This window comes from Peribacillus sp. YIM B13481, from assembly GCF_042787985.1.
Taxonomy (GTDB): Bacteria; Bacillota; Bacilli; order Bacillales; family DSM-1321; genus Peribacillus; species Peribacillus simplex_A.
The window spans coordinates 1-56,786 of sequence record NZ_JBHZPE010000005.1; the positions used below are offsets into that span (position 1 = coordinate 1).

The following is a 56,786-nucleotide window of genomic DNA, read 5'->3' on the forward strand; positions in this document are numbered from 1 at the left end:
AAAGCGAGCATCTGGAGGGGAAATCAACCACAACTCACTACCTGGTAAATAGCAACAAAGTATGTGAAAACAGCCTAAAATAAAAACCGCACCTCCAACAGTTAGATGGTGTCTAACATTTAGGGTGCAGTTCATTGTGGGGGCTTAATAGATTAATTATGAGCTTTTTCCAGAGCTAGCTTTATCCCAAAACCAACCAATACCGTCCCTGTTATTCCCTCGAAAATCGCCTGAGTTCTCGGCTTTTTCATAAAGGCACTAATCTGGTTCAATAGATAGATATAAAATACAAACCACATTGCAGTTAAAACGGTATACGTTATGCCCATGATCAGGAAGGGCATAAACGTATCCTTGCCTGGATCCACGAACTGAGGCAGAAACGTTAAGAAGAAAACGGCCACTTTAGGGTTCAGCAGATTGGTAAGGAACCCTTGCTTAAAGCAAGACTGGTTTTCATACTTACCTTTGACGGACGTTTCTGTCGCTGCAGCCACTTGCCTATTCCTTAATCCCCATAAAGTCTTGAAGCCTAGATATACCAAGTAAACGGCACCGACATATTTGAAGATGGAAAATAATAAAGCCGATTTCACAATGATTGCCGATAGTCCAAATACGGCAGCTGATGTATGAATAAAAAGCGCACAGCACGTACCGAACATCGTTTTAAAACCTCCCGCCGTCCCCACGGTAACGGTATTCCTTGTGGTTATCGCCGTATCCGGACCAGGTAAAATGATGAGAAGAATGCACATGATCATGAACAAATAAAAGTTTTCCATATTCGGACCTCCATTCTGAACGGTGAATTCTGAAAATTATAACATAAATGAACTTGGTTTAGGGAGATAAATTAGAAAGTCATGATTATCTCAATAAAGGGGGAGAAGGGAAATCGGCTTGACTAATGAGTACGGTGTTTAATGAAACAAAAAAACAAGCCAGATCATTTTTTGATCTGGCTTGTTTTTTGGTAAACTTTGTTAGGGCAATTTTTTCAATACAGCACGCACCGGACTTCCATCTGCTTCAACTAATGGAAGCGGGAGGGCTGCCAATTCATAATTCCCTTGCCCTATATCGTCTAATACAAGCCCTTCCAAAATATGAATTCCATGACCGGCAAGCTCATGATGGGCAGACAGTTCTTTACTATCCAATGGATCTACGGATGGCAAATCAAGACCAATAAGACGAACGCCGAGTTCTGAAAGATATGCTGCTAATTCTGGTTGGATATGTGGAATAGTTTGTGGAAACACACATCTATCCTTCCAAGCGTCAGTCCGAATTAACAGTCGCGTCACGCCTTGGAGACCCAGATTGGATAATTCATTGACACCGATGCTTGTCTTGTTTGGCAAATGGATGACTCGGGCATTTCCCATATATAAATCGAGATCCAGTTCAATCACTCTTTTTCCATTGTTATCAAAATGAAAAGGTGCATCAATATGGGTACCAGTGTGGATACTCATATTGATTTGTCCTACATTGACAGATCCACTCTCTTCTTTACTCCAATTGACTTTGTATGAGAAAGGGGTATCTCCAGGCCAGACTGCAACGTTTTCATCCAGACGTTGTGAAATATCAATCCATGTTCCCATGCATTTACCTCCATCTCTTATAGCTTCGTTCTTAGGCTCCATAGTTCTGGGAAAAAGTGTTGGTCTAGAGCTCTTTTTAAATACGTTACACCTGATGATCCGCCAGTACCTTGTTTATTACCAATAATTCTTTCCACTGTGGTCATATGATTAAAACGCCATAATTGCTGTTGATGGCCGATGTCCACTAACTTCTCGCCCAGCTCATATAAGTCCCAATATTGTTCGACATCGCGGTAAACTGTCAGCCACGCCTCTTCTACACTTGTATTTGGTTCGTATTTTTGTGACCAATCCCTGCTGATGGCTTCTTGATCAATGGGTAATCCACGCGCTACAAGGGCATTAATCGCCGCATCATAAATACTTGGCTCATGAAGGGCCTGCTGCATTTGCTCGAATAGATCTTTCTGATGTTGATAGACTGATAGTGTATGGACATTTTTGTTTCCTAGCGCAAATTCAATCAAACGATTCTGATAAGATTGGAATCCGGAAGATTGCCCCAGTTTATCCCTGAACTCCATGTATTCAGCCGGTGTCAAGGTTGAAAGGACACTCCATGACTGGATCAATTGCTGCTGGATCCTCGAAACGCGCGACAGCATTTTAAACGAGGGTTCCAACTTGTTTTGGCGTATACACTGAGTAGCTGCTGTCAGCTCATGTAAAATGAGCTTCATCCATAACTCACTCGCTTGATGGATGATGATAAAAAGCATTTCATCATGATGATCGGAACATCTATGTTGACTAGTTAATATTTTATCAAGGTGGAGATAATCTCCGTAAGACATCGATTTTTGAAAATCGGTTTGAATTTCTTTCTCTAGACCAGTTATTGTTTGTTCATTGTTATCCATATTCTTCATTCCGCAATCCCCTCACTTTTCATATTTCAAAAAAACTATTTATTCCGTCATTCTATTCTAGCTTCTTTTCCAGAGATTCTTCCATTACATTATGGTTAATATTTCTTCTTTTTGAAACAAAATAAGCAACAGTTAAAAATAGTAACCAAGGTATCCCGAATTGAAGCATGATTTTGAAATCTGTAAACCATGTCGTAATCATTAAGCTAAATAGAAGAACGGCTCCTAGTATCGTTAAATAGGGAAAACCCATCATCCTTACCGGTAACTTGCGTCCGCCTGTTTTCTCCCATTTCACCCTGAAAAACAAATGAGAAATGAAGATCATAAGCCATGTGAACATAGCACCGAACATGGAAATCCCCATCATGAAGGCATAGGAAGAACCAGGAAGTAACGAATGTACGCCTGCAGCAATGAAAATCCCAGTGGTAGAGACAGCAAGTGCTTTTGCAGGAACACCCCTTTTGTTTAGCTTTCCTAAAAAGCCAGGTGCATTTTTCCCGCGCGCTAATGAAAACATCATACGTGTTGAAGCATAGAGCTGAGCATTCATGGCAGATAAAGCAGCCGTTAAAATAATAAAGTTCATAATCCCGGATGCACCTGGAATGTTCAGGATTTCCATTACTTTTACGAATGGACTTTCCTCGATTCCAGCTGTTTTCCACGGAACGATCATCAACATGATCCCAATTGTCAACACATAGAAAGTCGATAAACGGAAGACCGTCGCTTTTAATGCTTTTGGAACAGCTGCATCCGGATCTTTTGCTTCCCCTGATGTAACCGCTATCATTTCAGTTCCAAGAAAGCTGAATAAAGAAATAAATACGGCTACCCACATTCCCCACCCGCCGAATGGGAAAAAACCGCCTTCATTTACAAAGTTCTCAGGTCCTATATGTGGCCGTTCGGATGAACCGAATAGTATATAGGATCCAAGAAGGATAAAACCAACAATGGCACTTATTTTAATAAAGGAGAACCAATACTCGAATGTAGCGAATGTATTCACGCTAGTAGCATTTACATAAATCAGGATACCTGCAAACAATAAAATCCATACGATTCCCGGCACGGTCGGAAACCAATACTTCATATAAACGCTGACTGCACTTACCTCAACCCCAACAGCCAAAACATTGGCAATCCAATAAGAATAGCGGACAAGATAGCCTGCCATTGGAGTCATGTACTTTTCAGCAATGGCCCCAAAAGATCCGGAAGTGGGATGGGCAACCGTCATTTCGGCTAAACAGCCCATCAATAGTAAGACAATGAACGCCCCGAGTGCATAGCTGAGCAATACACTTGGCCCTGCCGCTTGAATGGCAAGCCCGCTGCCAAGGAATAGTCCCGTCCCGATGGCACAGCCCATCGCGATCATGGAAAGCTGGTTTGTTTCCAGATTACGTTTTAATCCTTTCTCAGGATCATCTTTAAGATTCAATTGAGTATGTTTATTCTCCATAGTTCATCCCCTTTTATCCCAAAAGACTTTATCTTACCCGGGCAGTTAGTTCACACCTCTTTAAGCGTAGACTGACCGCCCATATTAACATTAACCGACTAACAAATTCGAGGGAAGCGGGTATTAGCGTTATGCAACCACTTCTCGTTCATTCTTGAATTTTTCATATTGTTTTTCCGACATGATTTTCTTGAGTATTTGTACCACTTCCCAAACTTCTGCGTAGGAAGTATATAGTGCAACTGGTGCAAGACGAATGATGTTTGGTGCTCGGAAATCCGGAATGACACCGTTTTCTTTCAATGCCTTACAAATCCGTGCAGCTTCTTTATGCTCAAGGCTTACATGACCCCCGCGGCGTATGTCTTCTCTAGGGGTTCCAATGAAAAATCCCATTTCTTCCAGCTCGTGTTCAATTAAGTCTATTAAATATTGATTAATTTTAAGGGATTTTTCCCGGATATTCTCAATGCCAGCTTCGATAAAAATTTCTAAAGACCCAATTAATGGTGCACAACTTAATACATGTGGCGTTCCAATTTGATACGCGCCTGCTGATTCAGCTGGTGTTAATGTATGCTCCATATCGAATTGTTTATCTTTTTTGGACCCGAACCATCCAGCCAATCCAGGCATCGTTCCAAAATGTTTTCGATTTACATATAGGCCGCCAACACCGCCAGGACCGCCATTTAAATGTTTATAATTGCACCAATACGCAAAGTCCACATCCCATTCGCTGAATGAATGCGGGATGGCACCGATGGAATGACAGCCGTCAAATCCGATTACTATTCCTCTTTTATGAGCTTCATCAGTTAATCGTTTCATATCCAATATTTGACCGCTGCGATACAGGACCGTTGGCAAGATGATCAAAGCAATGTCATCGGTCATTGCTTCGATAATGTCATCCTCTTCAAGGAATCTTCCATCGCGGCTTTTCACGCGGATGAGATCGGTTTCCGGATTGTATCCATGTGTACGCAGCTGACTTTGAAGAGCATAAATATCAGTCGGAAAGGTTAGTTCATCCGCTAAAATTTTTGTGCGTTTCCCTTCCGGCTTATAAAAAGTAGCTACAAGTTGATGCAGGTTAACAGTTGTGGATCCGGTTACAATAACTTCCTTAGGAGAAGCTCCCACTAATTGGGCAATCTTGGAGCCCAATTCCTCTGCCATGAAAAACCAGGGGTGATTCCCTTGTGTCCATCCATCAATCCCATGTTCCTTCCAATCTTCCAAAGATTCCAAAAGAGTGCGTTCAGCTCTTTTAGAAAGAAGCCCCAATGAGTTGCCATCCATATAGATGGAATTCGGCTTTAAATAAAATTCTTCTCGAAAACCTTTAAGGGAATCTTTCTCATCCATTTGTTTTGCGTAATCCAACGTGTATTTTGAATTCATAATCATCCTCCTATATCAGTTTGATCCTAGGAGAATCGTACCAAAGAATATGACACAGTGTCAATAACATAATTCAGAAGATTGAAAATATTAAAATCATCAAAAAAACATTTTCCAGCAAATGTTTTTTATTTTTAAAGTAATCCTTTATGCTAGAAGATAAGGGGAGGAATCGGGATGGATAATGGTAATGTAGGGGATAAACGACATTTGCGCTCAATCATGACACGTCAAAAGTTATTAGAAGCGGCAAAGGAGGTATTTCTTCAAGAAGGTTTTCAAGCTGCAGTTATTTCCCAAATGATCAAAAAGGCAAACGTGGGGTACGGAACTGCCTATGTTCATTTTAAAGGGAAAGAGGATCTTTTAATTGTATTAATGGAGAATGTCATGGAGCAATTTTATGAAATTGCGGAGACCTCTTTCTTTCCAAAATCGAAGGACGAAGCAAAACATATCATAAATAAACAAGCTAATGCCTTTTTGAAAATGGCAGAGGCTGAACGCAATATGATGCAAGTTTTCGAACAGGCCATTGGGATTTCAACTGTCATCTCAGATAAATGGAAGGCGATCCGCATGAAGTTCATTCAGCGAATTTCAAAGGACGTCGCATATGCACAGCAAAATGGGCTGGCAAGGGCTGAACTAAACCATGAGCTTGTGGCAAGAGGATGGTTTTTCACAAATGAAATGTATCTTTGGGAAATTGTCCGAAACGAACATCAAAGTTCTGTCGACGAGATTGCTCAAACCATCACGTCAGTTTACGTTGAAGGTTTGTATTTGTAATTATATTTGGCAGTTCAAACAATCTTCCGGTTTTACTACAATCGGAAGATTTAATTTTATATTAAAGGCTCGCCCGCTGCACACCCCCTATCGGAAAACTTCATCTTCCCACCACTTTTAAGCCGTCCGAACTCACGAGTAAACTAGCTGAATTCACGAGTAAAACACCAAAACTCACGAGTAAACTAGCTGAATTCACGAGTAAAACGCCAAAACTCACGAGTAAACTAGCTGAATTCACGAGTAAACGCTCAATTCACGAGTAAAACGCCCAAACACGAGTAAATCTCTCAAATTAAGGAACAAAACACTCTCGTTAGTGTGGGCTTATAGCAACTACGCCTTAAGTCTTAATAGAAAATATAGCTAAGGCTCATTATACGAACTCGTAAAACTAGATAAGATATAAACATGGAAAGGAGGACGAAAACAATGAAGAAATTTGGTTTATTTATTGTAGGACTGATCGCATTATTCATGTTGCTAGCGAATGTTGGTCCATTAATCAGCTTGGCGATTTGCTTGGCGATCCTATACTTTGGGTTCAAACAGTTCATGAAGTCCGAATCCACAGGAGCCAAGATTGCCTGGGGATCAATCTCCCTTATCGTGCTTGTAGTTGCTATTTCCCATATCCCAGCGATATTAGGACTGGTTGCAGCTTATGTTCTTTACCTGGTTTATAAAAAGTGGAATGAAAATGATGAAAATGTATCGAAAGAAACGGACCCATTCTCAAATTTTGAAAGAGAGTGGAAAGAGTTGAATAAGAACTAATAGAAGGGATGGAATTGGAATGGGTAATTTATTTTCAAGAATGAAACAAACGATTTCAGCGGATTTTCACGACTTGTTGGATAAAAAGGAGCAAAAGAATCCAATTGGAATGTTGAATCAATATTTACGTCAATGCGAGCAGGAGACAGAAAAGGTCGGTAAGCTGCTTGAACGTCAATATCTTTTGAAAGAAGAGTTTACGCGTGAATATAATCAAGCGCAAAATCTGGCTGAAAAACGTAAGCATCAGGCTGAAATTGCTAAGCAGTCAGGAGAAACCGATTTAATGGAATTTGCTTTCAAGGAAAGCCTGCACTATGAAGATCGTGCGCTAAGTTTGAAGGAGGCGCATAAAAGTGCAGAAGTTCAGTTGGCTGAACTGGAGCGGAAGTATGAAGAAATGAAGCATAAGCTCAAGGATATGCATCTAAAGCGGATGGAACTGATGGGCAGGGAGAATATTGCCCGGGCAAACAACCGGATCAATCGGGTTTTAGACGGAGGCATTTCCGACGCCAAACCGGTAGCGATGTTTGAAGAAATGGAGCATTATATCGATCGCATCGAGCATCAAGTCCATACAGATTATAATCGGCATACAATCGATGCCAGGATTGTCCAGCTTGAAAAGGAACTGGAACAGAAAGAAGCGTAAAGGTATTTTAAAGCATTGCCGTTATCCCCTGACTTCCAGGAAATGAGGGCGGGGGAAAACAGGCTGTCAGAACGTGATAATTTCATGGTATTCTTAAAAGGCACGGGTTCCTGTGCCTTTTAAGAATATCATGATCATATACAGGGGAGGCGAACCGATGTTGAACAAGATGAAGACGGACTATATGGGATGGATACTTCTCATCGGAGTCGTCCTGCTTTTTTTAGAGATTTCATTTACGGGTGGAGGTCTCCTTTTTTCCCTCGCTTTTTCAATAGGATGTATCTATTTAGGCAGGAAATTCACAAAACGGTCAATCGGGAAAATCCTATTTTTTATAGGGCTGATTTCCCTTATCATCACTGTCTTGAATATGTTCGTCTTTAAATTTTTCCTTATGGCGATCCTCATTTATCTTTTGCTTTTATATTATCAGTCCAAAAAGAATCCTGATTGGGTCAGTCCCATTTTAACCAATGATGATTCGGACGAAGAAAATATCAATAAGGAACAATTGCTGAAAACCGATTACCTTTTTAAAAATAAGTTTTTCGGTCATCAACAAACGGCCGAGCATGTATATGAATGGAATTCCGTGAATGTTCAGGGCGGGGTCGGTGATACGGTTATCGATTTAAGCAAAACGATTTTACCGAAAGGCGATGCTGTCATTTCCATCAGGAATATCATTGGCAATATTACCGTGCTTGTACCGTATGGCATCGAAATCAGGGTCCATCATTCGGTCATTGCAGGCAGAGCGAGGATCTTTGAAAATAAGCCTGAATCCAGGGTCTTTAATCAGATTTATTCCTACCAAACGGAAGGGTTCAATGAAACGGATCACAAGGTTCATATCATCACTTCAATCTTAGTTGGGGATTTAGAGGTGAAGCGGGTATGAGCATAATGACACGGCAGATATTGACTGCCCTTGGTGTTTCTTTCGTACTTTCCCTTGCCTTGCCGGCGGCTGTTTTCTTTATCTTTCCTTTATCCGACTGGAGCGTATTGTGGGAGAAAGTGGTCATGGGCTTGCCTTTCGTCATATTCCTGCCAAGTCTGGTCATTACGGTAGGGCTTTTCTATGGTGTCGTTTCGGGGTTGTTTTGGAAGAGGCAGCTGGAAAGGGTGGATGAAGGTCTATATTTACTTGAACAGGGGCGCTTACCTTCGCAACAGGAGGCGTATCCGGTCCAAGAGATGGCTAAAATGGTGGAACGGATGCAACTGATTCATAAGCAAATCAATGAGCAGACCAAATTATCACAAAAAATGGCGAATGAAAAGGCCATTGATCAGGAGAAACAGATCCAGGAAATCGTTTCCCAGGAACGAAACCGTTTGGCGCGGGAACTGCATGATTCGGTAAGCCAGCAATTGTTTGCCGCTTCGATGTTCATGTCGGCCATTACCGAGTCACAATCAGATATGGAAAAAACGGAAATGAAACAATTCAAGATAGTGGAAGAGATGATCCATCAATCCCAGCTTGAGATGAGGGCTTTATTACTTCACTTGAGACCCGTTGCATTAAAGGGAAAATCTTTACAGGCGGGGATGAAGGAGCTCCTGGAGGAATTGGCCCAAAAAGTGACGATGGACATAAATTGGAAGATGGAAACTGTCACTCTGGATAAGGGGATTGAAGACCATCTGTTTAGGATTTTACAAGAATCAATTTCCAATACACTAAGACATGCAAAAGCGAATTCTCTTGAAGTGCTATTGATCGTTCGTGACGGGCTGATCATTTTACGGATAACGGATGATGGCATCGGTTTTAACGTCGAGGAGTCGAAAACGGGATCATATGGTTTGCAAAACATGCATGAACGGGCTGTGGAATTAGGCGGAACGATGCAACTTGTAAGCGTTCCGAATAAAGGAACGAAACTTGAAGTGAAAATCCCATTATTAAATGCTGGAGGTGATCATGATGATTAAAGTATTATTTGTCGATGACCATGAAATGGTAAGGATAGGGGTATCGGCTTATTTATCCGCACAGGCGGATATCGAAGTGATCGGGGAAGCGGACAATGGTTTAAAAGCTGTCGAACTGGCAATGGAATTGCGCCCGGATATCATTTTGATGGATTTGGTGATGCCGGAAATGGACGGCATAGAAGCGACGAAACGAATTATTGAGGGTTGGCCAGAAGCAAAGATCATCATTGTGACAAGTTTTCTTGATGATGAAAAAGTGTACCCGGCATTGGAAGCCGGAGCGACGAGCTATATGTTAAAAACATCAAAGGCCAGCGAGATTGCCAGAGCCGTCCGTTCCACGTTCCAAGGGCAAAGCGTACTTGAACCTGAAGTGACGGGGAAAATGATGGAAAAGCTACGTCGCCCAAAGATCACCCAGCTTCATGATCAATTGACAAACCGTGAAATGGAAATTTTGCTGCTGATGACACAAGGGAAAACGAATCAGGAAATTGCCGATGAACTATACATAGCCCTAAAAACAGCCAAAGTGCATGTCAGCAATATATTAAGTAAGCTTGCCGTACAGGACCGTACGCAAGCGGTGATTTACGCTTTTAAGCATTCGCTCGTTCAAGAAGAAGAGTAAATAGCGTCTATTTACCAAAAGATGAGAGTTTGTTATATTTAGGGAAGTGTCCCATCCTATAAAGTTCTTTCAAGGTTGCTGATTGCAGCCTTTTTTTTTACGGATAACGGGAAAAAAGTAGGTGAAATGATGTTAAGAGTGATCTTAGAATTATTTCGTATAATCACTATTATTTTCGTTATTGGAATGATAATGGGGTTCATCATTAATTCAATCTATGAGATTTTTGGTATAACCGTTGAGAATACCGCAGGCGGATGGATTGTTGCTATGGCAATTTTCCCATTACTTTATGTACTCTATAAAAACCGGCTTCAATTTTCAGGGTTCTATAAAAATGGCAAACAAGTAAAACTCTCAAACAGGACAACGACAATCCTGCTGTGCTTCTCGGTGCTAATGTTAACGGTTGCCCCCTTATTTCGCTAACGGAATATAAAAAAGAGCATGTTTTGATCAAAACATGCTCTTTTTTATGCAGTTTTTCAAGATTATACAGCTTCCTCTGCAGTATCGAGCCTCTTGCCATATATCCGATAAAGAACGAAGGCAAATACCATTCCTATAAAGGAGATGGAGGAGATGAACAGGTAAAGGGTCTTGCCCCCAAAAGCCCCATATATGGCTCCGCCTATATAAGAAGCAATGATTCCCGAAACCCCAAAGAATAACAGTGCCAGTACGGTTTGGCCTGTGGCACGCCACTCCACGGGAACGATCCGATAAAGATATTGGATGGCAGCCGAGTAGAAGATCGGGAAAGTCAATAGCTGCATGACTTGCAAATAAGCTAATAGATGTGGATCGGTTATCCATGCAGAGACGAAATAGCGGATAAAGAAAAACGCTGCTGCAAATGAAATGATGATGATTTCTTTACCTTTGCGCAGCCACCAGAAGCTTAGGGCGAATACAACGATTTCACTTCCTGCCGCTAAGAACCAGGTCAAGCCTACAAGCTTGGCACTTCCTCCAAGTTCCCTGATGTACACCCCGAGGAAAGTATCGTTCATTCTTGCTGGGACAGCACAGATAAAGACCAATAACAGGAAGAGAAGTGTCTCTTTATTGCTGAAAAAATGCTTAAGGCTGCTTAAGGTGACAGGTTTCCCTGAAACGGGTGCATCAGGCATCATCCAGCTGACGATGAAACTGATCAAACCTATGCCGGCAAAAAGGAAAGCCAGGCTGTTTGCTCCGAAATATGACATAACGTAGCCTGTGATCAGCGATATGACCGCATAGCCCAATGCACCATATGTCCGGATGGAACCGTAACTGATCCCAGATTTCTCTGCAATCGTGAAGTTGAGGCTTTCCGTCAGGGGATCGATCGGCATCAAAAAGAAATATAGGAGCATGGCAAACAGGATAAGCTGAAGATAGCTGCTTGAGTCATAGAGAAAGTAACCGATTACGCTCGAGAAAAAGATGAGTAACAACAGGACTTTTCGTATCGTCCTCGTTTTGTCGCTGATCATTCCCCATAAAGGCTGGGTGATGAGGGTGACAAAACCTCCTGTACCGATGATGAATCCGATTTGGGCTGGACGCAAACCTTGATCAGCCAGGTAGACTGGGAGAAACGGAATGAAAATGGCAAGCAGTCCAAAATATAAAAAGTTAAAACTTTTTAATAATCGTAATGCTTTCATAAAATGTATGATACCTCACGTGTTCTATAGATTGATTGATTTCAACCTTGTTATTGTAACATTGATGACAGAATTTGAAAAAAAGCTTTATTTTTATGGATGGAAATAGACAGATAGGGTTCGTTCCGAGAGGTTCTGGATCCATGAGGGTATGATGCTTTTCAAAATTCATGACATCGAGGAATTTAGATAGGGAACCCCCTATGCTATCCTTCGCTTCCAGCTTGAATAAGGTAGGTTTCTGCTAGTCTTGTTCATGAGGCCTATTTGAATGGTTTGAAGAAGGTGGTTTCTGGTGATTTTTTAATTCGGGTCATTGATTTTTATCTACCTCGATAAATCTTGGCTATTTTGGATTGAAAATATAAAAGTCCTTTTTATGATATGAATTTCCAGTTTGGATGGAATGCTTTCCTTTCGTTATGCCATAACCGCTTTCCTTAGCTCTTGTGCTTGATTATCGGTAATAATGTTACGGACTCTTTTTTTACGTTCCAAGCCGAACACATGAACATTATACTAACCAAAAAAGTACAGCATTGTTTTGCTGTGTGAATTCTTCAGTCATTATAGAGATTTCTTTATCTCATGCAGTCTTTCCTGAACGACTTTTTCAAACTCGTAATTCTGCTGCAATAAGAATATATTCCTTGCCTCTTCATACCCTTTTGTGGCACTTTCCATGTTGTTCAGTGACTGAAAGGATTGGGCACGTTGATATAATACTTCACCCAAAAGGTACATAGATTCTTCCCGCGTTAAAATTTGAATGGCGTCAGAGCAAATTTTTATAGATTCATAATATTGTGCGTCCTTATGTAAGGATTTTGTCAATCCGTAATAAATCCGGACTTTAATTCTATAATTCATTGAAGTTTTTGGAAGTTGTTGAAATTGCTTAAGGGCATCTATATAAGAGGCAATTGACTTTTTATATTCAGTTATTTCGTTATAAATAATGGCTTTGCTATTCAAAATTTCTATTTTTTGAGCAGATAAAATATGAAAATGAGTAGATAAGTCTAATGCTCGATCTAAAAAATCCAGGGATTTCAATATATCATTATCACAATAATAGGCTACTATCCCCAAATGCCAGAGGATGAATTGTTTATTGATAGGTGACTGGAAATCTGCATGGTACTGTTCTGCTTCGAGAATCCGTTTTACCTGCCGATACTCTCTATTTCTAATGGAAACCCTGACTTGAGATTTCACTTCCTCACTATATTCCATTCGGTCTGAATAAGTTTCTAAAAGGATATCTTCAATGCTGATGCCTAAACGTAATGAGAGCTCATATAAAGTAGTCGCTAATGGAATGACCTTCCCCTTCTCGATGTTGCTTAGTTGTGCTTGAGTAATGATACCCTCTGCCATAACTTTTTGTGTTATACCTGATCTTTTTCTTAAATTGTAGAGTACATTTCCAAGTTTAAAAGGAATGCTTGCATCCATTTTATCAACTCCTAAAAATATAAATACTTTTATATTTTTTTATGTATTTCATTGGAAACACCAACTAAATATCGAAAAAAATACTCTGTAGTGGCTATACAAGAAAAATGTACCATATTTGGATGGTTTATACTAGCTGTATCAATCAATATCAGGAGGTTAAGGTATATGAAAAAAATATTAGTATCTGGGTTCTCCATTCTATTAGTGCTAGCATTGGTTTTACAATTTGATTCAGGCGTCAAATTGGCTGTAGATGATCTGCCTGCAATAAATGATCTACCGAATCAGCATGAAAAGGGTTAAATATCAACATCAAAAAAGCAAGATGACTAAAGGGGAATTTAAATAAAATAAATAAAAAAGGATTATATATATGAAATTAAATAAGGATCAATTATTGATTATAACCATTTCTTCATGTGTTATAGCTAGTGTGATGTCTACGTCCATGCTGACGATTGCATTCCCTAATCTTGTAGACTTTTTTGATATTTCTTATTCCACACTTCAAATTAGAAATATTCTTTTCTTCTCTTTTTTCGCATTTCTCATTCCGCTTTTTGGTAAAGTGGCCGATGTTTTAGGCGCAAGAAAATTGTTGATATTTGGCCTGTCGCTATTTATCACATCTACCATTCTTAGTGGAACCACAAATAATTGGAATTTGTTTTTGCTGTATCAGACACTTCAGGCAATTGCAGATGCAATGGTAGTACCTGCCCAGGTATTATTGATCAGGCAAAGTTTTAAGGATAATAAATTAGGCTGGGCTTTTGGATGGTTTTCCGGAGTTTTAGCGACCGCCTCACTTATTGGACCAGCTGTTGGTGGTTTGGTAATAAAATATTACCCTTGGCAAATGATATTTGGAATATTGATTATCATAAGCTGCATATCCTTAATTCTTGTACTAATGGTAACTCCCAAATCAAAAAAAAGAATCACGGCAAACCTTCATTTACCTTTAAAAAACAGTTTGGCTTTACTAGTTATGGTAATCAGTTTTCAATTTATATTCAATGATGATATTGGTGTAGTGAAACGGTCGCTTTCTATTGCTGTTACAATATTGAGTTTAATTTTATTTGTATTTTATGAACGGGCAAACCAAGGAAACACTTCTTTACTTCCAAGAAAGGCAATAAAAAACACCATTTTTATCTCTTCAATTGTGAGAATATTCGTTCTATTTATGATCACAAATGTAATAGTGCTTTACATTCCCAGTTACATGCGGGATATACACAATATTCAACCAGATATTGTTGGCTATATCATTATGGCAGATTCGATATTGGCAGTTTTATTATCTGGGTATGCTGGTAAACTTGCAGATTTAAAAGACAATAGAAACCTTTTACTTTTATCTATTTCGATTTCCATAATTGGAATGGTAAATCTTACATTGACAATGTTTAATGGCAGCTTAATTTTCTTTATCTTTGCATTTCTCCTTTTTGGATTGGCCGGTGTCATTTCCATGCCCACACAAAATAAAATTGCTATGTTGTCCGTTCCCGAGGAAGAAACAGGGGTTTATATGGGGTTATTCCAGATGGTACAGTTTGGAACCGGAGCTTTCGCTGCGGGGGTATTCAACACTTTTCTGGACTATGGAACTGAAAAAGGTGACTTTTCCCAGGTTGGATTTTCATACGTGTTGATCATTTGTATAGGGTTATATTTGGTGGCTATAGGAACAGTCGTTTATGATAAAAGGCTTCTAAAAAGCAATATAAAATTGTCTTTGAAAGAAGAAGTCTAATTCTCGTTTATCTGAAAGTGAAATATACCTTAGAAGAGTTAGCTTTGAAGTGATTTTAAGGAGGTGAAACATATGACAAAGCAAGTGGAAAAAACAGAAGCGGAAAAACTAGTGGAAAACCTGGAAGTAATCGAAGCTAAAGAGCTAGAAGTGGGGAGTGCATTTCATGCGTTCCGTTTCAATACGTTGGACACAGAAAAATAGAGGAGAGCCTGGGAGTAACAGGCCATCCATCATACATGTTAAGGAGGTGAAACATATGACAAAGCAAGTGGAAAAAACAGAAGCGGAAAAGCTAGTGGAAAACCTGGAAGTAATCGAAGCTAAAGAGCTGGAAGTGGGGAGTGCATTTCATGCGTTCCGTTTCAATACGTTGGACACAGAAAAATAGAGGAGAGCCTGGGAGTAACAGGCCATCCATCATACATGTTAAGGAGGTGAAACATATGACAAAGCAAGTGGAAAAAACAGAAGCGGAAAAGTTAGTGGAAAACCTGGAAGTAATCGAAGCTAAAGAACTGGAAGTGGGGAGTGCATTTCATGCGTTCCGTTTCAGTACAGTGACGGGCGCAGAAAAATAAGTTAGATCCTAAATCCATAAGGTGATCCAAAGAGAGTGTTAGCTTTTATAAAACTAGCACTCTCTTTGGATAAATAAAAGGAGAATTTTTTCAGATGAAAAATTCAGATGCCATGATAGTTTTTCCTCCTCTAACTGAAGCCAGGCTCTTTCCGTATTTAAGTTTACCCATGATTACTAGTTTTTTGAGAAGTAAAGGAATGAGTGTAAGCCAAATTGATTTAAATATTGAATTATGCCATACCCTCTTTAGTGAAGATTGTTTAAATGAATATGTGAGCATCAATGAAAATGGAAGTAAAGACTTAAAATGGGTATATAAAGTCGAAATGGCTAAATACTTATTAAAAGAACAAAAGCAACTTTACAATAATGTATTCATTGAGAAAAGATCTTCTGATTCATTGAAGTATGATGTTCGGTTGGTGAGACAAGGCATAGAGTTACTGCTAGTCAATTCGTTTTTAAAACTGGAAATTACCTCATTGGAAGAAATCCTTGAATCGGTAAGGGATTTTAGCTGGAAAAAAAGTGATATAGCAACAAAGACCTTATACGAAAATATCAAAGAAAAAATTCTAAACGATAAACCAAAAATCTTCGCGCTTTCTATTGCTTACTATAGCCAAATATTACCTTCCCTTTTAATATGCAAGTGGATTAGAGAACTTTCCCCCAATACCCACATTATTTTGGGCGGGCAACAAATCATGATTCGTCAATCATCTTTCTTAAGCCTAAATGGATTGAATCAATTTGTGGATTCATTAGGAATTTCAGCTGGCGAAGAAACATTATTCATGTTAAACAGGTATTTGAAAAACGATTGCCAAATCGTGGAGGTGCCGGATATTGTTTGGCTTAATGAAAATAATGTTGAAAATGTCCCTTCCAAGTCTGCATATAGGATCACCGATGCCTTACCACCTGATTTTTCTGATTTACCGTACAAAAACTATCTAGATGAAGAAGTACATATGTCTCTGATTACATGTGTGGGGTGTTACTGGGGACGATGCACTTTTTGTTCATATGGTAATAGATCAAGAAAAGAAAAAAGTTATCAGCAGAAAACGGCAAGGCAGGTAGCAAACGAGTGCGAGGATATCATTAACAATTATGGGGTTAATAGAATTAATTTCATAGATGAGAATACTAATTTGCGGCTTGTCGTCAATGCAGTCAAAATACTTAAATCTAGAGGTTATGAAATTAAATTCAGTACACGGAACCGTCTTGAGGATGTGTTGTTAGACGCTGGTTTTTGTTCTGAACTAAGTAATTTAGGTTGCATTTTAATGTCTGTTGGCTATGAAACCAATTCTCAAAGGATTTTAGACTCCTTGGATAAAGGAGTGCAATCTAGTAATTATCAACAGATAATAGATAATTTACATAATGCTAACATTACGCTGCGGATGTCTATAATTGGTGGTTTACCTGGTGAAACCGAGGATGAAATTGAATGTTCTGAGGAATTTTTACTTAAAAATCAAGATAAAATTGGCATCGACGTCATGCAAATGCTCGTTTTGGAACCCGGCACTTATATTTATGAAGATACAAATAATCCTGATATCCATATTCAATCAAGCAAGAATCTAAGAGGAAACAAATTACTCAATTATGGGATGGGTAGAATGGGCGCTACATTTCAATACTCTGACGGAATAACATTTGAAGAAAAACTGAATAGATTCCTGCAACTGCATAAAAATATCAACCCCCAAAAGAATGATGAGCTGCCTCCTGATAAATACAAAAAGGAAGGACTGGATATCACTTCAAATACCTTATTGATAAACCCTTGGACTAAAATCATTAAGTTAGATAAAACGTATATCATGGATTTTGTATGGCAAAGAATCTTCTTGGTCCCAGAATCCTTAGAAGTATTCGGAAACTCATTAATAATGAGCAAGGCAGACGATAAAAAGTACCTAGAGTATTTTGTCGAAAAAGGTGTGATTAACCTTAACTAATAAAACTTATGGGGAGGAAAGACTAATGAGCACAGTCTATCAGAAGATAAAATTTCCAGATGTAAAGGAAAAACTTGGACTTGGTTTAGGCATGGATTTACCTTGGGGGGAAGATATAGGTTTTTCAAGCAAAGGGGACCATGACGACATCACGCTTAAGATGAAAGGCTTTTTTCAAAATTATAAAGACGAGTTTAACTATATTTTCTTTGCCTTTCAACCGAAAAATAGAAGTGTGTTAAAAGCCGAGGATTACTTTGATGCTTATGATAGATTATTCGAAGCCAATCCACATCTTAAGGCAAGAGCATTCCATCAAACGATTTTAAATATGGGGGCTACCGAATATTACAAAAAATCGGAAATCATAGAATTCACAAATAAGATTATAGAAAGATATGACATAAGATGGATCGTAGAAGATCTTGGCCTGTGGTCAATAAAAGGAAAAACCGTCCCTTTCCCTTTGCCGCCATATATGACACCAACAGGATTGGAAGCTTGTATAAAGAACATCAACGAATACCAATCTGAACTGGCTGTACCAGTTTCAGTTGAGTTTCCTGGGTTCACTGAAGGTACTAACTTCTTTATTGGTGAAATAAATGGATTTGATTATTTCAGAACATTGGTCGAGGAGACAAACTCCCCGATCACTATAGATATTGGTCATATTCTCAGTTATCAATGGTTGTTAGGGAATACAAATGAAAAGATGTTCAATGGTTTAGAAAAATTGCCTTTTGAAAACTGTTTTGAATTGCACCTTTCAGGCTGTCAAATCATTAAAGGGAAATTCAGAGATCTGCATCATGGAGTTTTAATGGATGAACAAATCCAGCTTTTAGATTACTTGCTTCCTTTATGCCCTAATTTAAAAGCCATTACATATGAAGACCCTAAATATACAGATGAAGGAATATTAATTCCGAAGTCACAGAAAAATTATCAAAGAATGAAGGAGGCAGTTGAAAAATGGCAAATGATTTAAAGCCAAAGAATTATTCACTGGACGAGTTACTTTACAATTTATTATATGATTACCAATATAGAAACAACTTTTTAAATGATGAATTGAATGAATTGAATTTATCAGCTGATCATTTAAATCACATAAAAACAATAGATAAAGAAGAGCTTGTAGCAACGGCTACAACGATTGTAAGAAATTTAATGAGTGGAAACATTGAACATAATGGTGGTTTAAGAACTTCTTTTCCCGGTGTTTTTCAGGCTTTGGAATTCCGTAAAACCGATATAACGCTGCTCATGCATAAGTTCCTGGCGTCCAAACATTTCGAGGGTTACATGGAATTGCCCTATGCTGGGGAAGGGACCTGTATCGAGGAAGCGTTTTATAATTATTTGTCTGAAAACGAGGAGTTTATCCTTGCGGCTGAAAATAATCATTTATTATTAAAACACGAATTTTTAAATGCCATTTTATCTATACTAACAGTCAATAAACACCCATTTTTCAGAATAGATAGTGACCTGGTTAAAAATAATGGTCATATTTACTACGCGTACCAAACATATTCTAAAGAAATATCCGAGGCACTAAGTGGAAAAAAAGTAGCTGGTGATTCCGAAATGGTCATATGGCTATATGCAGCGACCGAAAAACATTTAGTTAGGGGTCCCATTCACCCAAGTATATTAGAAATGGTGGAAATAGGAAGTTCAAGGGAAATAAGCCGTCAACAAAAGTTCAATCAAGACCAGATAGATTGGATTCTGAACTTAGGATTAATCAAGAATGATGGATAAAATATATGTATATGAGGAACATAGTGAAGTATTTTCATATTGGGTCAATGAAATTCCTAGGAATAGTACCTTGGTCTATTTTGATCAGCACTTAGATTTAAAGTTGATAGAAAATTCAAAAATGAAAAGAGTTAGTCAGTTCATTAAAGAGGGTCTGTGTATTGATGAATTGAAAAAAGATATACCTTGCAGGGAAGATGGAAGATATTGTTATGGGATTGATGACTTTTTGTACGCCGCAATACAAGAGGGTCTTTTTCGGAAAATTATATGGGTATACCCTCATATGTTAGGAGAAAAAGGTTTTAGTGAAATGCTATGGGGCCTTTTGTCCCTTGTACCAAATCATGGAAAAGAATTCATATCAAGCTTTAGAAACGGGAAAAATTCTGCTTCTGTACAATTAAATAATATTGAGTTACATGTCACAAGTATTGATTATCTGGGAGAATTCATAATTAATGAACAGGTTATTGTAGATATTGATTTGGATTATTTTTATGATCCCAAGACTAATGATTTATCCAATGATATAGACGAAACCTTACATGTATTGGGAAGTCTAGGCATCATTAATCAAGTGAAAACAATGACCTATTCAATTAAAAGTGGTTTTCTACCTGAAAGTTTCAGGTGGTTAGGGGAATATATAGCCGGGCAAATGGGGAGGGAAATTGTATATTCCAAGGAAGATAAGATTTCCCCGAAGGTAACGATGGAGAAAATTTCATCAAATAAAAAGTTGAGTCTAGCTGAAATAGATGATTTAAACTTTGAACTGAAACCATTAGGAGCAATAGGATGGAAATTGAAATCCATTCTCTATACCCAATCTGGTGAAATTGAACGTGCTAAGAATTGCTATCAAAAAGCAATTAAAACAGGTGATGATTCATATTGGGCTGCCTATGTTTTAGGCATTCACTTTTTCAAGGATAGTCATTATGAAGAGGCTCTAAATTGGTTTAGTAAAACTGGAAATATAGTGGATTCCATCGAGGCACATGGCTTAATATTACGTTTAATTTGTTGCCTTCGCTTGGAGCTGTATCAAAAAGGATATGATTTATCAAAAGATTGCATCGAATTATTGCCTATGAGAATAGAGGGTTATAAATTGGGTGAAGTATTCGCATCAAAACTTGGAATGGAATTACCGGATTTTGACGGAAAGATCCATAACGATCCTTCGCAATTAATAATTAGTCGAGCTGATGCGAAACCATGAACAATGAATATTTAATATCATATGATTCAGCTGTTGAAGGGGTTTTTTCACCAGAGTGCGAGAATGAAAAGAATAAGTTTCTTCAAGAAGAATTAAATCATTGTTTAACATTCATTGAACGGGATAGCTATGATCACTTAAGGCATTGGAAGTCTTTTAAACTTCGTATCGGTTTGAGCAGTTATGAATTAAAGTATTCCATCCTTATAATGATTTTAATAGAGACTTCAGCATCTATTATTCCAGTAATATGGCAAACAAGAACTAATAAGTCACCATGTATTGAATTAATCGATCATTTTGAAGTGATTTTAGCGGAAATAGAAGCAGCTTTATATGGTCAGCAACTTGAACGCAAGATTGAAACACAAATTGTGCTTGAGCCATGGACTGGATCCCATTATGTACACGAATGTTTTGGTCATACGTTAGAAGCAGATAATTATCTAGAGTATTTAAAGCCAAATGGAATAACGATGGGATACAAATGGTCAGAATATAAAATTAACGTATTCGATGATCCAACCATTCCTGGGCAAAATGGCAGTTATTTATTGGATGCGGAACAGAATGAAGCATTTAGGACGAACCTAATAAAGGACGGGATAAACGTAGGTTTGATGCATAATGCAAAAACCTGTAAGCTCCTAGGCTTACAATCTTCCTGTAATGCAAGAAGCGTTGACTCATCTTCACTTTCGATGCCAAGAATGTCAACAACTTATTTGGATTCTGGCAATATGGAAGTACAGGAGATAATTTCAGGAATTGACAATGGGATCTATTGCAGAGGTGCCTGGGGTGGGGGATCACTTGGTTTGAATTTTGTAATCCGGCCAGCATATGGTTTGGTCATTAAAAATGGGAAATTAACCAATAAAATACTTAGAAGATTTGATATTAAAGGAAACAAACTTGATTCAGCTAAAGCTATAAAGTCCCTTAGCAATGAACTGCGTTTTTTTAATCCGGTTTTCGGTTGTAATAAAAATGGTGAAAATAACCTTAGCGTCACCCAAGGTTCACCTCATATTCATTTTGAAAATCTTACATTGTATCCCGTACTCTGAAAGGATGAGCGAATTGATAGAAAAGATACACTATAAAGAATTATCACTAATGAACTTTGAAGAAAATTATGCGGGTAAAAAGCCACTGATAATAACTGGATTAGTAGATTCATGGCCTTCTAGGGATTGGGATACAGACTATCTACAGTCTAATTATGGAGAAAGGGAAATAATCATTAGGAAATCAGGATACGATCAAGAAAAAAAGTTTTACAAATCAAAACTTGGTAAATTCATTGGTATTTTAAACGATAACCCCGAAAAATTGTATTGTGACTGGCCTTTTTCCATAATGGGCAATGAGGATTTAGAGAGTTATTTTGAAAGTCCATCTCTATTCAACCATAATACAATCAAGACAAAAAACAACAAGAAATTAAAATGGATTTTCCTTGGTTCGGTTGGAACAGGAACCCCAATACATCAGGATTTTGAGAAATCACATAATTGGAATGCAGTAGTATTTGGCCAAAAAAAGTGGATTTTCTTCAGTCCTGATGATACTGAGTATGTAAAAGATTTGAAGCATGATTTATTCGATCTGGATTTAAAGGAGGATTCAACTTTCAAATATACCAAGCCCTACATTGTGGACCAGTTTTCTGGAGAATTAATGTACACACCTAAAAATTGGTGGCATACCGTTCGAAACATCAAAACTTCTTTCTCTGTTAGTGAGAATTTCTGGTATAAAGATGAAAAGGAATAATCCTTTATTCCTTTTAAGTGTACAGGTTAAAAACTCGTATTTACTAAATTTAGCGGCTTACAAACATTCTGTGGATTTTAGTGATGCCGCCATATCTAATGAAATTGGGAAATCAGCCATAGGGCTGTTTTTCTTTTTACCCTCTGAATCCTTGTTGCCCTTAGTGAGCCTTCGCCTGCTTTTCTTCAAAAAACCTCCATACGAATTTATCAATTCCGTCATTAATTAAGAAAGGACGTTTGCCGGAGAATAGTCAATCTCACTTTAAAAAGATGGATGTAAATGATGGGATTAACACTTATTGGTAATTGGAGAGGGTGGTATTTCATGGATCAAGACACAAAAGTGATTCAAGAATTGCAGGAATTGAAGCAAAAAGTCGGTCATCTTGAAGCCTTATTAACGCAGCAACAGAATAAAAAGGCAAAAGCAGGACCATTTCGAATCTTTCTGGACGCGGTAGTCTCATTGTTATTTGGATTAATTGTTGTAGGACCGGTTATAGTGATTGTCGTTGTGGTCCTGATGGTGGCGGCATCATGGTTAGGGATGGAGTTTTAAACGTTTAGGAAAGCCTGGGCTTTTATGAATAGATTCATTCGATAAGGTAAACAGGAAGGTAGTGTTCGGTTATTCCAGCCGGAATTATTTATGATGTCGGCGAACCCAGACAGGATGAGACTGGTTGCCACTGCGAAACGGAAAAAGAACCACTCATCCTCAAAGACAGTAGTGGTTCTTCTGACCAAGATGAAAGTGTTTAGAAAAGTGATCGTTCGCTCTTGCAGTTGTCACCCTTATGTATCCAGCATGGGGTTTTACTGAAGAATGGTTGCTTAAACGTTCTGTTAGCTGGAAATGCTCCGTTGCATAAATTAAGGTCAGACCCGGGTGTTTCGTAAATAAAATAATCATCTTTTAAAGATATAATGCAAAAAAAGGACGGTTACTGCAAGGTTGTATCTTTTTTCAATGGACAGGGAATCATTTTCTTTCATGAATTTTTCGATATCTTCACACTCAAGATTAGAGAATAAGGAAATCGTCTCTACTGGTATACCAAATTCATTGTTCAGTACTTGAGTTATAGCAGAGACCCTTTCATTTGCATCGGATGAAGGCATGCCTATGACTAATAGGCCCACTAAATCTATTAGGTCCATCATTTCTGTTTGAGTTACCGTGGATTGAATATTTTCACCATTTGCAAAATCTAGAATGACTTGCTCAGATATTCCTGTAATTTTACTTAATGATGCTGCAGGCATTTTATAATCATTTAGAAGAGTTCTTAATAACTCTTTAGGTTCATGACCAATCATCTTAAATAACCCTCTTTCACTTTTAACTCTATTATATGGAAGTAGACAATATAATTATATATTGTCTACAGTTTTATTATGGCTTGTATAATTTGAACGTTGATTAGAACGTAGGGCACTCGCTTTCCGCGGGCAGTCCGCCCTCGGATTGCGCCTGCAGGGTCTCCCCTAGACACGCTTTTTCCGCAGGAGTCTAGCACACCCGTTCCATCAACTTTGTTATAAAATTAAAATCTCTTTTGCCTACAGTAGTAGACAATATAATATATTGTCTACTTATTTTTTGAAAAATACCCCTTGTTTAGAAACCCAAGTAATGTAATTTGGAACCGTATAAGAAACAACTTTACCGAGGAAAGTTGCTGATCCGGTTAATTGTGCACTATATCTATTATTATATAACGCTTTATATGAAACAGACCCACTAAAACCTGAAACTGAAGTTCTCCCAGAGGATAATCCTGAAGTAAGATTTGTAATAAGCATAGTACCAGTAAAACCAGTAGCTGGTATAGACATAGTTATTTTGTATCTAACTTTACTTCCTTCGGCCCATAAATTTAGAATACCTCCGGGGCCAGGAAAGGCTAATGTTGGTTGGAGAAGGTTGTTATCTAAATTGGTGGGAACTAGAACTAAAGGAATAGAAGCTACTTCACCTTCGGCTAATTTAATTTCCGATAAATCAACTGAGAAAGTATAGTCATCACCTGAATTTTCACCTTCTACTGTATCATTTGATACCAAGTCAGACGAAACAAATTTTTGTTGTTCTTCTGCAAAAACTGATGATGTACCCATAATCATAAATACTACTAAGATACTTATAAACCATTTGCTCATTCTATCATCTCCTTTAGAATTTTTGCTTCTATTTCATAATAACATAGGTCTTTTTAACTAGTTATATTTTTTTGTAAAATTCATAAAATTATTAAATTTGAAAGTTTATATTGGATTATGCGATGAGTTTCATATAGGTGTTAAGATTTGATATAGGATTAATCGATGATTTGCTAGTAACTTTAGAAGGTTAATAAAAAGAAATGAGAAGTGAGTAACATTGGGATAACACTACGTTAGGAGACAATCCAACTGCAGATATATTACCTATTATTTAGGTGGAAATGCTCAAGTTTCTAGGGGAATTGATGATCTGTAAATCTGCTAACGTGTTACGTCTAACGCCTAAAAGCTACAAGGTAGAATACTAAATTAGCAAATATGTAAAAGAGTGATCAAATGAGCAAATCAATAATATCCCGTTTTCCCCAGAAGGTTGGTAGGCTTCTTTTATACTATCCTTTGGGCAAACAAAATCTATAAAGGTTTCAGTGATAACCAATCATCCTTTATTCTAAATAGTATTTTACTGATTTCATATAGCTGGCCCATCATGATTTCATATGATTTGTTCCTTTGAATATATTATCCTAAGAAAATTATTGACAAATTTACTTCGAGTCCGTATAGTATGGGATATTATTAAAAATATTCAGATATAATTTAATTTTTGAAACGCAATGATCAGGAGTAGTAAAAGCACATTATTCGGTAAAGAGAGCTGCGGGTTGGTGCAACGCAGTCCAATGATACTTTGAACTTGCCTGGGAGTGGTAAAGCGAAAGATAGGAATTATTCCATTCTTTTGTTTTAACGATTGACCTTCGTTACAAGGTTTTTAAAGCAGGGTTCTAGAAAAGAGCCAATAAGAGTGGTACCGCGGTAAGCTTAAGGCATATCGTCTCTTTCTTCATTTGATTATGAAGGAAGAGACGATATGCTTTTTTGATTTTGGGGAGGTAAGGATATGGAGACGGATAAACGGAATTTACAGAGGACAATGACTTCAAGGCATATTACGATGATGGCATTAGGCGGTGCAATCGGGGCAGGTTTATTTAAAGGAAGCAGTTCAGCCATTGATATGGCAGGCCCTTCCGTAATCATTGCGTACTTGATAGGGGGCATCATCCTATTATTCATCATGCAAGGTTTAGCTGAAATGGCGGTCCGCAATAGCGGTGCACGAACATTCAGGGATTTGGTCCAATCGATTTTAGGAAAGTATCCTGCCTATTTCCTGGATTGGATCTATTGGAAAATGTGGGTATTGAATATCGCGGCCGAATCAGTGGTTGCGGCGATTTTCCTTCAATATTGGCTGCCTGGATATCCAATCTGGATACTGGCATTAGCTGTTTCGGTTTTAGTTACTGCGGTTAACTTGCTGTCGGTAAAGGTTTTTGCTGAAACGGAGTACTGGCTTGCTTTAATTAAAATTACCGTCATCATTGTGTTCATCATGGCTGGATTATTGTTATTGCTCGTGACTTTTGGTGATCATACAGCCGTCGGTTTCTCTAACTTGACTGAGCATGGCGGTTTCTTTCCAAATGGATCAAAAGGTTTAATCACCGCGATGCTGGTGGTAATCTATTCATATGGCGGAACGGAAATTATCGGGGTCACATTGGCTGAAACGAAAGATCCTGAAAAAGTGGTTCCAAAAGCCGTTCGCAGTACATTGGTAAGGATCATTTCCTTCTATATCATTCCATTTTTCATCATCGTTAGCTTAATTCCTTGGAATGAAGTAAACGGTGTGCCGGAAAGTCCGTTTGTGATGGTATTTCAAATGATCGGGATTCCAGGTGCCGACCATATTATGAACGCCGTTGTTCTACTGGCGATCATTTCATCGATGAACTCTGGATTGTATGGTTCATCCCGCGTTCTGTATACACAAGCCGTGGACGGTCGCATTCCGAAAATCTTTTCAAGGTTATCCAAGAAAAAAGTTCCTGTTTTCGCAATATTAATGTGTACGTCCGCTTTATACGGCGGTGTACTGATTTCCTTATTTGCTGGAAGCAAGACCTTCGATTTCCTAATGGGATCGCTGGGATATACCGTATTATTCATCTGGTTGATCATTGCATTCGCCCATTTGAAATCACGTAAACAACAGTCCGGAAAAACAAGTGCCTATTCGGTTAAATGGTTCCCGTATACGACATGGGCTGCGATCATCGCTTTAATAACGATCCTGATCGGAATCATTTTCACGACATCCATAATCGTAACGATCATGACACTTTGCATCTACATTTTCATTACCTTAACGTATGTATGGAAAAGACGCCATAACAAAATCTAGAGAAAGCAGTGTTATCACCTTTACCTTCTCGCATATACATTTTAAGTTCCAGGCCGTGGTAACATACCATGGCTTTCTTTATGTATTTTGGGTCTGATGAAAAGTAAGAGATATCCATTTTACTAGTTCATGGGAATCTTAACTTTAGCAATTAAACAGTTAATCTAGTGAAAAATGTTGTATAATAATCTTTGGAAAATAACCAATATATTGAAAGCTGGAGCGAGTATGAAAAACAATTCTATCTTATCCTTTCACCCATTATGTTATTTATTACTTTTAGTGATTACTAGTTCCATCTACTCGGTAATCAATCAATCCACAGGTCACGCTGTCGATGTTACGACTATAATAGATGGGGAGATTCCCTTTATTAAAGAATTTGTCGTTCCTTATTTACTTTGGTACCCGTATATTTATGGATTGCTGATTTACTACTGTTTCGTTGACCGGAAGCACTATTTTGTGGCATTAGGCAGTTTGGTATCAGGGAAACTTATCTGTTTTCTTGTATATTGCCTTTGGCAATCGACAGTCCCGCGTCCAGAAGTGGTGGGGAACGATATCTTTGCCCATTTAATGCGAGTTGTTTATAGTCATGATCAACCTGTTAACTGTCTTCCCAGCATTCATGTACTGACTACATTCATCATGATGATCGTCGTCCATAAGCGGAAAGAGCAGCATAAATGGGAGTACATCAGTGTCACTACATTGGGAACACTGATTATCCTCTCCACGCTATTCACGAAACAGCATGCTGTATTGGATGTACTCGCAGGGATACTTCTTGCATGTGGGGTATATGCAGCTGTCCAGTATATGTTCCAAGCGCTATCGGCTTTTCAGGGCAATCATTACGCAGCGAGGCAAATGAAAAAGTGATTACAGGCCATAAAAGAAGGAAAATGCCACTGTAAGATATTCGCTCCCATGGGCTGATATTTTACAGTGGCATTTTATGTGAAGTTCAATTAAGAAACAACAAGAGTATTGAAAATTGGCTATGTTAATAATGAAGGTTGATCAAGTAGACAAGATAACTCGAAAGATGAAGGTGGGATTTGGATATTTATGTTAAAGTGTATAAAGAGAATTGAAAGAGTGGACATTTAAATTAGGGGAGGAACAGAATGACTCATTATCTTAATCGAATTGCTGAAGACTTGTTTAAAGCGAAATTGGAAAATTATTGGCCGGGTTTTGAACTTGTTGCTTATGCATTATATGATAAGAAAAATGTTTATCTATTCAATCATCCTAAATTTAGTAACGATCAACAATCTACATATCATATTTTAAGTTGGGATGTGCAGTTTACTGGAGACACAATCATTCTGTTTGAAGAATATCCCACTGCAATTGTTAATATGGAATCGTATGAGGAATATGAAGGTTTGTATTCAATACTTATTCACGAATTATTTCACGGCTATCAATATATTAAAGGTGAAAAACGGTTTCCTGATGAAATGATGGGAATCACATATCCGTTGTCAAAAGATAATGTGGAATTACGAAATCAGGAAAGAACAAATCTTTATCGTGCGTTGTTGGAAAACAACATTATTAAGAAGAAACAATATCTTAATAATTTCATAGCCTTAAGAGAAAAAAGAACAGCCAAGATTAAAGAGTATCTAACATATGAAAAATTAATTGAAACCGTTGAGGGACCCGCGTGGTATGTGGAATTAAAGGCTTATTCGGAAAAAAGCCCACATGATTACCATTCAGTTTTAAAAAAGTATGGACAACAGCTACTAAACAAATATAAATCTACTTCTAGTATAAGAAGGAGTTGTTATAGTTCCGGTTTGTTTATGTGTTTATTACTGGAGGAGCTTTCACCAGGTTGGATGGAAAGTTTTTTTGGTATAGAAGAAACATTATATGACCTAGTTAAAAAGCATTCCGGTGACTATATAAAATATCCGATAGCTGATGTGAAAATAAGTTCTGAAACAGAGAAAGCAGTTAGTTTTGCTTTAGAAAAGAGAAAAAGTGAATTTAAAGAATTTTATGAACAAGCAGGAATTCATCTATATATTGAAGGGGAAATAACTGCCAAAACCTATGATCCGATGAATATCATCCCCTTAGAAGGTAGACTTTTACATAAGAGCTTTTTAAAAGTAAGAATCAACAATGAAGATTATCATATTCAACAACCCGTTATTGCCTATTTTGGAAATGGAATTCAAAACATAAATAGATTACATCTGATTTTAGAGAATAAACCCATTGAAAATATTGATTCGCTTACAATTGATGGTTTTGGTGAAATAAAGGGAAGATATAAAAAACAAGAAAATACCTTGCATTTACTTATTAATTAAAATGTATCCTCATTTTATTATTAAACTATTAGGTAGTTTAACAATAAAATGGACATTAAAAATCCGAAAAAAGAAGAAATCCCACTAAAGGAATAATAAGGGATTAAACACTTGCAATACAAGGTAGTTAAATGTAAAATAAAGTATATCTTCCTTTTTTAAGTAATATTTTTTAAACTAATACCTTGTTATACAAGATAAAGGGGGAGGTGATTTAATATCCATGACATCAACTCAAATGCTTAAAGGGATATTGGAAGGTTGTCTGTTAGCGATCATTAAAGAAGGGGAGGTTTACGGGTATGAATTAGCCGAAAAGCTTGGGGGATATGGGTTTGATTCTTTAAGTGAAGGTACCATTTATCCATTATTAATACGCATGCAGAAGGAAAAATTAGTAATTACGACTTTAAAGAAGTCTACAGCAGGTCCTAGTCGGAAGTATTACTCTTTATCTGAAAAAGGCGAAAGCGAACTGGAAGTCTTCATTGACCGCTGGAATAAGCTAAGTTCAAATGTAAATAAAATAGTGAAAAACAAAGGGGGAATGTAAAGGTGCTTGATGTTAACAAACCGTTATCCAAGGAAAGTCAAAACTTTTTAGAAAACCTCAGATTATACCTTTTTTCAAGTGGAAAGAAAACGGCTGAAATCGAGGATATCATCGAAGAGTTAGAGGTCCATCTTCTTGAAGCTGAAAGGAATAAAAAAAGCGTGGAACATATCGTAGGCAGAAGTCCAAAAGAATATATGGAGCAACTTTCTGATGAAATGTCTGTTGATTTTATGGGATGGCTGAAGTATATAGTGATGATCTTAATCGGGGCATTTTCCTATTGGATTATTGCAAAAGCTATAAATGGTGGTATTGAATTTTCATTGTGGGAAATCATTGGTTATCCTTTTGCTGGCATACTTTCGATATTCATTTATATGATGTGTTTTAGGTATATGGCTAGTCATAAATTATCCAAGGTAAAGCAGGGTGTACTCCTATATGGACTAGGCATAATCTCGATTGCGTTATTTGCAGGTTTAATTATTTTTAGTGGCATTTATAGTACAACTTTTATAAAACTTGATAACACAGGTAATGCTGTTGCTGTAATACTGGCCATTTCAATATTCATCCTCATATCCTTATGGAGCAAATCCTGGGTTTCCATCATCATTCCGATACTCCTTTTTGCACCTGAAGTTTTATTGAAACAGACCCATTACCAAGGGAACGTTAATTTGATACTGAGCAGTTTGATAACGATGCTGGGTATACTTATTTATTGTGGATATACGATCAGGAAAACCAAAAGCAGTTGAAGTGATTTTTATACAGGTTCATTAGCCTATACAAAAAAAGCACCAGACTTCCTATGACAGGCAGTCCGATGCTTTTTTCTTTTACATTTCAGCTTCTATTTTCAAAGATGATTCTTCGCTGAACTGTTCCTTATCTAGGTCGCCTGTTATTTTACTAGTCAGAATACCGGAAGTCATGCTTCCGCTGACATTCACAGCCGTTCTTCCCATATCGATCAATGGCTCGACGGAAATCAAAAGTCCAGCCAAGGCGATTGGCAAGTTCATTGCAGATAATACTAGAATGGCAGCGAAGGTTGCTCCTCCGCCTACACCTGCAACCCCGAAAGAGCTAATGGCCACGATGGCAATCAACATGGCTATAAAGGAAGGCGTTAGTGGGTCGATTCCCACCGTTGGAGCGATCATGACCGCTAACATGGCCGGATAGATGCCGGCACAGCCATTTTGACCGATCGATAAGCCGAAGGATCCGGCAAAGTTGGCAATTCCTTCGGAAACCCCTAGTTGTTTCTGTGTTTGGATGTTCAATGGAAGTGCTCCTGCACTTGTTCGCGAAGTGAAGGCAAACGATAATACCGGGAAAGCTTTTCTCAAGTATACCATTGGATTCAATCCTGCAAGCGTCAGCAATAACAAATGAATGAGGAACATGACAATCAGGGCGACATAAGAGGCCCCCACGAATTTCCCCAACTTCAGGATGGCATCCAGATCACTCGTAGCTACCGTCTTCGTCATGATCGCCAAGATTCCGTATGGTGTTAAACGCAGGATCAATGTGACTACGCGCATGATGATGCTGTGCAATGTATCTACTATTTTAGCAAAAAATTCAGCTTGATCAGGCTGCTTCCTTTTGACTCCTAAATAGGCAATTCCAAGAAATGCAGCGAAAATTACAACGGAAATGGTTGAAGTCGGACGTGCTCCCGTTAAATCAAGGAACGGATTAGACGGAATCAATTCAAGGATTTGCTGCGGCATCGTTTTATCCTGAATCGTACCGTATGTTTCCGATATTTGATCACCGCGGCTTAACTCTGCTTCCCCCTGCTCAATTTGAACGGCTTCTAAATTGAATACAGTTGCAGAGGTGATACCTACGGCTGCTGCAATCGCAGTCGTTCCAAGCAGGATTCCGATGATCAGGACACTGATCTTTCCGATATTGCTGGTCAGTTTCAATCTTGTAAATGCTGATAAGATCGAAATGAAGACAAGCGGCATGACGATCATTTGCAGGAACTTGACATAGCCGGAACCTACAATGTTAAACCAATCGACCGATTTAATGATCGCCTCTGACTGAGGTTCATAGAAATACTGCAAAAGAAGTCCGAATACGATCCCTAAACCAAGTCCAGTAAAGACCCTTTTAGTAAAGGAAACATGCTTCTTATTCATGTAAAATAAAACGCCTAAAAGAACGAGCATTATGGCAAGATTTAAAAACACATAACCAATCATATCTATCCCCCCCTAATTCCGATTAATCAAATAAGAATAATGAATATCTGAAGACAATGATACATCATCCGTCGATTTTTTACCAGAAGAAAATAATTTATTTTTGACTTTTGAAGGGATTCATGTATATATCCATATTCACGAACTGGATTAGAAGGAACAATAAAAAGGAGGCATACATGAACCCTTTCCGCTCTCGCATCAGGATTTCTGTATACCTCTCGTGAATAGAACAGTTATTTCTTCAAATCAATCATGATATCGTCCAATACCAACTCTTTGGGAGCATTTTTTGGTTTTGATGGGAAGGATGACACCTTTTCTTTACCATCTTCCGTTATGGTTACTTCCCCATGATTCTCTGAGGTGAAATTCCGTAACGACAAATGAGGAGTTGCAATCAGTTTCGTAGCATTCTGATCAATTTTTTGGAAGGTTTTACTCCAGCTCATATTATAAGAACCCAAACCCATTCCTCCGTTACCTTGACCAGAGTAAACATTTCCTAAGTCATCTTTAATGGTCAATTCAACATAGACGTCATCCCACTTGCTTTTAACCAAGTCGGAAACTTCTTGATTGTAGTGAACGACAAATGACATCGGTGATATCGCGATTTTTTCAACCGAAACCTTTACTCCATATTGATCTACACTTTTATTGATGACCTTCTCGTTGCTTTCGGTTGCCTCTAAAGAGAAGGCAAAGTTCCAATTTCCTTTTATCTCTTTATGCTTGTCAGTAATACTAATGCTGTTTATATCCCAGTCTATATTTACCTTATCTTCTTTAAGATCTTCTAAATTACTAGCCGTTAATAAGCCTACATATTTTTTATCAGCTACTTTTGTAACTCCGTCCGATCCTGCTTGGGCTTTCATTTCTTTTATATTCGGGCCGGGAATATAGAATGATCCATCCCCCAAATCTTCTTCGCTTTCAATAGTATAAGTGATGGTTACCGTTTTTCCGTCATAAATGGCGTCATTTATCGTGAAAGTAAGGCCATTGCTTTCTTCGGTAAGGCCAATTTCGTTGGAGTAGGCCTTATAATCACCGTAAAGACCCTTTCCAGTATTCTTGATATCATCATAGAGACCCGTTTTTCCATTACCTAAAAAGCTGAAAATATCTCCTATTAAAGGAAGGCTTTTAGCAGAAGCGGTAAACGAGAATCCTATCGTTGCGGTGGATAATCCGAATATAATGGAAGCAGCCAGCACATTCTTCTGCCAACGCTTCATTTTTTTCTTCTTGCTTATTGATTTTTTGAGTGATCTTTTGATTTTGGCTTTCTCTAGTTCGGTGACTTCCATTTCCTTAAATTCAGTTTCGTCTATGTCCATATCATTTAATAATTCATAAATATCCTTCATACGACGCTGCCTCCTAACTTAAGATTCGTAGCTTTTTGACTTAGCTTCTTTTTTCCTCTATAAATACGATTGTCTATTGATGCTTTGGTCAACCCGAGTTTTATCGATATATCCTCATTTTTCAAACCTAGAAAGTACTTCATGATAAAAATATCCCGATCAACAGGTTCTAAGAGATTGATTAACTGAAGCAGTTCTTTTCTGTCTTCCAATATAATCAGTTCATCTTCTACAGATTTTTCTGAATCTACTTCTGTGTAACCTGACGTAAGCTCCATTTTCTTCATGGCTTTTCTGTAGTAATCAATCGCTTTAAACTTAGCAATCGCACAAATCCATTTTCTGAAATCTGTTTTATCCCCATGGAACTTTTTCGAATTGTTCCAGATTGAGAGAAAAATATCATTGATGCATTCCTCAAGAACACCGTCGTTCTTGAGTGGCGAGAGAACTTTATATGCGACCCCCTTGATTAGTGGCAAATAGGTATCCACTACAAATTCCAATGCATCCTCTTCTTGGCGTTGCAGCCGCTCGATAAAATTTCCTTCAGTAGACTTCATGATCATGATTCCCCTCGTTTTTTTGTAAAAGCTTTTACACCTTATACAACGTATGTAAAAAGATTTATTCTCAACTATTTGTGGAGTTTTATAGAAATTAGTTGGTATGATGGGTTCATAGTAGTTGGAATGATATGGTATTGAGGGTATCACGATTTGTCAGTATGTGACAGTGTTACCCAAATGACAGCATTAAACGATCAAAAATAGATTCTTTATCAAAGGAACTTGCTTCCTGCTAAAAGCTGTTGAATGAAAAAATATTCTTTATCCATTTATCAGGAAGGATAAGCCCTTGGTTTTCTTGAATGATAGGTATGGAAGATATCAGGTCTCATATGATTAGCGTTTTTGGAAAGGGATGAAGGAATGAAGGATATATACATTGATAGGCTTAATGAACAGGATGCACAAGAGTTATTTGCATTTGAATGTAATAATAGAAGGTTTTTCGAGCATACGGTCCAAAGCCGGGGAGATGATTATTATAGCTTTGGAACGTTTGAAACCAGGCATAAGGAATTATTAAAAGAACAAGAAGATGCTATCTCCTCTTTTTATCTGATTAAGGATAGTTCAGGCATAATCGTTGGTAGGATTAATCTTGTGGATATCGACCCCATTAATGGTACGGCTCATGTCGGATATAGAATTGGTGAAGCGTTTACGCAAAAGGGGATAGCGAACGAAGCTTTAAAGCTTTTGGTTAATCTTGCGCCGGAATTGAATGTGACTCAAATATATGCCAAAACGACAAGCAGCAATATGTTTTCTCAAAAGGTTTTAGTGAAAAACGGTTTTGAACGGATTTCGGTTAATACGGAAAATAATCTGGATACCGGTCAAAAGGTAACATTCTACCATTTTAGTAAGAACCTATAAATCCACATTCCTCTATTAATAGACCGCATTCCCAAGAAAAATTGTGAAAAGGCGGGGATTTATCGTGAAGTACCGAAGGGCATGCGAGGATTTACCGCTTGACGATTGCAAAGGATTTAAGAGTTGAAGCAGCAATGAAGAAATAATCGCGAGATATTTTCCCGGCAAAAGGGTTCATTACTTAAAAGGAGAAAGGAGAATGTAATATGATAGAAGGTTTATATGAAGCCCATTTACCCGTTAAGAACCTGGCCATCTCAATCGATTTTTATAAGAAAATAGGCTTGAAACTAGCTTGGAGGGATGAAGATACTGCCTTCTTTTGGATAGAGGAAAACAAAAGCTGGGTCGGCCTATGGGAAGGGAAAGAATATCAAACTCCATACCACCCTTCACTTAGGCATATCGCCTTTCGGGTATCTTATGAAAATATGAAAAATTCGTTAACTTGGCTTCAATCTCTAAAAATTGAAGTCGTCCCTTTTGGTAAGAGGACAACCATTGAACCTTTTGTGCGTCCGAACCAAGGAAACGCTTCCGTCTATTTTACTGACCCTGATGGCAATAGTCTGGAATTTATGTGTTCGGTAAAAGTCCCTGATGCATATAAGCATATGACCGAAAAACTTTCACTTGAAGAATGGGAAAAACTAAAGTCTATCTTATAGAAGAAAAAAATCTACTAGTATGAAACGATTTTAGAAAGGCAGAGCCAGTTTTTAAAGGAAGGTGTAAGTATTGTTCAAGCAATTAAAGAATGACGATAGAATTCTTAATAATTTGCGTGCAGACTGTGAGTATTGTTTTGGTTTGTGCTGTGTAGCTTTGCCTTATGCAAAATCTGCTGATTTTGCATTTGATAAAGATGGAGGTACACCATGTTCAAACCTGCAATCAGATTATCGTTGCGGCATCCATGAAAATCTCAGAGCAAAAGGATTTAGGGGCTGCACGGTATATGAATGCTTTGGTGCCGGTCAAAAGGTATCCCAAATCACTTATGATGGAAACGATTGGAGAGACAACCAAGCGTCAGCAAAGGAAATGTTTGATGTATTTCCTATTATGCAACAACTTCATGAAATGCTTTGCTACTTAAATGAAGCACTGAATTTAGAAGATGCGAAACCACTTCATCGAGATTTGCAGGCTGCTTTTGAAGACACGGAATATCTTACTAAGCAAAATCCAAAGTCTCTATTGGCACTAAATGTACCAGCCCATAGAGCGACCGTTAATGATTTACTTCTGCGCACAAGTGAACTGGTACGTGCAAAGGTTTCATTTAAGAAAAATCAAAAAAAACAGTACAAAATAGGCAGGGGGAGCGACCTTATCGGTGCAAAGTTGAGAGGTGCTGATCTTAGGGGAGCGAACTTAAGAGGAGCTTTGTTTATTGCATCTGACCTCAGAGAAGCTGACATGAGAGTGACTGATCTTATCGGTGCCGACTTTAGGGACGCTGATTTAAGCGGTGCCGATCTCACTGGAAGTTTCTTTATCACACAAGCACAAGTTAACTCGGCCAAAGGCGATATGCATACAAAATTACCGCCTTCTTTAAGCATTCCCGATCATTGGAGAAAAAAAGTGTAGCTAAGATCGGAGCTAACTTTCATGCAGAGCAAATGCTTCATTCACGAGTAAAAGGCCCAAATTCATGAGTAAAGCCCAATTCACGAGTAAAATGCCGAAACTCACGAGTAAATGGCCAAAACTCACGAGTAAAAGACCAAAACTCACGAGTAAATGGCTCAAACTCACGAGTAAAAGGCCAAAATTCACGAGTAAATGGTCCAAACTCCCGAGTAAAAGCGTCAAATTCATGAGTAAAGCCCAAACTCACGAGTAAAAGCGTCAAATTCACGAGTAAAATGCGGAAACTCACGAGTAAAGCCCAATTCACGAGTAAAAGCGTCAAACTCACGAGTAAAATGCAGAAACTCACGAGTGAAAGCGTCAAATTCATGAGTAAAGCCCAAACTCACGAGTGAAAGCGTCCAACTCACGAGTAAAAAGGGAATTTTAATGTGTGAACTCTGACTATCATGCGATTCTTCATTAGGAAGGATCGTCTTTTCAAGTTAGGCGGAAAATTTTCATTTTTCTATTTGACTCTCACGTTGCGTAATACCTTACAGTAAATGATATCGAAAGGAGGTAGGAAGCAGTGGCAATGAAAGTGAAAGAGCTGGCCGGTTTAGTTGGCATTAGTGTGCGGACACTGCATTATTATGATGAGATCGGGTTATTATCGCCAGAGGAGACAACCGATTCCGGTTATCGCCTTTATTCGAATGAAAATCTTGAGATGTTGCAGCAAATCCTGTTTTTCAGGGAACTCGACATGCCTTTAAAGGAAATTAAACAAATGATAAGCAGTTCTTCGTTTGATAAACAAGAAGCGTTAAGGCAGCATCAAAAAATGTTACTGGAGAAACGCAGTCAACTCGATAAATTAATTAACACGGTCGATAAATCGATTAAGCATATGAAAGGGGAAATTCAAATGACGGATAAAGAAAAATTTGAAGGGTTTGACTTCAGTCAGAATCCATATGAAGAAGAAGCCCGAGAGCGTTGGGGGGATAAAGCTGTCGATGAGTCGAAGGCTAAAGTGGCGGGTATGTCCAAAGATGCACAGAAAATTGTATCGGATATTTATATAAAACTTGCGTCAATCCGTACTGCCTCGCCCGAGTCGGAGGAGGCACAAAAAGCAATTAAAGAATGGTATGACTGTTTGAACAATAACTTCGGAACATACTCGCCCGAAGCTTTCAAAGGATTAGGTCAAATGTACGTAGATGATCAACGCTTCACCAAAAATATCGACCAATATGGTGATGGTTTAGCAAAATTTATGTGTGATGCGATGGGGCACTTTGCTGAAGCTAACAAAAATTGAATCCCCAGATTAGATGGAAGGTTGCTCCGGCAACCTTCTTATTTTGGAGCTGAATAATAGGCAATATCCAACCCCTATGGTCTGTACCCGTATGAAAAACTGAATATGAAAATGAAAAGTAAAAAAAGGGCCAATGATGGAATGAAACTAACGATCACCCATCCCTTCGCTTCCTTACTTTTCACACTTGTGAACCATTTAAAATAGATAAACAGGAGAATTATTAAAAAGGACCATAAATAATAACCAGTCATAGTGTCGACCCAGGCTGAATTTTTATCCCAGTAAGCGTCAGGTACAGGAGTGATATTCTCATACTGTTTATCAATTTTATTTTTAGTGGTAATGAAGAGATAGGAAATGACAGAGTAATAAACGGCAATGGCGGCTTTTACCCACCAGGGTAAGAATCGATTGGAAATCACTATTAAAAAGATGATGGCCAGAAAAATGAATAATTCGATATATAGCTCCAAAATAAAAACACCTCCATTTTATATAGTATAATGATTATGTAAAAATTCCCATTATATTATTGTAGGCTGCGTTGTCCGCCTGCTTATAGCGAGGTGTTGGTTAAAATGGAACTTTGGAAAATGAGTCAAAAGGTATCGGAGCTAAGCGATGTGATTCCTTATTATTTTTTTAGTCTAGTCTCCTCCTGTCTATTGCTTTCCACGGTGTTGGTTATTTTTAGCGGGGGTTCCTGGGGGGTACTTGGTATTATCGTGTTTTCTTTTTATGTGGTTATACCTTATTTATTATTTGCTGTTCCGGTACAGGTCCTTTTCAATAAACATCCTAAAAAATTCAGTTTACTTTATTTTTGCCTTTATATTTTTTTCTCTTTGCTGGCTGTATTCATTTATAGTTCGGTGCTTAATTTTGACTTCAGTATGGATGTTTTAACTACAAAGAATTACTATGCAATAAGCCTTTCTGCGGCACTGATTTTTTGGTTTTGGGACTCGGTCTTTTTACAAAAAAAGAGATCTGCATCATAAAAGGGACCAAAGAAATGGTCCCTTTCCGATATTATTTCTTTAGCATGTTCACGATTTCTTTAGCTTTTTCTAATTGGACTCCTTCAATGATACTGTTATTTTTTCGAACAGCCGTACCGAAATGATAGTGACCGGTATGCAATTCGGAATGGATCGATAGGATATTATCCTTATTTAAGCCGCTTCCCACCAATATCGCTATGTCGCCGCAGACTCTTTTCATTTGTTGAATGGTTTGCATGCGGCTGGGCAAATCCCCATGTCCACCGGAAGTCAATATCGTTGTGATTCCTGGATATTGTCCTAGTATTTCAGCTGAAAGGACTGGGTCGTTTGTGTCATCGATGGCTCGGTGGAATGTAATCTCCAAACCTTCACATACCGTCAATAGTTCTTCGAGGTATGGTCGATTGATTTCATTTTTTTCATTTAATGTACCCAATACGACCCCGTTCGCTCCCAGTGATCGAATGATTTGGATATCTTTTTTCATGATTTCCAAATCATTTTGAGTATAACAAAACGATTGGCTATGAGGCCTGACCATAACGTTGACTGGTATCTTTACCGAATTGACGACAGCTTCTATCAGGGCGTGGCTGGGAGTTAATCCCCCCTCGGCTAAAGCACTGACAAGCTCGATTCGGTCTGCGCCCGATTTCTCGATTAATAGGGCATCTTCTATGGTTGTGGCAATGAATTCAATATACATTGGATTTTTCCTTTCCTGCATGCAAGTGTTATAAGAATAGTATGTATAAGATTATTAAATCCATTAAGAATGGTAAAGTCAATCCATTAATAGATACAATGCCCTCCCTAGCTTTCCTCCATTGAAATTTCTTTATATCTCAATATTATGAAACGAAATGAACATTCAAACGTATAAAAAAAAGAATATATTCAATGGTATATTTGAAAGTGGAATGTTTGGCGGAGGAATTAAATGAAAATCATCATGACGGAGGTTATTTAATTGGATAAAGAAAGTAAGGAAATAAAGAAATCGAAGTTTTACAAAGTAGGGATGGGATTCCTGATCATTTCCCTTCTCACTTGGATCATTCCTGTAATAGCTCCTTTTACGCCTTTTTCGACTGGCGTTAAAGCGGGAGTCATAACAGGTGCAATCGTCTTTGCGGAAGTCATGTTTTGGGCGGGCGCGCTCTTGGTTGGGAAAGAGGTGGCTGCTAAATATAAAGGTTATTTAAACCCTAAAAATTGGAAAAAAGAAAAAGGGTGAAGCAGTTTTTTATAAAAAGGCTAGGAGTGAAGCTCCATGGAAACCGAGTTGTTGAAAGTATTCGATTCCGATCACATTCAAATCGGCGTGGCTCCGCGTGAGGAAGTACATAGATTGGGGCATTGGCATGAGGTTTTCCATTGCTGGTTTGCAAGTTCGGAAGCAGGAGTGGATTACCTATATCTTCAGCGTCGTTGTGCGATGAAAAAAGATTATCCGAATCTATTGGATATAACGGCTGCCGGTCATTTACTGGCTCATGAATCGGTATACGACGGAGTCAGGGAGATTAAAGAAGAAATAGGCATTGACGTTTCCTTTGACGAGTTGGTTCCATTAGGGATTATTGAATACCATCAAACGAAAGAAGATTTCATCGACAAGGAACTGGCAAACGTCTTTCTATATGAAAGTGCACATTGCTTCGATGATTTCACCCTGCAGCCAGAAGAGGTTTCCGGGATGGTGAAGGTAGTACTGAATGACTTCGAAGAGCTTTGGACCGAAGCGAAGGACAAAGTGAATATTAAGGGATTCGAAATGAATCAAGAAGGCCGTAGGATGATGATCGATCGATTTGTTGGACGAGATGAGCTCGTGCCGCATGATCTTTCCTATTATGAAAGCATCATTAGATTGATCAGAGAAAACTTATCGAAGGCTCCAGGTTCTGGCCTTGCTAAATGAAAATAAAGCCCCGACAAAATGATTCGAGTTTTGTTGGGGCTTTTCTCTATTTAAAAAAACATTAAGTACATCGACCTGTGTCTTTTCCCCGTTCAACTATAGCCTATTAGCCCGTTTTGTCTCAAACGCGACATTCATATGTCCTTAGTTGTTCCCGGAATTGTCGTGAATTGTTCATAGGCATAATGACTTTGTCCTGTGGTGATTCAGTTGATAAAGCGAGACATATCAGACGTATAAATGATGGCAGGGTTCAAGTTAAAGGAGGTTTTCTGTAAATTTTCATGAACTAGGGAATTTATCACTTGTAAGAATATTACAAAATTGTAAGATGAACAAGTGTATAAATTTTGTTAAGGGGATGAGTGAAATAATGAAAAAAATGGTTTTATGTATTTCATTTTTTGTAGCTTTTTTAGTCCTTTTTGGCTCCCTTGATTTTTTTGCTAGCAAAGCATCAGCAGAAACACACACCTATGATGGAAAAAGTCCTTACTATAATAGTTGTGCAAATAGCGCAGTCACGAAGAAGTCAGTGAAAATTTATGCCAACGGTGCTTCTGCCAATTTGGAGTTGAAATTCAGCACAACTTGCAAAACGGCTTGGGCAAAGATCACTTTAAGCAGACCGGCTAAAGCAGATGGGGAGGCAACGGCATTGGTTGTCCGAAATACTGATAATAAACAATTTAGCTGTGCATCTCCTGGAGGAAATGGTGAAATAAATAAAGGTCAAACGACATGCTATACACCTATGGTATATGATTTAGATCCTCGAAAAGCTCAAGCAGTTGCATACTGGCCATATACGGCAGGCGAAACTGGCTGGTATTAATGAAAAAGGAAAGCCTTCATCTATTTTTACGCAAAGGAAGGATGAATGAATTGAATAAAAAGCTTAAAATGATAGGTTTATCCATGGTGATGACCTTGTCGATGTTTCTTGTCGATTTTGGATTTGGAAAAAATCAGGCCCTGGCCGAAACACATACTTATGATGGTAAAAGCCCTAACTATGATAGTTGTGCAAGTTCGGCGGTAACGAAGGATAAAAAATGGATCGATTCCAATTCGTACGTAGAATTGAAATTCAGCACTGTCTGTAAAACCGCCTGGGCAAAAGTGACCGTAACACGCCCCGCCGTATACAACCATGAAGCGGATGCCAGGATCGTCCGAAGTACTGATGGTAAGGCCTATACATGCGCCAGTTCCGGGGGCAATGGTGTTGTGAATATCGGGCAGACTTCGTGCTATACACCAATGGTATATGATTTGGACCCGCGCAAAGCACAGGGCCAAGGGATACATGCGATTCCTAATAGTGATGCATATAAAAAAGCGGTGACCATCTGGTACTAAAAAACAAAGGCGCAAAAAAAGCATCCGCATGATTGGATGCTTTTTTTGGCGGTCCGATTGAACTCACGCCTTATTCATTCATCACAGCTTTTTTTGTGCTTCCAATTCAAGTAGATATTGTTTCATCTCCGTACCCCCTCGGTAACCGGTAATGGCCCCGTTTTTCCCGATTACCCGATGACATGGCACCGTGATCAGAACAGGATTGGCACCAATGGCCGTTCCGACCGCCCGAACAGCGGAAGGTCTTTTGATGACTTGGGCAATGTCGGAATAGGAACAGGTTTTGCCATAGGGTATTTGATTCAGCGCTGCCCAAATTTCTTGTTGAAAGGGCGTACCTTTTACATCTGCTGGAAGAGAGAAAGTCTGCCTGGTTCCTTCGAAATATTCTAGGAGTTCTTGTAGATAGGGTGTTAACTCTTCTTCATTTTCAACAAGGCTCCCCATTGGAAAGCGTTTTTGTAGCCAAGCCTTCAGTTCTTCATACGATTGACCAGGAGAGCCTACATAGCAAAGTCCTTTTTCCGTCTTGGCAATATATAATTGCCACTTATCATAATGCAGTATGGCCCATTCAATGGTTTGTTCTTTAACATTCTTCATCTTGTTCACGCTCCTTCGCTTGAGTCTTGAGATAAGCTTTCCGGTATCCTGAAGGGGTATTCCCCATTTTCCTTTTGAATAGCGTCAGGAAATAGGGTGTGCTTGAGAACCCGACAGCCAAGCCTATTTCAGTTATTGGCTGTTCGGAGTTTTCAAGGAGCCTCATTGCTTTTTCAAGGCGAAGCCGTTGAATGTATTCAGTGGGCGATATCCCCTTCACACGCTTGAATGACCGTTGTAAATGATAGGGGCTGCCGTGGGAAATATCCGCCAATCTGTTCAATGTGAGGGGTTCTCTGTAATGTGTGTCGATCCATTCGGCTATTTGGTCAACCCATTCTTCTGTCGGCAAATTCAGTCCTTCCGGTTTACATCGTTTACAAGGGCGGAAATCTTCTTCCAAAGCCATCATGGCATTTTTGAAAATCTTCACGTTTTCCTTATTAGGCACCCTGGATTGACAGGAAGGCCTGCAAAAAATGCCTGTCGTTTTTACCCCATATAAAAAATGATCATCATATGCTGCATCGCAATCAATAATGGCTTTCCAATATTCATTCGGGAAATCTGCTTTTTTCGGATTCAACACATTCACCTCTTCTTTTAGTATACAAGAAAGCGTTGATATACAAACATTTTGATAATATAAAAGCAAGATAACGTAATTACTCAATTAGTGGAAAGTTAGTGGAGAAGACTATTGGTCTGTTAAAATAAGGGAGTTGAATGAAAAAGAAAAGAGCAAGATAACGTATCCATTTTTCATTACAATAAAGCTAAAGGAGGGGCAGAATGAAAGAGACATTATCAATGGACGAAGGCATGACTGAATTGAGAATACGTACACCAAAAGAGTTTAGTTTTTCGGAAAACCTTAAATACTTATCAAGATCCTCCAATGAATGTCTGTTCGAAATTGTTGATCAAAAAATTTATCGTGCACTTGTTGTCAAAAACGAGACACTTTTAGTAGAAATCAGTGCGATGAATGAAACCGAGCTGATCATTCAATTTCCAGGGCGAACAGCACCGATGGATAATCAGGTAAAGGATGCTGTCTCCCAATATATTCATCACTGGTTCGATCTTGAGACGAATCTTCTTCCTTTTTATGAGCTGGCCCAAAATGACCCTTTATTGCAAAAGCCGGTAAGCCAATTCTTCGGTTTAAGAAATATAGGCATCCCTGATTTATTTGAAGCGATTGCCTGGGGAATACTTGGACAGCAGATTAACTTGACTTATGCCTATACCTTGAAACGGAGGCTTGTAGAGGGGTTTGGTGATTTTGTTGAATTCGAAGGAAAGCAATATTGGCTGTTTCCAAAGCCTGATGTAATCGCGAAATTGACGGTCGAAGATTTTGCCGATTTGAGGATGACGGTGAAGAAGTGTGAATATTTAATAGGTGTTGCGCAACTGATTGCAGAAGGGGAACTTACAAAAGAAAAGCTGTTGAATGAAAAGGATGTAAAGAAGGCAGAAAAAATGCTGACCAAAATACGGGGAATCGGTCCGTGGACAGCGAACTATGTCTTGATGCGCTGTTTGCGTTTTCCCGCAGCCTTTCCCATCGATGACGTCGGGCTGCATAATTCCATGAAACTGGTCATGGAAACGGAAGCAAAACCAACGAAAGCGGAAATCCTGAAACTATCGGAAGCATGGGCCGATTGGGAATCCTATGCGACCTTCTATTTATGGAGATTGCTATATTGAATTAGTATATATTTCAACAACGAAGATAAAACTGCAGGTACCGTCGATATATTTCTACTTTCGGGGATAAAACTGCAGGTACCGTCGATATATTTCAATTTTCGGAGATAAACCTGTGGATTTCGTCGATATATTTCTACTTTCAGAGATAAAACTGCAGGTACCGTCGATATATTTCAATTTTCGGAGATAAACCTGTGGATTTCGTCGATATATTTCTACTTTCAGAGATAAAACTGCAGGTACCGTCGATATATTTCAATTTTCGGAGATAAACCTGTGGATTTCGTCGATATATTTCTACTTTCGGAGATAAAACTGCAGGTTCCGTCGATATATTTCTACTTTCGGATATAAAACTGCAGGTACCGTCGATATATTTCTACTTTCGGATATAAACCTCGCTTCAATTTCCAGGACCACCGTCGGGTTCGGAAGCACCAACGGCGCCCCCACCGAGCTTTATCCCTCAACAACAATCGGCTTCAACATTTGCTGTAGATCAGGGACCATTTCGTTTTGTGCGAGTTTCTGGTATTATCCCATTTTTGTCGGTCCGCGATCTGTTGCAGGCTTCAGATGGAACGGCAGGTTCTGGACGGTTTTTGGCATTGATACAAGACAAATCAATCAATTCTTTTACCTGTTTTTGAAAATGCTCAAAGGAGATGTTTCCTTTGAGCATTTTAGGTTTCAGACTGTTTTACTTTCTTCCAATAAGAAAAGATATGGTAGCAAGACAGAAGCAGGACTATCTAAAGAAAGCCTATCGTTGATCCGTCCCCCTTAAGCGGTCAACACTCCCACTAGGGAAAGGAGATACAAGTTGTAAAACAACTGCTCCTTGATCCTCACATCATGATCGTGTGACTTTTTTTCTTTAATAGGAAACTGAGAAATAAACAAAAAAATCATAAATAAGCAAAAGGGTGATGATCATAGAAATTTATTTCGCTTTTTACATAATGAAATAAACGGCAAACTACGGTTAGTAATCACAATGTTCAATATTTAATAGAAATGGTAAAATCATTATGCTCCTATAAAATTTAGTGAATGAATATGAAAAAAGAGGATGCTGTTGAATATGAGGAAAAAAGTATCGCTGGAAACCAAGATTCTCGGGTTGGTCTTATCGTTGAGTCTGTTTTTGATTCTCTTATTGACGACTTCTTTTTCCTATATGGAAGGAAGGCAAATAGCGAAGGATAAAGGTCAATTGGCGTTGGAACTTTCAAAGACGATTAGCTTCATGCCTACAGTTACAGAGGCCTTTGAAACGGATGATCCTGCCGGCACAATCCAGCCGATTGCCGAAAAGATTCGCAGGGAAACAGGGGCTGAGTTCATCGTTGTCGGGAATAAAGAGGGTATTCGTTATTCCCATCCGCTGGCTTCCGAAATTGGGAAGCGGATGGAAGGCGGAGATAATAGCAGGGCCATTCGGGATGGTGAATATTATGTTTCCGAAGCGGCAGGATCACTTGGCCTTTCCATCCGGGGAAAGTCACCGGTATTCAATAAGGATGGAAAAATAATTGGAATCGTCTCAGTAGGTTTTTTAGTGGAAGATGTCCGCGCCCAGATTTTCAAAGATTTGTCCAAAGAGATGATTGTATCTTTAGTGGCCATCATGATATCGATCATTGGCAGTTATATGCTCGCAAGGAGCATACGTAAAGATACATTGGGGCTGGAACCATTTGAAATCGCCAATTTATATAAAGAAAAAAATGCAGTACTTCAATCGGTGAAAGAAGGGATTCTGGCCATTGACCATAAAGGGCTGATTACATCGATGAATCAGCCGGCGAAAAAATTGCTGGATATTAAAGAGTCCGTACGCCATTTGAACGTGGATGGCCTATTTCCTTCGAAATATTTATTCGAGGTGTTGAAGTCCGGTGAACCGCAAGTGGATAAGGAGATTTCATGGAAAGATAAATCCGTTATTGTGAATTGTACGCCAATCTTTGATTGTGAACGGGTAAGCGGTGTTGTCGCTTCGTTCCGTGATCGAACGGAAATTGAGGAAATGGTCAACACATTATCGGAAGTGAAGATGCATTCAGAGGATTTAAGGGCTCAAACCCATGAGTTTACCAATAAACTATATGTTCTATCAGGATTGATACAATTAGGGGAATATGATGAAGCGATAGATATGATTCAAAGCGAAACCTCCGAATTGCATTCCTTGAACCGTGTCGTGTTCGAACAGATAAAGGATACAAAGGTACAAGCCCTGTTGCTTGGTAAGATAGGGAAAGCATCGGAAAAGAAAATAATCTTTGAAATAGACTCACAAAGTTACCTAGAGAAACTTCCGGATCATATAAAATTGTCACAACTAACATTGATTCTGGGGAACATTATCGATAATGCACTTGAAGCGGTTTCAGGAATGGAGGAGTCACTTGTGAAATTTTTCGCCACCGATATCGGAAATGATATGGTATTTGAAGTGAGTGATAACGGAAAAGGAATACCGGAGGATGCTATCGCCCATATTTTCGATCGGGGTTTCACATCGAAAAAGAATGAAAGTCCGAGTGGGTATGGTCTTTCGAATGCTGATCGTGTCGTAAAAGAGCTGGGCGGCATCATCGAAGTTCAAAGCGAGGGTGAAAACACCATATTCACCGTGTATCTTCCTAAAGAACAGTGAGGAGGGAAAGAATGCTGAAGATAAGAGCAGTCATCGCAGAAGATGATTTTCGAGTAGCGGATATCCATGAAAAATTCTTGAAAAACTTTGATGAAATAGAAGTGGTCGGAAAAGCTGTCAATGCAAAAAAGACGCTTCGGATTTTGGAGCAAAAAAGCCCTGATTTGCTTTTGCTTGATGTATATATGCCAGATCAGCTTGGAACAGACCTTCTTCCGGATATAAGGCGGAAATTCCCGAATGTGGATATCATCATGATTACCGCGGCAACGGATAAAGAACAACTTGAAAAGTCGCTTCACTACGGAGTAGAGAATTATTTAATAAAACCAGTTGAAATGAAGCGCTTCAACCAAGTAATCGAAGAGTATCTTAAGAAAGCCCATCTGATGAAATCCAAACAAGAAATAGACCAGGATTTTGTTGATCTCATTTTGAAAAAGGGAACTGCCGCTTCGGAAACGAACGATGGGCCCGCTTTACCGAAAGGGGTCGACGAAATCACTTTGACGAAAGTGTTCGAGGTACTTGAAGCAAGCGATATCGGTTTGTCGGCTGAGCAAGTGAGCGGACAGATCGGCGCTTCCAGGACAACCGCGAGACGCTATCTGGAATACTTGATATCAGTAAAGAAATGTAAAGCAGAAGTCGTATACGGGGTAGTGGGAAGACCTGAGCGGAGATATTATAAAATTCAATAGAGTTTCTGGAATTAAGTGAAACACCTTCATGATTGGAGGTGTTTTTTTGCATATGGTACAGCGGTGCAAAATGGAATGGGAGTTTCAACAAGAGTGAATATATCCAATATCTTTGGTGCAGGCAAAATGGTTAAAATCGATGAAGTTTCCTTTAAGAACCCGCCATTCAACCCGGGGAATGGCTTCAAGTTCAGCTCTGAAAAGTGCTTCCGTGAACACAATGAACACAATTGACAAAATAGTTTTAAAACACAATAAATTGAAAACGCTTACAGATTAAGCGTTTTCATATACAATTTATCTTATTAGAAGATGAGGAGTGATGGATATGCTCGCTTTATTAGGATACCTGATGATAGTAGTGTTTATGATTTTAATTATGACAGGGCGACTTTCAGCCATGATAGCTTTGATTGCAGTACCAAGTGCCTTCGCACTTATTGGCGGATTTGGCGGTAAAATGGGTGAGATGGCGTTGGAAGGGATCAAAGGTGTAGCGCCAACTGGGATCATGATTTTATTTGCGATTCTTTTCTTTGGCATTTTGATCGATGCTGGAGTTTTCGATCCAATCATCAATACGATCCTTAGGCTTGTAAAAGGAGATCCAGTGAAAATTGCCATCGGCACGGCCGTCCTGGCCTTGCTCATTTCCTTGGATGGAGATGGTACAACTACATATATGATAACGATCTCTGCCATGCTTCCGCTATATAAACGGATTGGAATGAGACCGCTTGTATTGGCCGGTATTGCCGTTTCGTCATCTGGTGTAATGAATCTTCTTCCTTGGGGAGGCCCTACAGCACGGGTGATGACCGCTTTGAAACTTGAAATGTCCGATGTTTTCACCCCTGTCATTCCTGCGATGATTGGCGGAGTCCTATTCGTCCTTTTCATGGCATATTGCCTGGGTAAAAAAGAAAGAAAGAGAATTGGGATCATAGAGGTCGATTATCATGTTGTTGCACAGCATGCCGCAGCAACGGAAGATGCTTATATTAAGCGCCCAAAATTGATTATATTCAATTACGCATTGACGCTTACCTTGCTGGTGGCGCTAATAATGGAACTTATGCCTTCAGCGGTTCTGTTCATGATAGGTTTTGCCATTGCCATTACGGTTAATTATCCGAAACTCAGTGATCAAAAAGAACGTGTGGCAAACTATGCGGACAATGCTTTATCTGTCGTTTCGATGATTTTTGCGGCAGGTGTCTTTACTGGGATCCTTGCCGGTACGGAAATGGTGGATGCCATGGCAAACTCTTTGATTCAGCACATTCCAGATCAAATGGGTGCACATTTTGCCGTCATTACAGCCATCATCTCAGCACCTTTCACGTTCTTCATGTCAAATGACGCATTTTATTATGGAGTACTCCCATTACTTGCTAAAGCGGGAGCTGCTTATGGAATTGACCCTGCTTTGATTGGTAGAGCTTCACTTTTAGGATTGCCTGTCCATCTATTAAGCCCGCTTGTTCCATCTACTTATCTATTGATTGGAATGGTAGGGGAAGATTTCGGGGCATTGCAGCGCACTTTCCTGAAATGGGCATGCGGATCGACGCTTGTCATGATAGTGGTAGCTGTCCTATTGGGAATCATCCCACTATAAGAAAGATCATATCCCAATTTTTAAAAGAGTCCCGTTCGTAAAGATGCGAACGGGACTCTTTTCGTGATCCCCTGAATGGGTACAATCTAAAGGGGCGATTCCCGAACCATGAAGGCTGTAGTAATGGTTAGCTTAATGGAAGTGGAAGGGAAGAGAGCAAAATGGCTCACTTTAATAAAAGGTTGCCGTTCAAAAGTTCGGTACTAAAGCAGCATACCTTGAAAGGCTGAAGGCGCGCGCCGTTTAACAATAACGAAAAAAACTTGTAAATAGTAATCATTACGTTTTATAATGAAAGGCAGTCAAGAAAAGAGTTGTTTATATAAAAAGTATAAATCGTAACGATTTTGATTTATTTAATGAAAGGGGCTATTTAATATTGAGAATATATAACACTTGCTTGAATTGAGGGATTTACACAAGGGAATTAGTGCTGTAAATCGAAAGTTTGGTCCATTTACTCAAGATTAATGACTTTTACACGAGATTTTAGAGCTGTTACTCATGACTTTGACGGATATAGCATTGAGTTTGACGCAAATACTCGTGAATTTGGAGCATTTACTCGTGAATTTGGCGGAAATACTCGTGAATTTGGAGCATTTACTCGTGAATTTCGCGTGAATACTCGTGAGTTTAGCGCATTTACTCGTGAATTGGTGTTTAATCTCGAATTTCGCGCAAATACTCGTAAATGGTAAATAGCCACGAGTTCTGTACATGTACATAGAATGATGGTTAAACATCAGATAGTTTGTTACCTGGTTCATCATGATAGTAAAGCTGCGATTTAAATCGTAATCAATTCGATTTGCAGCAATCGGTAAAAATACTTGAGGTAATGGAGGAAATATATCATGTTCATAAAATTTAAGTCAATTTTTATTTTATGTCTATTGTTTTTGCCTGCTTGCTCCACTGAGTCTATGAAAGAGCAAGGGGGAGGTATTGTGGATTCTTTCGAAAACGAACATCTCTTTTGCAGCGATCGCCATTCATATACAAAAGAACTGGTTTCGATGTTTGAATAAAGAGGCTGTAGCCACCATCCTGCTTCAGCTGCCAATTGAACATGTTTCCTTAACACTTATGTCTCCGGATGCTGACGTACGCAGATATGCGGCTGAATACTTCAGCATTCGAATATGGGGAATTCCATTCACTTTGATGAGATTCTTTCACCATCAATTCAAACATGTATTACACATTTAAACAGTGACATCATTGGAACGAGTTGCTTTCTGCAATTCGTTTTTTTTATAAGGGAAAAGAAATTCCAATAAACTTACTTGACATTATGTACTTATGAAAATATAATTACTTACATAAAGTAACAAACAAAAAAAGGGAGAGAATTTATACATGAATAAAAATGAAGCGGGTCAAGTTTTTTTACGGGTGATCTTAGGTCTTACTTTTTTCATTCACGGCGTTTCAAAGTTTCAAGGGGGCATAGGAAACACGGCGGGGTTTTTCGATAGCCTTGGTATTCCTGGGTTCATGGCATACATCGTTGCAAGTATCGAATTGATCGGAGGACTTGCGGTTATACTGGGTTTGGGAACACGAATCGTTTCCGTGCTGTTTGTGGTCATTATGGCGGGGGCGATTTTCACGGCTAAATTACCTGCTGGTTTTCTTGGAAACGGGCAAGCGGCGGGCTACGAACTGGACTTGGCATTACTAGCCATGTCTGTATATCTAGTGTGTGCAAACCGAACTGTTCTTTCTTTGGATAACATGATTTTCAATAAAAAAGGGAAGTGACGATATGGAGAATTTTCATCAAAAACCAGTAACTTTTGTTGGCGAAGTCAGTATTAATGTTTTGGATTTGAAAAATGCCATCACTTTTTATCAAGATATCATCGGTCTTCAAGTATTGAAGAAAACAGAAAGGCAAGCTGTTTTAACGACAGACGGAAAAACCCCGTTGCTTACTCTTGAGCAGCCTGCTGATGTGATTCCGAAAGAAGGGCGGACCACTGGCTTATATCACTTTGCCCTTTTGCTGCCGACCCGTGCCGCCTTATCGATTTTTTTACGCCATTTACTTCAAACGAAATATCCATTTGGAGCGGCGGATCATGAAGTGAGTGAAGCGCTGTACATTACCGATCCGGACGGCAATGGCATCGAAGTATACTCTGACCGGCCATCCACCGATTGGAGATGGGCCGATGGGGAGGTTGCGATGGGCACGGATCCGTTGGATGGGAATGACCTTCTGAAAGAAAGTAATGGTGAGTGGAGTGCACTGCCTGCAGGTACATTAATGGGACATATACACCTGCATGTATCAGATTTACGTAAAACGGAGGAGTTTTACATGCAAGGTCTTGGGTTTACCGTTGTGACTCGATATGAAGGTGCGCTCTTTACTTCAACCGGTGGATATCATCACCACATCGGGTTGAACACTTGGAATGGTGTTGGCGCTCCGGCTCCCCAGGAAAATAGTGTGGGGCTGAACTGGTATACCCTCGTTTTTGCAGATGAAGAAGCGAGAAACAAAGTGATGGAGCAACTTAAAGAAATCGGGGCTGTCGTCACGGAAAAAGAAGAGTTTTTCAGTGTAACAGATCCATCAGGCAATGAGATTCATTTAGTCGTCTGAATTTAAAGCAGAAAGCAAGGGTGAGGATAATGGGATTCTTAAGTAGATTATTTGGAAATAAAGAAACCGCGGCAGGGGAGAATGGACAAATGACAAAAGTATTATTCGTTAAAGTGAATGATCGTCCAGCAGATCAGGCAATCAGCTCGAAAATGTATGACACATTTTTAGAAACATATAAAGAGACACACCGTACAGATGAAGTGACCGAGTTGGATTTATTTAAAGAAGAACTCCCTTACTATGGGAATACAGCCATTACTGGTTTGTATAAACGCAACCAGGGTCTTGAACTGACAGCCGAAGAGGAAAAAGCGGCAAATCTGGTTGACCAATATTTAAATCAATTCCTAGCCATGGATAAAGTGGTATTCGCTTTCCCTCTATGGAACGCAACGGTTCCTGCACCGCTGATCACATACCTTTCCTATTTGGCACAAGCAGGTAAAATGTTCAATTATACGGCGGAGGGACCAGTTGGGTATGCTGGCGATAAAAAGGTCATGCTATTGAATGCCCGCAGTTCGGATTATGCATTGGAAGGAATGGCTTCTGCTGAAATGGCCGTGAATTTAGTTAAAAATATCATTAGCCTGTGGGGAATCAACAATCCGGAGGCAGTGGTCATTGAAGGACATAATCAGTATCCGGATCGGACTCAAAAAATTATCGCGGATGGTTTGGAAAACGTTGCAAAAGCGGCTGAAACATTCTGATTGCGAAGTTTTTCTAATGAAAGGAATCGCATAGTTACAGGATAAACGAGCAAAGAAGGCCCCCATATATCAATGGGGGCCTTCTTTGTGGTTATTTATCCTGATACTTTTTCAAACGATATTGAAGACTTTGGCGGCTGATATTCAGGGCTTTAGCTGCTTGAGAGATATTCATGCCATGTTCCTTTAATATCTTCTCCAAGTATTGCTTTTCAGTATTGGCGATATAATCATCAAGAGATAAGGTCGACTCCTGTAGATCTCCATTTGTTTTGACATCTTTTTTCTCGGGATGAATGTCTTCAAAATGGGCTTTCTTTCTAAAGAGAGTGGGAAGGTGATTGATGGCAATCTTTGTATCGCCAGGTTCCAGTAAATTCATGGCCCCCTCAATGATATGTTCAAGTTCCCTTACGTTCCCGGGCCAGTCGTAATCATAAAATAGTGAGTAGACCTCCTCGCTAATCCCTTCAATATTCAATTCGAACAGCGCATTGAATTTCTCGATGAAGGATTGTGCCAGCAAAGGAATGTCCTCTTTCCGTTCACGAAGGGGTGGGATGAATAACGATACGACGCTTAATCGATAATATAAATCCTTTCGTAAATGATCATTTGAAATGGCGTCTATTGGATCTTCATTTATCGTTGCAATGACCCGAACGTCAATTTTTTTATCTTTCGTATCCCCAACACGGCGAATCGTCCTTTCTTGAAGGGCCCGTAATAATTTCGCCTGCAAATTCGGGTTTAACGAATTGATTTCATCAAGAAGGATGGTACCGCCCTGTGCTTGTTCGAATAATCCGGGCCTTTCAATCGATCCGGTGAAGGCCCCTTTCTTTGTGCCAAAGAGTATTCCCTCAATTAGACTATCCGGCAGGGCAGCGCAGTTTTGGCTGATGAAAGGATGTGTCGAACGGCTGCTGCCATTGTGGATACTTTGGGCGAAGAGTTCTTTTCCGGTTCCCGTCTCCCCGACGATGAGGATGGAGGATGTGGTTCTGGTCGAACGCTTGCTCTTTTCTATGACTTCCAGGAAATTCTCACTGGTTCCAATGATGCTGTCAAACGTATATTTGGTATCGCCCTTATTCAAGATATTATCTTTAATGATTCTTTCGAGATTCGTTATATCCTTTGCCACTTCAATTGCTCCAATGATATTTTGGTTCTGATCCAAAATCGGAAACGTATTATTGATTGTTGTAATTTCTTGTCCGAGATTATTGAAGTAGGTCTGCTTCGAGTTTTCGGTTTTCCTTCCAGAATGAAGTGCCCGTATTAATGTGCTCTCCGTTTCTTCCTTGAATATAAAGATCTCGTGAATCTTTTTCCCTAATACTTCTTCCGATTCCATTCCTTCAATTTCAGCCATTTTTTTGTTATAAACAATGGTTCGTCCTTTTATATCGATTATGTGTATCCCGATATCGATTACATCCACAAGCGAGTGGAGGATGGTTTGAAAACCTTCTATTTTAACGATTTGATCTAAATACATGGATGCCTCCCCTTTTTATTCATTTCTTAGAGCTATTGTAGTAGAAATATAGAAAAGGTGCAAATAAAATTTGCACAGCAAGATTATTTTGCATTGAAGTGCAAAAATATTTTGCGGAAAAAGGATAAAAATGCCCTTTTTTATGATTTTACACGTTGGCATGAATCTTGCATTAATAAAAAGTGTAAGGTTTAAGTGAAAAAAATAGGGGCTAGAGCAAAAATAAATGGCATGCTATGCCAATATTGCCCCATAAGTGCTGAATTTCATTGCATATTTTATGAAAAAACAATGTTTTTTTCAAAAAAATGAAAAGTTGGCACGGAACTTGCTTGTTTAATAAGCGAGAGAAAAAAATATAAAACTTTAGGGAGATGAGCCATAATGGTCCAACCATATAAACACGAACCATTTACTAATTTTAAAATCGAAGAAAACAATAAAGCTTTTCAAGTGGCATTGAATGATGTAGCTAATGATTTAGGGAAGAAATACCCGCTAGTCATTAATGGTGAAAAAGTGTTTACTGATGAAGTCATTACCTCTGTAAACCCAGCAAATAAAGAAGAAGTTATTGGAACCGTATCCAAAGCAAATAAGGATCTTGCTGAGCAAGCCATGCAAGCGGCGGATAAGACTTTCCAAACTTGGAGAAAAACGAAAGCGGAAATGCGTGCAAATATTTTATTCAGGGCTGCAGCCATCGTCCGGAGAAGAAAACACTACTTCTCGGCTCTATTGGTTAAAGAAGCAGGAAAACCTTGGAATGAAGCGGATGCAGATACAGCGGAAGCGATCGATTTCATGGAATACTACGCACGTCAAATGCTGAAGCTTAAAGACGGAATGCCAGTGGAAAGCCGTCCGATTGAACACAATGCATTCAGTTATATTCCACTTGGTGTCGGTGTCATCATCTCACCTTGGAATTTCCCGTTTGCGATCATGGCAGGCATGACGACAGCGGCTCTTGTTTCAGGAAATACCGTCTTATTGAAACCGGCCAGTACAACACCGGTCATTGCAGCTAAATTCATCGAAGTGTTGGAAGAAGCGGGATTACCTGCAGGAGTTGTGAACTTCATTCCAGGAAGCGGTGCTGAAGTTGGCGATTATTTGGTAGATCATCCTCGTACACGTTTCATCAGCTTTACCGGATCTCGTGATGTGGGAATCCGTATTTATGAGCGTGCGTCAAAAGTAAATGAAGGCCAAATTTGGTTGAAACGTGTCATCGCTGAAATGGGCGGTAAAGATACGATCGTTGTTGATAAAGAAGCTGATTTGGAATTGGCAGCACAATCCATCGTCGCTTCTGCATTCGGATTCTCCGGTCAAAAATGTTCTGCTTGTTCACGGACAGTCATAGTGGAAGATGTATATGACCAAGTCTTGAATCGTGTCATTGAATTAACGAAAGAAAAAACGGTCGGCGAACCAACGGACGTAAACAACTTCATGGGTCCTGTTATCGATCAAGCCGCTTACGACAAAGTCATGAGCTACGTTGAAATCGGTAAAAAAGAAGGGAAACTTGTTGCAGGGGGAGAAGGGGACAATTCAAAAGGTTTCTTCATCCAGCCAACCATCATTGCCGATGTGGATGAGAATGCACGAGTCATGAAAGAAGAGATTTTCGGACCAGTGGTAGCGTTCTGTAAGGCAAAAGATTTCACACATGCAATCGAGATTGCCAATAACACGGATTATGGATTAACAGGTGCAGTCATCTCGAACAATATTGAACATATCGAACAGGCACGTGAAGATTTCCACGTAGGAAACTTGTACTTCAATCGCGGCTGTACTGGTGCCATTGTCGGATACCAGCCATTTGGCGGATTCAATATGTCAGGTACAGATTCAAAAGCGGGCGGTCCTGATTATTTAGTTCTTCATCTTCAAGGAAAAACAACATCTGAAACGCTATAATTTTAGGGGGAATCAACATGACAACAGTAACGGAAAAATTAATCGAGCAAACAGAACAATATGGTGCAAACAATTATAATCCACTTCCAATCGTCATTTCGAAGGCAGAAGGAGTTTGGGTGGAAGATCCTGAAGGAAACAAATATATGGATATGCTAAGTGCCTATTCAGCAGTGAACCAAGGTCACAGGCATCCGAAAATCATCGACGAATTAAAAAAACAAGCCGATCGCGTGACATTGACGTCCCGTGCATTCCATAGTGATAAATTAGGCCCGTGGTACGAAATGGTTTCACGCATTACGCAAAAAGACATGGCGCTTCCTATGAATACGGGTGCTGAAGCCGTTGAAACAGCAATCAAAGCTGTTAGGCGCTGGGGTTATGATGTTAAAGGAATCGCAGAAAACCAAGCGGAAATCATTGCTTGTATCGGGAATTTCCATGGCCGTACAATGGCAGCCGTGTCCCTGTCGTCCGATGAAGAGTACAGAAGGGGCTTTGGACCGATGTTACCAGGGGTCAAGCTTATCCCTTATGGCGATCTTGATGCATTGAAAGAAGCGATTACACCGCAAACGGCTGGATTTTTAATCGAACCGATTCAAGGTGAAGCTGGAATCATCATACCGCCTCAAGGATTCTTAAAAGAAGCATACGAACTATGTAAAGAAAATA

General features: G+C 39.0%; 61 protein-coding genes, 1 pseudogene and 1 other annotated feature (1 of these 63 running past the window's edge). Of the genes and pseudogenes, 44 read left to right on the top strand and 18 right to left on the bottom strand.

Annotated elements, in window-relative coordinates; genetic code table 11:
• Positions 1 to 152: 152 nt before the first annotated feature.
• The 5 genes from ACFX4X_RS05015 to kynU form a co-directional block, all read right to left on the bottom strand.
• On the bottom strand, positions 153 to 785 hold the full coding sequence (locus ACFX4X_RS05015; RefSeq protein WP_284469879.1) for a LysE family translocator: 633 nt from the start codon (positions 783 to 785) through the stop codon (positions 153 to 155).
• A 201-nt stretch (positions 786 to 986) separates the two neighbouring features.
• Positions 987 to 1,613 carry an arylformamidase gene (gene kynB, locus ACFX4X_RS05020; RefSeq protein WP_377382154.1) on the bottom strand — a complete coding sequence of 209 codons (627 nt, stop codon included), beginning with the start codon at positions 1,611 to 1,613 and terminating at the stop codon, positions 987 to 989.
• Positions 1,614 to 1,630: 17 nt separating this feature from the next.
• Positions 1,631 to 2,476: a tryptophan 2,3-dioxygenase gene (gene kynA, locus ACFX4X_RS05025; protein WP_317778081.1), complete on the bottom strand. Its 846-nt coding sequence runs from the start codon at positions 2,474 to 2,476 to the stop codon at positions 1,631 to 1,633.
• 61 nt (positions 2,477 to 2,537) lie between these two features.
• A complete protein-coding gene (locus ACFX4X_RS05030; protein WP_284469881.1) occupies positions 2,538 to 3,959 on the bottom strand; it encodes an amino acid permease in 1,422 nt (473 codons plus the stop codon).
• Between the two features lie 129 nt (positions 3,960 to 4,088).
• The gene (kynU, locus tag ACFX4X_RS05035; RefSeq protein ID WP_377382157.1) at positions 4,089 to 5,366 is read right to left on the bottom strand and encodes a kynureninase; all 1,278 of its coding nucleotides are present in this window, start codon (positions 5,364 to 5,366) and stop codon (positions 4,089 to 4,091) included.
• A 177-nt stretch (positions 5,367 to 5,543) separates the two neighbouring features.
• On the opposite strand from kynU, the gene ACFX4X_RS05040 reads away from it, so the two are divergent.
• The 7 genes from ACFX4X_RS05040 (at position 5,544) to ACFX4X_RS05070 (ending at position 10,600) form a co-directional block, all read left to right on the top strand.
• Positions 5,544 to 6,158: a TetR/AcrR family transcriptional regulator gene (locus ACFX4X_RS05040; RefSeq protein WP_089363830.1), complete on the top strand. Its 615-nt coding sequence runs from the start codon at positions 5,544 to 5,546 to the stop codon at positions 6,156 to 6,158.
• A gap of 432 nt (positions 6,159 to 6,590) precedes the next feature.
• Positions 6,591 to 6,935, top strand: coding sequence for a lmo0954 family membrane protein (locus ACFX4X_RS05045; protein WP_061464572.1), 345 nt, complete (start codon positions 6,591 to 6,593; stop codon positions 6,933 to 6,935).
• A gap of 19 nt (positions 6,936 to 6,954) precedes the next feature.
• Complete coding sequence (locus ACFX4X_RS05050) at positions 6,955 to 7,590, top strand: PspA/IM30 family protein (protein WP_317778071.1); 636 nt, start codon at positions 6,955 to 6,957, stop codon at positions 7,588 to 7,590.
• 157 nt (positions 7,591 to 7,747) lie between these two features.
• Positions 7,748 to 8,494, top strand: a complete 747-nt coding sequence (gene liaF / locus ACFX4X_RS05055) for a cell wall-active antibiotics response protein LiaF (RefSeq protein WP_377382162.1) — start codon at positions 7,748 to 7,750, stop codon at positions 8,492 to 8,494.
• The gene (locus tag ACFX4X_RS05060) at positions 8,491 to 9,537 is read left to right on the top strand and encodes a sensor histidine kinase (protein WP_061464569.1); all 1,047 of its coding nucleotides are present in this window, start codon (positions 8,491 to 8,493) and stop codon (positions 9,535 to 9,537) included. Before liaF ends, ACFX4X_RS05060 begins: the two co-directional genes overlap by 4 nt.
• On the top strand, positions 9,530 to 10,171 hold the full coding sequence (locus ACFX4X_RS05065) for a response regulator transcription factor (protein WP_284469886.1): 642 nt from the start codon (positions 9,530 to 9,532) through the stop codon (positions 10,169 to 10,171). Before ACFX4X_RS05060 ends, ACFX4X_RS05065 begins: the two co-directional genes overlap by 8 nt.
• Positions 10,172 to 10,300: 129 nt before the next feature.
• Positions 10,301 to 10,600 carry a hypothetical protein gene (locus ACFX4X_RS05070; protein WP_377382166.1) on the top strand — a complete coding sequence of 100 codons (300 nt, stop codon included), beginning with the start codon at positions 10,301 to 10,303 and terminating at the stop codon, positions 10,598 to 10,600.
• A gap of 62 nt (positions 10,601 to 10,662) precedes the next feature.
• Here ACFX4X_RS05070 and ACFX4X_RS05075 read toward each other — a convergent pair whose 3' ends face one another.
• Both ACFX4X_RS05075 and ACFX4X_RS05080 read right to left on the bottom strand, forming a co-directional pair.
• Entirely contained in the window at positions 10,663 to 11,826 is a 1,164-nt protein-coding gene (locus ACFX4X_RS05075; RefSeq protein ID WP_125160331.1) for an MFS transporter, read from the bottom strand.
• Positions 11,827 to 12,393: 567 nt separating this feature from the next.
• Entirely contained in the window at positions 12,394 to 13,284 is an 891-nt protein-coding gene (locus tag ACFX4X_RS05080; RefSeq protein ID WP_377382169.1) for a helix-turn-helix domain-containing protein, read from the bottom strand.
• Between the two features lie 168 nt (positions 13,285 to 13,452).
• Between ACFX4X_RS05080 and ACFX4X_RS05085 the strand changes: the two genes are divergently transcribed.
• The 12 genes from ACFX4X_RS05085 (at position 13,453) to ACFX4X_RS05140 (ending at position 22,952) form a co-directional block, all read left to right on the top strand.
• Positions 13,453 to 13,590 carry a hypothetical protein gene (locus ACFX4X_RS05085; RefSeq protein WP_155727390.1) on the top strand — a complete coding sequence of 46 codons (138 nt, stop codon included), beginning with the start codon at positions 13,453 to 13,455 and terminating at the stop codon, positions 13,588 to 13,590.
• Positions 13,591 to 13,660: 70 nt separating this feature from the next.
• The gene (locus ACFX4X_RS05090) at positions 13,661 to 15,052 is read left to right on the top strand and encodes an MFS transporter (protein WP_377382172.1); all 1,392 of its coding nucleotides are present in this window, start codon (positions 13,661 to 13,663) and stop codon (positions 15,050 to 15,052) included.
• Between the two features lie 72 nt (positions 15,053 to 15,124).
• A complete protein-coding gene (locus ACFX4X_RS05095; protein ID WP_284149542.1) occupies positions 15,125 to 15,256 on the top strand; it encodes a hypothetical protein in 132 nt (43 codons plus the stop codon).
• Between the two features lie 55 nt (positions 15,257 to 15,311).
• On the top strand, positions 15,312 to 15,443 hold the full coding sequence (locus ACFX4X_RS05100; protein ID WP_284149542.1) for a hypothetical protein: 132 nt from the start codon (positions 15,312 to 15,314) through the stop codon (positions 15,441 to 15,443).
• A 55-nt stretch (positions 15,444 to 15,498) separates the two neighbouring features.
• Positions 15,499 to 15,633 carry a hypothetical protein gene (locus ACFX4X_RS05105; RefSeq protein ID WP_284149541.1) on the top strand — a complete coding sequence of 45 codons (135 nt, stop codon included), beginning with the start codon at positions 15,499 to 15,501 and terminating at the stop codon, positions 15,631 to 15,633.
• 94 nt (positions 15,634 to 15,727) lie between these two features.
• Entirely contained in the window at positions 15,728 to 17,614 is a 1,887-nt protein-coding gene (locus ACFX4X_RS05110) for a B12-binding domain-containing radical SAM protein (protein ID WP_377382176.1), read from the top strand.
• A gap of 25 nt (positions 17,615 to 17,639) precedes the next feature.
• On the top strand, positions 17,640 to 18,605 hold the full coding sequence (locus ACFX4X_RS05115; protein WP_061464563.1) for a multinuclear nonheme iron-dependent oxidase: 966 nt from the start codon (positions 17,640 to 17,642) through the stop codon (positions 18,603 to 18,605).
• A complete protein-coding gene (locus ACFX4X_RS05120; RefSeq protein WP_284469893.1) occupies positions 18,590 to 19,384 on the top strand; it encodes a hypothetical protein in 795 nt (264 codons plus the stop codon). Before ACFX4X_RS05115 ends, ACFX4X_RS05120 begins: the two co-directional genes overlap by 16 nt.
• A complete protein-coding gene (locus ACFX4X_RS05125) occupies positions 19,374 to 20,612 on the top strand; it encodes a peptide arginase family protein (RefSeq protein WP_377382180.1) in 1,239 nt (412 codons plus the stop codon). Before ACFX4X_RS05120 ends, ACFX4X_RS05125 begins: the two co-directional genes overlap by 11 nt.
• Positions 20,609 to 21,682 carry a metallopeptidase TldD-related protein gene (locus ACFX4X_RS05130; RefSeq protein ID WP_377382182.1) on the top strand — a complete coding sequence of 358 codons (1,074 nt, stop codon included), beginning with the start codon at positions 20,609 to 20,611 and terminating at the stop codon, positions 21,680 to 21,682. The genes ACFX4X_RS05125 and ACFX4X_RS05130 overlap by 4 nt, the downstream gene beginning before the upstream one ends.
• 13 nt (positions 21,683 to 21,695) lie before the next feature.
• Positions 21,696 to 22,391: a cupin-like domain-containing protein gene (locus ACFX4X_RS05135; protein WP_185147814.1), complete on the top strand. Its 696-nt coding sequence runs from the start codon at positions 21,696 to 21,698 to the stop codon at positions 22,389 to 22,391.
• Positions 22,392 to 22,718: 327 nt separating this feature from the next.
• Positions 22,719 to 22,952 (top strand): hypothetical protein, encoded by a 234-nt coding sequence (locus tag ACFX4X_RS05140; protein WP_377382185.1) that lies wholly within the window; start codon positions 22,719 to 22,721, stop codon positions 22,950 to 22,952.
• Positions 22,953 to 23,302: 350 nt separating this feature from the next.
• On the opposite strand, the gene ACFX4X_RS05145 is transcribed toward ACFX4X_RS05140, so the two are convergent.
• Together ACFX4X_RS05145 and ACFX4X_RS05150 are read right to left on the bottom strand one after the other, a co-directional pair.
• Positions 23,303 to 23,713, bottom strand: a complete 411-nt coding sequence (locus tag ACFX4X_RS05145; RefSeq protein ID WP_377382188.1) for an HTH domain-containing protein — start codon at positions 23,711 to 23,713, stop codon at positions 23,303 to 23,305.
• A gap of 276 nt (positions 23,714 to 23,989) precedes the next feature.
• On the bottom strand, positions 23,990 to 24,556 hold the full coding sequence (locus ACFX4X_RS05150; RefSeq protein ID WP_377382191.1) for a hypothetical protein: 567 nt from the start codon (positions 24,554 to 24,556) through the stop codon (positions 23,990 to 23,992).
• Between the two features lie 671 nt (positions 24,557 to 25,227).
• Positions 25,228 to 25,465 (top strand) — a binding site (T-box leader).
• A 58-nt stretch (positions 25,466 to 25,523) separates the two neighbouring features.
• On the opposite strand from ACFX4X_RS05150, the gene ACFX4X_RS05155 reads away from it, so the two are divergent.
• The 5 genes from ACFX4X_RS05155 to ACFX4X_RS05175 all read left to right on the top strand — a co-directional run bounded on the left by ACFX4X_RS05155 (position 25,524) and on the right by ACFX4X_RS05175 (position 30,529).
• Positions 25,524 to 26,873: an amino acid permease gene (locus tag ACFX4X_RS05155; protein WP_089363817.1), complete on the top strand. Its 1,350-nt coding sequence runs from the start codon at positions 25,524 to 25,526 to the stop codon at positions 26,871 to 26,873.
• A gap of 228 nt (positions 26,874 to 27,101) precedes the next feature.
• Entirely contained in the window at positions 27,102 to 27,758 is a 657-nt protein-coding gene (locus ACFX4X_RS05160) for a phosphatase PAP2 family protein (protein ID WP_377382194.1), read from the top strand.
• 248 nt (positions 27,759 to 28,006) lie between these two features.
• The gene (locus tag ACFX4X_RS05165; protein WP_377382196.1) at positions 28,007 to 29,212 is read left to right on the top strand and encodes a hypothetical protein; all 1,206 of its coding nucleotides are present in this window, start codon (positions 28,007 to 28,009) and stop codon (positions 29,210 to 29,212) included.
• A 223-nt stretch (positions 29,213 to 29,435) separates the two neighbouring features.
• A complete protein-coding gene (locus ACFX4X_RS05170; RefSeq protein WP_061464555.1) occupies positions 29,436 to 29,765 on the top strand; it encodes a PadR family transcriptional regulator in 330 nt (109 codons plus the stop codon).
• Positions 29,766 to 29,767: 2 nt separating this feature from the next.
• The gene (locus tag ACFX4X_RS05175; protein ID WP_377382198.1) at positions 29,768 to 30,529 is read left to right on the top strand and encodes an HAAS domain-containing protein; all 762 of its coding nucleotides are present in this window, start codon (positions 29,768 to 29,770) and stop codon (positions 30,527 to 30,529) included.
• 81 nt (positions 30,530 to 30,610) lie between these two features.
• On the opposite strand, the gene ACFX4X_RS05180 is transcribed toward ACFX4X_RS05175, so the two are convergent.
• From ACFX4X_RS05180 to ACFX4X_RS05190, 3 genes are all read right to left on the bottom strand, one after another.
• Complete coding sequence (locus ACFX4X_RS05180; protein ID WP_377382200.1) at positions 30,611 to 31,999, bottom strand: L-cystine transporter; 1,389 nt, start codon at positions 31,997 to 31,999, stop codon at positions 30,611 to 30,613.
• Between the two features lie 236 nt (positions 32,000 to 32,235).
• Positions 32,236 to 33,375 (bottom strand): DUF4179 domain-containing protein, encoded by a 1,140-nt coding sequence (locus ACFX4X_RS05185; RefSeq protein WP_377382203.1) that lies wholly within the window; start codon positions 33,373 to 33,375, stop codon positions 32,236 to 32,238.
• Entirely contained in the window at positions 33,372 to 33,938 is a 567-nt protein-coding gene (locus tag ACFX4X_RS05190) for a sigma-70 family RNA polymerase sigma factor (RefSeq protein WP_317778618.1), read from the bottom strand. The genes ACFX4X_RS05185 and ACFX4X_RS05190 overlap by 4 nt, the downstream gene beginning before the upstream one ends.
• Positions 33,939 to 34,307: 369 nt before the next feature.
• Here ACFX4X_RS05190 and ACFX4X_RS05195 point away from each other — a divergent pair, with 369 nt between their 5' ends.
• The 3 genes from ACFX4X_RS05195 (at position 34,308) to ACFX4X_RS05205 (ending at position 36,416) form a co-directional block, all read left to right on the top strand.
• Complete coding sequence (locus tag ACFX4X_RS05195) at positions 34,308 to 34,820, top strand: GNAT family N-acetyltransferase (RefSeq protein WP_377382207.1); 513 nt, start codon at positions 34,308 to 34,310, stop codon at positions 34,818 to 34,820.
• A gap of 206 nt (positions 34,821 to 35,026) precedes the next feature.
• Positions 35,027 to 35,488, top strand: a complete 462-nt coding sequence (locus ACFX4X_RS05200; RefSeq protein ID WP_125160313.1) for a VOC family protein — start codon at positions 35,027 to 35,029, stop codon at positions 35,486 to 35,488.
• 70 nt (positions 35,489 to 35,558) lie between these two features.
• Positions 35,559 to 36,416, top strand: a complete 858-nt coding sequence (locus ACFX4X_RS05205; protein ID WP_377382210.1) for a pentapeptide repeat-containing protein — start codon at positions 35,559 to 35,561, stop codon at positions 36,414 to 36,416.
• A gap of 37 nt (positions 36,417 to 36,453) precedes the next feature.
• On the opposite strand, the gene ACFX4X_RS05210 is transcribed toward ACFX4X_RS05205, so the two are convergent.
• Entirely contained in the window at positions 36,454 to 36,789 is a 336-nt protein-coding gene (locus tag ACFX4X_RS05210) for a hypothetical protein (protein ID WP_377382213.1), read from the bottom strand.
• A 201-nt stretch (positions 36,790 to 36,990) separates the two neighbouring features.
• Between ACFX4X_RS05210 and ACFX4X_RS05215 the strand changes: the two genes are divergently transcribed.
• The gene (locus ACFX4X_RS05215) at positions 36,991 to 37,728 is read left to right on the top strand and encodes a MerR family transcriptional regulator (protein ID WP_377382216.1); all 738 of its coding nucleotides are present in this window, start codon (positions 36,991 to 36,993) and stop codon (positions 37,726 to 37,728) included.
• Positions 37,729 to 37,802: 74 nt separating this feature from the next.
• Here ACFX4X_RS05215 and ACFX4X_RS05220 read toward each other — a convergent pair whose 3' ends face one another.
• Entirely contained in the window at positions 37,803 to 38,204 is a 402-nt protein-coding gene (locus tag ACFX4X_RS05220; protein WP_125160307.1) for a hypothetical protein, read from the bottom strand.
• A gap of 120 nt (positions 38,205 to 38,324) precedes the next feature.
• Here ACFX4X_RS05220 and ACFX4X_RS05225 point away from each other — a divergent pair, with 120 nt between their 5' ends.
• Positions 38,325 to 38,732 (top strand): UPF0715 family protein, encoded by a 408-nt coding sequence (locus tag ACFX4X_RS05225; RefSeq protein WP_377382398.1) that lies wholly within the window; start codon positions 38,325 to 38,327, stop codon positions 38,730 to 38,732.
• Between the two features lie 31 nt (positions 38,733 to 38,763).
• Here ACFX4X_RS05225 and ACFX4X_RS05230 read toward each other — a convergent pair whose 3' ends face one another.
• Complete coding sequence (locus ACFX4X_RS05230) at positions 38,764 to 39,444, bottom strand: copper homeostasis protein CutC (RefSeq protein WP_377382219.1); 681 nt, start codon at positions 39,442 to 39,444, stop codon at positions 38,764 to 38,766.
• A gap of 264 nt (positions 39,445 to 39,708) precedes the next feature.
• On the opposite strand from ACFX4X_RS05230, the gene ACFX4X_RS05235 reads away from it, so the two are divergent.
• From ACFX4X_RS05235 to ACFX4X_RS05250, 4 genes are all read left to right on the top strand, one after another.
• Positions 39,709 to 39,975, top strand: coding sequence for a transporter suffix domain-containing protein (locus ACFX4X_RS05235; protein ID WP_250211696.1), 267 nt, complete (start codon positions 39,709 to 39,711; stop codon positions 39,973 to 39,975).
• 36 nt (positions 39,976 to 40,011) lie between these two features.
• Positions 40,012 to 40,662, top strand: a complete 651-nt coding sequence (locus ACFX4X_RS05240; protein ID WP_125160304.1) for an NUDIX hydrolase — start codon at positions 40,012 to 40,014, stop codon at positions 40,660 to 40,662.
• A 373-nt stretch (positions 40,663 to 41,035) separates the two neighbouring features.
• Positions 41,036 to 41,497, top strand: a complete 462-nt coding sequence (locus tag ACFX4X_RS05245; protein ID WP_375166209.1) for a DUF2690 domain-containing protein — start codon at positions 41,036 to 41,038, stop codon at positions 41,495 to 41,497.
• An 83-nt stretch (positions 41,498 to 41,580) separates the two neighbouring features.
• Positions 41,581 to 42,024 carry a DUF2690 domain-containing protein gene (locus tag ACFX4X_RS05250; RefSeq protein WP_284472016.1) on the top strand — a complete coding sequence of 148 codons (444 nt, stop codon included), beginning with the start codon at positions 41,581 to 41,583 and terminating at the stop codon, positions 42,022 to 42,024.
• A gap of 81 nt (positions 42,025 to 42,105) precedes the next feature.
• Here the strand turns inward: ACFX4X_RS05250 and ACFX4X_RS05255 are convergent, their stop codons facing one another.
• Together ACFX4X_RS05255 and ACFX4X_RS05260 are read right to left on the bottom strand one after the other, a co-directional pair.
• Positions 42,106 to 42,630 carry a methylated-DNA--[protein]-cysteine S-methyltransferase gene (locus ACFX4X_RS05255; RefSeq protein WP_377382223.1) on the bottom strand — a complete coding sequence of 175 codons (525 nt, stop codon included), beginning with the start codon at positions 42,628 to 42,630 and terminating at the stop codon, positions 42,106 to 42,108.
• Positions 42,617 to 43,216, bottom strand: a complete 600-nt coding sequence (locus ACFX4X_RS05260; protein WP_284469914.1) for a bifunctional transcriptional activator/DNA repair enzyme AdaA — start codon at positions 43,214 to 43,216, stop codon at positions 42,617 to 42,619. The genes ACFX4X_RS05255 and ACFX4X_RS05260 overlap by 14 nt, the downstream gene beginning before the upstream one ends.
• Before the next feature lie 224 nt (positions 43,217 to 43,440).
• Between ACFX4X_RS05260 and ACFX4X_RS05265 the strand changes: the two genes are divergently transcribed.
• The 9 genes and pseudogenes from ACFX4X_RS05265 (at position 43,441) to ACFX4X_RS05305 (ending at position 52,672) form a co-directional block, all read left to right on the top strand.
• On the top strand, positions 43,441 to 44,349 hold the full coding sequence (locus ACFX4X_RS05265) for a DNA-3-methyladenine glycosylase family protein (protein WP_377382401.1): 909 nt from the start codon (positions 43,441 to 43,443) through the stop codon (positions 44,347 to 44,349).
• Positions 44,350 to 44,759: 410 nt separating this feature from the next.
• Positions 44,760 to 44,986: pseudogene (locus ACFX4X_RS05270) on the top strand (collagen-like protein); the annotation flags it as partial.
• A gap of 450 nt (positions 44,987 to 45,436) precedes the next feature.
• On the top strand, positions 45,437 to 47,017 hold the full coding sequence (locus tag ACFX4X_RS05275) for an ATP-binding protein (protein ID WP_377382227.1): 1,581 nt from the start codon (positions 45,437 to 45,439) through the stop codon (positions 47,015 to 47,017).
• A gap of 11 nt (positions 47,018 to 47,028) precedes the next feature.
• On the top strand, positions 47,029 to 47,718 hold the full coding sequence (locus ACFX4X_RS05280; protein ID WP_377382230.1) for a response regulator: 690 nt from the start codon (positions 47,029 to 47,031) through the stop codon (positions 47,716 to 47,718).
• 328 nt (positions 47,719 to 48,046) lie between these two features.
• The gene (locus ACFX4X_RS05285; protein ID WP_125160298.1) at positions 48,047 to 49,339 is read left to right on the top strand and encodes a CitMHS family transporter; all 1,293 of its coding nucleotides are present in this window, start codon (positions 48,047 to 48,049) and stop codon (positions 49,337 to 49,339) included.
• A gap of 948 nt (positions 49,340 to 50,287) precedes the next feature.
• Complete coding sequence (locus ACFX4X_RS05290) at positions 50,288 to 50,551, top strand: hypothetical protein (protein ID WP_377382233.1); 264 nt, start codon at positions 50,288 to 50,290, stop codon at positions 50,549 to 50,551.
• Positions 50,552 to 50,701: 150 nt separating this feature from the next.
• Entirely contained in the window at positions 50,702 to 51,106 is a 405-nt protein-coding gene (locus ACFX4X_RS05295; RefSeq protein ID WP_284469924.1) for a DoxX family protein, read from the top strand.
• 4 nt (positions 51,107 to 51,110) lie between these two features.
• On the top strand, positions 51,111 to 51,956 hold the full coding sequence (locus ACFX4X_RS05300) for a VOC family protein (RefSeq protein WP_377382236.1): 846 nt from the start codon (positions 51,111 to 51,113) through the stop codon (positions 51,954 to 51,956).
• A gap of 29 nt (positions 51,957 to 51,985) precedes the next feature.
• Positions 51,986 to 52,672 (top strand): FMN-dependent NADH-azoreductase, encoded by a 687-nt coding sequence (locus ACFX4X_RS05305; protein ID WP_377382239.1) that lies wholly within the window; start codon positions 51,986 to 51,988, stop codon positions 52,670 to 52,672.
• 91 nt (positions 52,673 to 52,763) lie between these two features.
• Here ACFX4X_RS05305 and ACFX4X_RS05310 read toward each other — a convergent pair whose 3' ends face one another.
• Entirely contained in the window at positions 52,764 to 54,176 is a 1,413-nt protein-coding gene (locus tag ACFX4X_RS05310) for a sigma-54 interaction domain-containing protein (protein WP_317778859.1), read from the bottom strand.
• Positions 54,177 to 54,560: 384 nt separating this feature from the next.
• Here ACFX4X_RS05310 and pruA point away from each other — a divergent pair, with 384 nt between their 5' ends.
• Positions 54,561 to 56,108, top strand: coding sequence for an L-glutamate gamma-semialdehyde dehydrogenase (pruA, locus tag ACFX4X_RS05315; protein WP_061464524.1), 1,548 nt, complete (start codon positions 54,561 to 54,563; stop codon positions 56,106 to 56,108).
• Between the two features lie 17 nt (positions 56,109 to 56,125).
• Positions 56,126 to 56,786, top strand: partial view of an ornithine--oxo-acid transaminase gene (locus ACFX4X_RS05320; protein WP_317778861.1) — the 5' portion only. The gene runs 533 nt beyond the window's last position; only the first 661 of its 1,194 coding nucleotides appear in the window; its start codon is at positions 56,126 to 56,128; its stop codon lies beyond the right edge, outside the window.

What these genes read in the sequence shown, in the direction of transcription:
- ACFX4X_RS05165 (WP_377382196.1), top strand. Translation starts at nt 28,007, where the DNA reads ATGACTCATTATCTTAATCGAATTGCTGAAGACTTGTTTAAAGCGAAA.
- ACFX4X_RS05170 (WP_061464555.1), top strand. Translation starts at nt 29,436, where the DNA reads ATGACATCAACTCAAATGCTTAAAGGGATATTGGAAGGTTGTCTGTTA.
- ACFX4X_RS05195 (WP_377382207.1), top strand. Translation starts at nt 34,308, where the DNA reads ATGAAGGATATATACATTGATAGGCTTAATGAACAGGATGCACAAGAG.
- ACFX4X_RS05300 (WP_377382236.1), top strand. Translation starts at nt 51,111, where the DNA reads ATGGAGAATTTTCATCAAAAACCAGTAACTTTTGTTGGCGAAGTCAGT.
- ACFX4X_RS05060 (WP_061464569.1), top strand. Translation starts at nt 8,491, where the DNA reads ATGAGCATAATGACACGGCAGATATTGACTGCCCTTGGTGTTTCTTTC.
- ACFX4X_RS05105 (WP_284149541.1), top strand. Translation starts at nt 15,499, where the DNA reads ATGACAAAGCAAGTGGAAAAAACAGAAGCGGAAAAGTTAGTGGAAAAC.
- ACFX4X_RS05305 (WP_377382239.1), top strand. Translation starts at nt 51,986, where the DNA reads ATGGGATTCTTAAGTAGATTATTTGGAAATAAAGAAACCGCGGCAGGG.
- ACFX4X_RS05225 (WP_377382398.1), top strand. Translation starts at nt 38,325, where the DNA reads ATGAGTCAAAAGGTATCGGAGCTAAGCGATGTGATTCCTTATTATTTT.
- ACFX4X_RS05255 (WP_377382223.1), bottom strand. Translation starts at nt 42,630, where the DNA reads ATGAAGAATGTTAAAGAACAAACCATTGAATGGGCCATACTGCATTAT.
- ACFX4X_RS05115 (WP_061464563.1), top strand. Translation starts at nt 17,640, where the DNA reads ATGAGCACAGTCTATCAGAAGATAAAATTTCCAGATGTAAAGGAAAAA.
- ACFX4X_RS05040 (WP_089363830.1), top strand. Translation starts at nt 5,544, where the DNA reads ATGGATAATGGTAATGTAGGGGATAAACGACATTTGCGCTCAATCATG.
- ACFX4X_RS05245 (WP_375166209.1), top strand. Translation starts at nt 41,036, where the DNA reads ATGAAAAAAATGGTTTTATGTATTTCATTTTTTGTAGCTTTTTTAGTC.
- ACFX4X_RS05070 (WP_377382166.1), top strand. Translation starts at nt 10,301, where the DNA reads ATGTTAAGAGTGATCTTAGAATTATTTCGTATAATCACTATTATTTTC.
- liaF (WP_377382162.1), top strand. Translation starts at nt 7,748, where the DNA reads ATGTTGAACAAGATGAAGACGGACTATATGGGATGGATACTTCTCATC.
- ACFX4X_RS05230 (WP_377382219.1), bottom strand. Translation starts at nt 39,444, where the DNA reads ATGTATATTGAATTCATTGCCACAACCATAGAAGATGCCCTATTAATC.
- ACFX4X_RS05160 (WP_377382194.1), top strand. Translation starts at nt 27,102, where the DNA reads ATGAAAAACAATTCTATCTTATCCTTTCACCCATTATGTTATTTATTA.
- ACFX4X_RS05080 (WP_377382169.1), bottom strand. Translation starts at nt 13,284, where the DNA reads ATGGATGCAAGCATTCCTTTTAAACTTGGAAATGTACTCTACAATTTA.
- ACFX4X_RS05265 (WP_377382401.1), top strand. Translation starts at nt 43,441, where the DNA reads ATGGACGAAGGCATGACTGAATTGAGAATACGTACACCAAAAGAGTTT.
- ACFX4X_RS05285 (WP_125160298.1), top strand. Translation starts at nt 48,047, where the DNA reads ATGCTCGCTTTATTAGGATACCTGATGATAGTAGTGTTTATGATTTTA.
- ACFX4X_RS05050 (WP_317778071.1), top strand. Translation starts at nt 6,955, where the DNA reads ATGGGTAATTTATTTTCAAGAATGAAACAAACGATTTCAGCGGATTTT.
- ACFX4X_RS05275 (WP_377382227.1), top strand. Translation starts at nt 45,437, where the DNA reads ATGAGGAAAAAAGTATCGCTGGAAACCAAGATTCTCGGGTTGGTCTTA.
- kynB (WP_377382154.1), bottom strand. Translation starts at nt 1,613, where the DNA reads ATGGGAACATGGATTGATATTTCACAACGTCTGGATGAAAACGTTGCA.
- ACFX4X_RS05145 (WP_377382188.1), bottom strand. Translation starts at nt 23,713, where the DNA reads ATGATTGGTCATGAACCTAAAGAGTTATTAAGAACTCTTCTAAATGAT.
- ACFX4X_RS05095 (WP_284149542.1), top strand. Translation starts at nt 15,125, where the DNA reads ATGACAAAGCAAGTGGAAAAAACAGAAGCGGAAAAACTAGTGGAAAAC.
- ACFX4X_RS05045 (WP_061464572.1), top strand. Translation starts at nt 6,591, where the DNA reads ATGAAGAAATTTGGTTTATTTATTGTAGGACTGATCGCATTATTCATG.
- ACFX4X_RS05085 (WP_155727390.1), top strand. Translation starts at nt 13,453, where the DNA reads ATGAAAAAAATATTAGTATCTGGGTTCTCCATTCTATTAGTGCTAGCA.
- ACFX4X_RS05280 (WP_377382230.1), top strand. Translation starts at nt 47,029, where the DNA reads ATGCTGAAGATAAGAGCAGTCATCGCAGAAGATGATTTTCGAGTAGCG.
- ACFX4X_RS05130 (WP_377382182.1), top strand. Translation starts at nt 20,609, where the DNA reads ATGAACAATGAATATTTAATATCATATGATTCAGCTGTTGAAGGGGTT.
- ACFX4X_RS05100 (WP_284149542.1), top strand. Translation starts at nt 15,312, where the DNA reads ATGACAAAGCAAGTGGAAAAAACAGAAGCGGAAAAGCTAGTGGAAAAC.
- kynA (WP_317778081.1), bottom strand. Translation starts at nt 2,476, where the DNA reads ATGGATAACAATGAACAAACAATAACTGGTCTAGAGAAAGAAATTCAA.
- ACFX4X_RS05090 (WP_377382172.1), top strand. Translation starts at nt 13,661, where the DNA reads ATGAAATTAAATAAGGATCAATTATTGATTATAACCATTTCTTCATGT.
- ACFX4X_RS05125 (WP_377382180.1), top strand. Translation starts at nt 19,374, where the DNA reads ATGATGGATAAAATATATGTATATGAGGAACATAGTGAAGTATTTTCA.
- pruA (WP_061464524.1), top strand. Translation starts at nt 54,561, where the DNA reads ATGGTCCAACCATATAAACACGAACCATTTACTAATTTTAAAATCGAA.
- ACFX4X_RS05015 (WP_284469879.1), bottom strand. Translation starts at nt 785, where the DNA reads ATGGAAAACTTTTATTTGTTCATGATCATGTGCATTCTTCTCATCATT.
- ACFX4X_RS05110 (WP_377382176.1), top strand. Translation starts at nt 15,728, where the DNA reads ATGAAAAATTCAGATGCCATGATAGTTTTTCCTCCTCTAACTGAAGCC.
- ACFX4X_RS05030 (WP_284469881.1), bottom strand. Translation starts at nt 3,959, where the DNA reads ATGGAGAATAAACATACTCAATTGAATCTTAAAGATGATCCTGAGAAA.
- ACFX4X_RS05210 (WP_377382213.1), bottom strand. Translation starts at nt 36,789, where the DNA reads ATGAATTTGACGCTTTCACTCGTGAGTTTCTGCATTTTACTCGTGAGT.
- ACFX4X_RS05180 (WP_377382200.1), bottom strand. Translation starts at nt 31,999, where the DNA reads ATGATTGGTTATGTGTTTTTAAATCTTGCCATAATGCTCGTTCTTTTA.
- kynU (WP_377382157.1), bottom strand. Translation starts at nt 5,366, where the DNA reads ATGAATTCAAAATACACGTTGGATTACGCAAAACAAATGGATGAGAAA.
- ACFX4X_RS05155 (WP_089363817.1), top strand. Translation starts at nt 25,524, where the DNA reads ATGGAGACGGATAAACGGAATTTACAGAGGACAATGACTTCAAGGCAT.
- ACFX4X_RS05240 (WP_125160304.1), top strand. Translation starts at nt 40,012, where the DNA reads ATGGAAACCGAGTTGTTGAAAGTATTCGATTCCGATCACATTCAAATC.
- ACFX4X_RS05140 (WP_377382185.1), top strand. Translation starts at nt 22,719, where the DNA reads ATGGATCAAGACACAAAAGTGATTCAAGAATTGCAGGAATTGAAGCAA.
- ACFX4X_RS05120 (WP_284469893.1), top strand. Translation starts at nt 18,590, where the DNA reads ATGGCAAATGATTTAAAGCCAAAGAATTATTCACTGGACGAGTTACTT.
- ACFX4X_RS05065 (WP_284469886.1), top strand. Translation starts at nt 9,530, where the DNA reads ATGATTAAAGTATTATTTGTCGATGACCATGAAATGGTAAGGATAGGG.
- ACFX4X_RS05150 (WP_377382191.1), bottom strand. Translation starts at nt 24,556, where the DNA reads ATGAGCAAATGGTTTATAAGTATCTTAGTAGTATTTATGATTATGGGT.
- ACFX4X_RS05185 (WP_377382203.1), bottom strand. Translation starts at nt 33,375, where the DNA reads ATGAAGGATATTTATGAATTATTAAATGATATGGACATAGACGAAACT.
- ACFX4X_RS05250 (WP_284472016.1), top strand. Translation starts at nt 41,581, where the DNA reads ATGGTGATGACCTTGTCGATGTTTCTTGTCGATTTTGGATTTGGAAAA.
- ACFX4X_RS05295 (WP_284469924.1), top strand. Translation starts at nt 50,702, where the DNA reads ATGAATAAAAATGAAGCGGGTCAAGTTTTTTTACGGGTGATCTTAGGT.
- ACFX4X_RS05310 (WP_317778859.1), bottom strand. Translation starts at nt 54,176, where the DNA reads ATGTATTTAGATCAAATCGTTAAAATAGAAGGTTTTCAAACCATCCTC.
- ACFX4X_RS05190 (WP_317778618.1), bottom strand. Translation starts at nt 33,938, where the DNA reads ATGAAGTCTACTGAAGGAAATTTTATCGAGCGGCTGCAACGCCAAGAA.
- ACFX4X_RS05075 (WP_125160331.1), bottom strand. Translation starts at nt 11,826, where the DNA reads ATGAAAGCATTACGATTATTAAAAAGTTTTAACTTTTTATATTTTGGA.
- ACFX4X_RS05200 (WP_125160313.1), top strand. Translation starts at nt 35,027, where the DNA reads ATGATAGAAGGTTTATATGAAGCCCATTTACCCGTTAAGAACCTGGCC.